This window comes from Pseudomonas sp. GM18, assembly GCF_000282195.1.
GTDB lineage: Bacteria > Pseudomonadota > Gammaproteobacteria > Pseudomonadales > Pseudomonadaceae > Aquipseudomonas.
In genome coordinates, this window is the sequence record NZ_AKJT01000006.1 from 1 (window position 1) to 51,913 (window position 51,913).

The 51,913-nt window shown below is 57.8% G+C and carries 43 protein-coding genes, 1 tRNA gene and 2 pseudogenes; 25 read left to right on the plus strand and 21 right to left on the minus strand.

All coding sequences use genetic code 11. The annotated features are described in order from the left end of the window. The 4 genes from PMI21_RS25915 to PMI21_RS25900 form a co-directional block, all read left to right on the plus strand. A partial coding sequence (locus PMI21_RS25915) for a RidA family protein (RefSeq protein ID WP_007933737.1) occupies positions 1 to 366 on the plus strand: 366 nt, incomplete at its 5' end. Positions 367 to 540: 174 nt separating this feature from the next. Further along, a complete protein-coding gene (locus PMI21_RS25910; protein ID WP_007933739.1) occupies positions 541 to 1,305 on the plus strand; it encodes an IclR family transcriptional regulator in 765 nt (254 codons plus the stop codon). A 37-nt stretch (positions 1,306 to 1,342) separates the two neighbouring features. Then, on the plus strand, positions 1,343 to 2,560 hold the full coding sequence (locus PMI21_RS25905; RefSeq protein ID WP_007933741.1) for an amino acid deaminase: 1,218 nt from the start codon (positions 1,343 to 1,345) through the stop codon (positions 2,558 to 2,560). 13 nt (positions 2,561 to 2,573) lie between these two features. After that, positions 2,574 to 3,506: a sugar kinase gene (locus tag PMI21_RS25900; RefSeq protein ID WP_007933742.1), complete on the plus strand. Its 933-nt coding sequence runs from the start codon at positions 2,574 to 2,576 to the stop codon at positions 3,504 to 3,506. 25 nt (positions 3,507 to 3,531) lie between these two features. Here PMI21_RS25900 and PMI21_RS25895 read toward each other — a convergent pair whose 3' ends face one another. Both PMI21_RS25895 and PMI21_RS25890 read right to left on the minus strand, forming a co-directional pair. Continuing rightward, positions 3,532 to 3,807: a peptidylprolyl isomerase gene (locus tag PMI21_RS25895; protein ID WP_007933743.1), complete on the minus strand. Its 276-nt coding sequence runs from the start codon at positions 3,805 to 3,807 to the stop codon at positions 3,532 to 3,534. Positions 3,808 to 3,873: 66 nt separating this feature from the next. Beyond that, complete coding sequence (locus PMI21_RS25890) at positions 3,874 to 6,411, minus strand: PAS domain-containing hybrid sensor histidine kinase/response regulator (protein ID WP_007933744.1); 2,538 nt, start codon at positions 6,409 to 6,411, stop codon at positions 3,874 to 3,876. A gap of 118 nt (positions 6,412 to 6,529) precedes the next feature. On the opposite strand from PMI21_RS25890, the gene PMI21_RS25885 reads away from it, so the two are divergent. Beyond that, positions 6,530 to 7,639, plus strand: a complete 1,110-nt coding sequence (locus PMI21_RS25885) for a PilT/PilU family type 4a pilus ATPase (protein ID WP_007933745.1) — start codon at positions 6,530 to 6,532, stop codon at positions 7,637 to 7,639. Between the two features lie 8 nt (positions 7,640 to 7,647). Here the strand turns inward: PMI21_RS25885 and PMI21_RS25880 are convergent, their stop codons facing one another. From PMI21_RS25880 to PMI21_RS25830, 11 genes are all read right to left on the minus strand, one after another. Beyond that, positions 7,648 to 9,603: an acetoacetate--CoA ligase gene (locus tag PMI21_RS25880; RefSeq protein WP_007933746.1), complete on the minus strand. Its 1,956-nt coding sequence runs from the start codon at positions 9,601 to 9,603 to the stop codon at positions 7,648 to 7,650. 172 nt (positions 9,604 to 9,775) lie between these two features. Next, positions 9,776 to 10,549 carry a 3-hydroxybutyrate dehydrogenase gene (gene hbdH, locus PMI21_RS25875; RefSeq protein ID WP_007933747.1) on the minus strand — a complete coding sequence of 258 codons (774 nt, stop codon included), beginning with the start codon at positions 10,547 to 10,549 and terminating at the stop codon, positions 9,776 to 9,778. Positions 10,550 to 10,556: 7 nt separating this feature from the next. After that, positions 10,557 to 11,948 carry a GntP family permease gene (locus PMI21_RS25870; RefSeq protein ID WP_007933748.1) on the minus strand — a complete coding sequence of 464 codons (1,392 nt, stop codon included), beginning with the start codon at positions 11,946 to 11,948 and terminating at the stop codon, positions 10,557 to 10,559. A 282-nt stretch (positions 11,949 to 12,230) separates the two neighbouring features. Beyond that, positions 12,231 to 13,646, minus strand: coding sequence for a sigma-54 interaction domain-containing protein (locus tag PMI21_RS25865; protein ID WP_007933749.1), 1,416 nt, complete (start codon positions 13,644 to 13,646; stop codon positions 12,231 to 12,233). 78 nt (positions 13,647 to 13,724) lie between these two features. Continuing rightward, positions 13,725 to 15,299 carry an ABC transporter ATP-binding protein gene (locus PMI21_RS25860; protein WP_007933750.1) on the minus strand — a complete coding sequence of 525 codons (1,575 nt, stop codon included), beginning with the start codon at positions 15,297 to 15,299 and terminating at the stop codon, positions 13,725 to 13,727. Positions 15,300 to 15,313: 14 nt separating this feature from the next. Continuing rightward, positions 15,314 to 16,336: an ABC transporter permease gene (locus PMI21_RS25855; protein ID WP_007933751.1), complete on the minus strand. Its 1,023-nt coding sequence runs from the start codon at positions 16,334 to 16,336 to the stop codon at positions 15,314 to 15,316. Then, the gene (locus PMI21_RS25850) at positions 16,336 to 17,397 is read right to left on the minus strand and encodes a microcin C ABC transporter permease YejB (RefSeq protein ID WP_007933752.1); all 1,062 of its coding nucleotides are present in this window, start codon (positions 17,395 to 17,397) and stop codon (positions 16,336 to 16,338) included. Before PMI21_RS25850 ends, PMI21_RS25855 begins: the two co-directional genes overlap by 1 nt. After that, positions 17,397 to 19,265, minus strand: coding sequence for an extracellular solute-binding protein (locus tag PMI21_RS25845; RefSeq protein ID WP_007933753.1), 1,869 nt, complete (start codon positions 19,263 to 19,265; stop codon positions 17,397 to 17,399). Before PMI21_RS25845 ends, PMI21_RS25850 begins: the two co-directional genes overlap by 1 nt. Positions 19,266 to 19,400: 135 nt before the next feature. Further along, positions 19,401 to 19,682, minus strand: a complete 282-nt coding sequence (locus tag PMI21_RS25840) for a peptidylprolyl isomerase (RefSeq protein WP_007933754.1) — start codon at positions 19,680 to 19,682, stop codon at positions 19,401 to 19,403. A 98-nt stretch (positions 19,683 to 19,780) separates the two neighbouring features. Continuing rightward, positions 19,781 to 20,662 carry an esterase/lipase family protein gene (locus tag PMI21_RS25835; RefSeq protein ID WP_007933755.1) on the minus strand — a complete coding sequence of 294 codons (882 nt, stop codon included), beginning with the start codon at positions 20,660 to 20,662 and terminating at the stop codon, positions 19,781 to 19,783. A 276-nt stretch (positions 20,663 to 20,938) separates the two neighbouring features. Beyond that, entirely contained in the window at positions 20,939 to 22,027 is a 1,089-nt protein-coding gene (locus PMI21_RS25830; protein ID WP_007933757.1) for a 3-deoxy-7-phosphoheptulonate synthase, read from the minus strand. 643 nt (positions 22,028 to 22,670) lie between these two features. Between PMI21_RS25830 and PMI21_RS25825 the strand changes: the two genes are divergently transcribed. The 6 genes from PMI21_RS25825 to PMI21_RS25800 all read left to right on the plus strand — a co-directional run bounded on the left by PMI21_RS25825 (position 22,671) and on the right by PMI21_RS25800 (position 27,201). After that, entirely contained in the window at positions 22,671 to 23,429 is a 759-nt protein-coding gene (locus tag PMI21_RS25825) for a carbon-nitrogen hydrolase family protein (protein ID WP_007933761.1), read from the plus strand. Then, positions 23,430 to 23,873, plus strand: coding sequence for a GNAT family N-acetyltransferase (locus PMI21_RS25820; protein ID WP_007933763.1), 444 nt, complete (start codon positions 23,430 to 23,432; stop codon positions 23,871 to 23,873). Positions 23,874 to 24,000: 127 nt separating this feature from the next. Continuing rightward, complete coding sequence (gene gacA / locus PMI21_RS25815) at positions 24,001 to 24,642, plus strand: response regulator transcription factor GacA (RefSeq protein ID WP_008015884.1); 642 nt, start codon at positions 24,001 to 24,003, stop codon at positions 24,640 to 24,642. A 2-nt stretch (positions 24,643 to 24,644) separates the two neighbouring features. Beyond that, on the plus strand, positions 24,645 to 26,468 hold the full coding sequence (uvrC, locus tag PMI21_RS25810; protein WP_007933764.1) for an excinuclease ABC subunit UvrC: 1,824 nt from the start codon (positions 24,645 to 24,647) through the stop codon (positions 26,466 to 26,468). Between the two features lie 33 nt (positions 26,469 to 26,501). Continuing rightward, entirely contained in the window at positions 26,502 to 27,062 is a 561-nt protein-coding gene (gene pgsA / locus PMI21_RS25805; protein WP_007933765.1) for a CDP-diacylglycerol--glycerol-3-phosphate 3-phosphatidyltransferase, read from the plus strand. A 63-nt stretch (positions 27,063 to 27,125) separates the two neighbouring features. Further along, a tRNA-Gly gene (locus tag PMI21_RS25800) sits at positions 27,126 to 27,201 on the plus strand. A gap of 155 nt (positions 27,202 to 27,356) precedes the next feature. Here PMI21_RS25800 and PMI21_RS25795 read toward each other — a convergent pair. From PMI21_RS25795 to PMI21_RS25770, 6 genes are all read right to left on the minus strand, one after another. Beyond that, positions 27,357 to 28,508 (minus strand): MFS transporter, encoded by a 1,152-nt coding sequence (locus tag PMI21_RS25795; RefSeq protein WP_007933766.1) that lies wholly within the window; start codon positions 28,506 to 28,508, stop codon positions 27,357 to 27,359. Positions 28,509 to 28,604: 96 nt separating this feature from the next. Further along, positions 28,605 to 29,639 (minus strand): GlxA family transcriptional regulator, encoded by a 1,035-nt coding sequence (locus tag PMI21_RS25790; protein ID WP_007933767.1) that lies wholly within the window; start codon positions 29,637 to 29,639, stop codon positions 28,605 to 28,607. Positions 29,640 to 29,687: 48 nt separating this feature from the next. Next, complete coding sequence (locus PMI21_RS25785) at positions 29,688 to 31,037, minus strand: MmgE/PrpD family protein (RefSeq protein WP_007933768.1); 1,350 nt, start codon at positions 31,035 to 31,037, stop codon at positions 29,688 to 29,690. 87 nt (positions 31,038 to 31,124) lie between these two features. Further along, on the minus strand, positions 31,125 to 32,168 hold the full coding sequence (proX, locus tag PMI21_RS25780; RefSeq protein ID WP_081499439.1) for a glycine betaine/L-proline ABC transporter substrate-binding protein ProX: 1,044 nt from the start codon (positions 32,166 to 32,168) through the stop codon (positions 31,125 to 31,127). A gap of 66 nt (positions 32,169 to 32,234) precedes the next feature. After that, positions 32,235 to 33,200 (minus strand): glycine betaine/L-proline ABC transporter permease ProW, encoded by a 966-nt coding sequence (gene proW, locus PMI21_RS25775; RefSeq protein ID WP_007933770.1) that lies wholly within the window; start codon positions 33,198 to 33,200, stop codon positions 32,235 to 32,237. Positions 33,201 to 33,248: 48 nt separating this feature from the next. Beyond that, positions 33,249 to 34,286, minus strand: coding sequence for a quaternary amine ABC transporter ATP-binding protein (locus PMI21_RS25770; RefSeq protein ID WP_007933771.1), 1,038 nt, complete (start codon positions 34,284 to 34,286; stop codon positions 33,249 to 33,251). Between the two features lie 450 nt (positions 34,287 to 34,736). On the opposite strand from PMI21_RS25770, the gene PMI21_RS25765 reads away from it, so the two are divergent. Further along, positions 34,737 to 35,699 (plus strand): LysR family transcriptional regulator, encoded by a 963-nt coding sequence (locus tag PMI21_RS25765; protein ID WP_007933772.1) that lies wholly within the window; start codon positions 34,737 to 34,739, stop codon positions 35,697 to 35,699. Between the two features lie 136 nt (positions 35,700 to 35,835). Here PMI21_RS25765 and PMI21_RS25760 read toward each other — a convergent pair whose 3' ends face one another. Continuing rightward, on the minus strand, positions 35,836 to 37,071 hold the full coding sequence (locus PMI21_RS25760; protein WP_007933773.1) for an aromatic ring-hydroxylating oxygenase subunit alpha: 1,236 nt from the start codon (positions 37,069 to 37,071) through the stop codon (positions 35,836 to 35,838). 451 nt (positions 37,072 to 37,522) lie between these two features. Here PMI21_RS25760 and PMI21_RS30035 point away from each other — a divergent pair. The 13 genes and pseudogenes from PMI21_RS30035 to PMI21_RS25705 all read left to right on the plus strand — a co-directional run. After that, positions 37,523 to 37,663 (plus strand): annotated as a pseudogene (locus tag PMI21_RS30035) (GntR family transcriptional regulator); the annotation flags it as partial. Beyond that, the gene (locus PMI21_RS25755) at positions 37,660 to 38,571 is read left to right on the plus strand and encodes a dihydrodipicolinate synthase family protein (protein WP_007933774.1); all 912 of its coding nucleotides are present in this window, start codon (positions 37,660 to 37,662) and stop codon (positions 38,569 to 38,571) included. The pseudogene PMI21_RS30035 and the gene PMI21_RS25755, both read left to right, overlap by 4 nt. Beyond that, complete coding sequence (locus PMI21_RS25750) at positions 38,564 to 40,081, plus strand: aldehyde dehydrogenase (protein WP_007933775.1); 1,518 nt, start codon at positions 38,564 to 38,566, stop codon at positions 40,079 to 40,081. The genes PMI21_RS25755 and PMI21_RS25750 overlap by 8 nt, the downstream gene beginning before the upstream one ends. After that, on the plus strand, positions 40,078 to 41,424 hold the full coding sequence (locus PMI21_RS25745) for an NAD(P)/FAD-dependent oxidoreductase (protein ID WP_007933776.1): 1,347 nt from the start codon (positions 40,078 to 40,080) through the stop codon (positions 41,422 to 41,424). The genes PMI21_RS25750 and PMI21_RS25745 overlap by 4 nt, the downstream gene beginning before the upstream one ends. Positions 41,425 to 41,492: 68 nt before the next feature. Next, on the plus strand, positions 41,493 to 42,344 hold the full coding sequence (locus PMI21_RS25740) for a glycine betaine ABC transporter substrate-binding protein (protein ID WP_007933777.1): 852 nt from the start codon (positions 41,493 to 41,495) through the stop codon (positions 42,342 to 42,344). Positions 42,345 to 42,419: 75 nt separating this feature from the next. Then, positions 42,420 to 43,538 carry a quaternary amine ABC transporter ATP-binding protein gene (locus PMI21_RS25735; RefSeq protein WP_007933778.1) on the plus strand — a complete coding sequence of 373 codons (1,119 nt, stop codon included), beginning with the start codon at positions 42,420 to 42,422 and terminating at the stop codon, positions 43,536 to 43,538. Then, entirely contained in the window at positions 43,535 to 44,383 is an 849-nt protein-coding gene (locus tag PMI21_RS25730) for an ABC transporter permease (RefSeq protein WP_007933779.1), read from the plus strand. The genes PMI21_RS25735 and PMI21_RS25730 overlap by 4 nt, the downstream gene beginning before the upstream one ends. Then, positions 44,380 to 45,228, plus strand: coding sequence for an ABC transporter permease (locus PMI21_RS25725; RefSeq protein ID WP_007933780.1), 849 nt, complete (start codon positions 44,380 to 44,382; stop codon positions 45,226 to 45,228). The genes PMI21_RS25730 and PMI21_RS25725 overlap by 4 nt, the downstream gene beginning before the upstream one ends. Before the next feature lie 12 nt (positions 45,229 to 45,240). After that, on the plus strand, positions 45,241 to 46,239 hold the full coding sequence (locus tag PMI21_RS25720) for a 4-hydroxyproline epimerase (protein ID WP_033063787.1): 999 nt from the start codon (positions 45,241 to 45,243) through the stop codon (positions 46,237 to 46,239). Positions 46,240 to 46,341: 102 nt separating this feature from the next. Then, positions 46,342 to 47,355 carry a GlxA family transcriptional regulator gene (locus tag PMI21_RS25715; protein ID WP_007933784.1) on the plus strand — a complete coding sequence of 338 codons (1,014 nt, stop codon included), beginning with the start codon at positions 46,342 to 46,344 and terminating at the stop codon, positions 47,353 to 47,355. 264 nt (positions 47,356 to 47,619) lie between these two features. Continuing rightward, positions 47,620 to 48,555 (plus strand): annotated as a pseudogene (locus PMI21_RS30100) (cache domain-containing protein); the annotation flags it as partial. Positions 48,556 to 48,681: 126 nt separating this feature from the next. After that, positions 48,682 to 49,410, plus strand: coding sequence for a methyl-accepting chemotaxis protein (locus PMI21_RS30105; RefSeq protein ID WP_443200753.1), 729 nt, complete (start codon positions 48,682 to 48,684; stop codon positions 49,408 to 49,410). Positions 49,411 to 49,437: 27 nt separating this feature from the next. Then, the gene (locus PMI21_RS25705) at positions 49,438 to 50,367 is read left to right on the plus strand and encodes a DMT family transporter (protein ID WP_007933786.1); all 930 of its coding nucleotides are present in this window, start codon (positions 49,438 to 49,440) and stop codon (positions 50,365 to 50,367) included. A gap of 85 nt (positions 50,368 to 50,452) precedes the next feature. Here PMI21_RS25705 and fdhA read toward each other — a convergent pair whose 3' ends face one another. Next, on the minus strand, positions 50,453 to 51,652 hold the full coding sequence (gene fdhA / locus PMI21_RS25700; protein ID WP_007933788.1) for a formaldehyde dehydrogenase, glutathione-independent: 1,200 nt from the start codon (positions 51,650 to 51,652) through the stop codon (positions 50,453 to 50,455). Positions 51,653 to 51,913: the final 261 nt, after the last annotated feature.

Consider the following 51,913-nt stretch of genomic DNA (forward strand, 5'->3'; position numbering starts at 1 on the left):
GGCAGCACCGCCGGTGGCGGCCAGCCCCGTCCTTTCGCCCGTGCCGTCGAAGCCGATGGCTGGCTGCACGTGTCCGGCCAGGTGCCGGCGGTGGATGGCGAAATCATCGTGGGCGGGATTGTCGAGCAGACTCACCAGACCATGAAAAACCTGATCGCGATTCTGGAAGAGGCCGGTTACGGTCTGGAAGATGTGGTCCGTACGGGCGTATGGCTGGAAGACCCGCGGGATTTCTGGAGTTTCAATAAGGTGTTTTCCGAGTACTTCAAAAGCGAACACGCCCCGGCCCGGGCCTGTGTGCAGGCGAACATGATGGTCGATTGCAAGGTCGAGATTGACTGCATCGCCTACAAGAAAAAGGCCTGAGGCTATAGATCGTTCCTACGCTCTGCGTGGGAATGCCTCAACGGACGCTCCGCGTTCGGCTCTGGATGTGACGCGGAGCGTCACGGGATGCATTCCCACGCGGAGCGTGGGAACGATCAGCGTGGGAACGATCATTAGCGGTAAACTCCCGGCACTTTGAATGGGACCACTGAAATGACCGAAGACACCATCAAGCGCCGGGCTCGCGGTCTGGACCGGGCGTTCGACATCCTCGATTTCCTCAAGGAAATCGGCCAGCCCCTGCGCCCGAACGAAATCGCCAGCGGCATCGGCAGCCCGAAATCCACGGTCTATGAACTGGTCGCATCCTTGTTGGAGCGGCGCATCCTCGAGCCCGTGGGCAAGGACGGTCACGTTTACCTCGGCCGTCAGTTGTACTTCCTCGGGCAGGCGCATTTGCGTCATTTCGACCTGTCCCGCGAGGCCGATCACGCTTTGCAGGAAATCGTCAGCCAGACCCGCGAAACCGCGCAGATGTGCCTGCTCAACGGGCGCAAATACACCGTGGCATTGATGAAAGAGGGTGAGCGGCATTTCCGCATTTCCTCGGACATCGGCGAAAACGCGCCGATTCCCTGGACTGCTTCCGGGCGCCTGCTGCTGGCGCACCTGAGCGATCAGCAAATCGTCGATTTGATCGACCCCGACGACTTCATCCTGCCCGACGGCGAACGCCTGCCGCTGGAGCAGTTTCTCGTGGAGATCCGCCAGGCCGCCATCGACGGATTCTTTTCCTTCGACAGCGTCGCCGACACCTTTACCCATTGCTTCGCCGCCCCGGTCAAAGATCCGAACGGCGTGGCCATCGCGACCCTGTGCATCGTCGCCCCACGGGCCGATGCGAAGAACAATTACAACGACTATCGCCGGGTGCTGATCGACAGCGCCAACAGCCTCGCCCGGCGTATCAACGAATAACAGCGGCTGCCTGCGGCCGTGTGTGAGGAGAACGACCATGTCTACTGCCATCAATACCGCCGCCGTGGAAAAGGGCGCTGCCCAGACCGGCGCCAACCTGGTGCGGGACGTCAGCCTGCCGGCACTGGTGCTGCACCGCGACGCGCTGGAACACAACATTCGCTGGATGCAGGACTTCGTCAGCCACAGCGGCGCAGAACTGGCGCCTCACGGTAAAACCAGCATGACCCCGGCGCTGTTTCGCCGGCAACTGGACGCCGGTGCCTGGGGCATCACCCTGGCCAGCGCCACGCAAACCCGCGCGGCTTACGCCCATGGTGTGCGCCGGGTGCTGATGGCCAATCAACTGGTCGGTACGCCGAACATGGCGCTGATCGCCGACCTGCTGGCAGACCCGACCTTTGATTTCTATTGCATGGTCGATCACCCGGATAACGTCGCCGACCTCGGCGCGTTTTTCGCCTCGCGCGGCGTGCGCCTGAACGTGATGATCGAGTACGGCGTGGTCGGCGGTCGTTGCGGTTGCCGCACCGAAGCCGAAGTGCTGGCGCTGGCCAAGGCTATCAATGCTCAACCGGCGTTGGCGCTGACCGGCATCGAGGGCTACGAAGGGGTGATTCACGGTGATCATGCGGTGAGCGGCATCCGCGAGTTCGCCGCCTCCCTGGTGCGTCTGGCGGTGCAATTGCAGGACAGCGGCGCGTTCGCGATTGCCAAGCCGATCATCACCGCGTCGGGGTCGGCCTGGTACGACCTGATCGCCGAGTCGTTCGAAGCGCAGAATGCCGGCGGGCGCTTCCTCAGCGTGCTGCGTCCTGGCAGTTACGTGGCCCACGACCACGGCATCTACAAAGAAGCGCAATGCTGCGTGCTCGACCGTCGCAGCGACCTGCACGAAGGTTTGCGCCCGGCGCTGGAAGTCTGGGCGCATGTGCAGTCGTTGCCGGAACCGGGTTTTGCGGTGATCGCCCTGGGCAAGCGCGACGTGGCTTATGACGCCGGTTTGCCGGTGCCGTTGCTGCGTTACAAGGCCGGCGTGGTGCCGGCGATCGGCGATGATGTGAGTGCCTGCAAGGTAACGGCGGTGATGGACCAGCACGCCTTCATGACCGTGGCGCCGGGGGTTGAGTTGCGAGTGGGCGATATCATTTCGTTCGGGACTTCGCACCCGTGTTTGACGTTCGACAAGTGGCGTATCGGGTGTCTGGTGGATGAGCAGCTGAATGTCCTCGAAACCATGGAAACCTGTTTTTAAGAGCCCCCACAACATGAACAACATCAGCACCCTCGGGCCCAACACCCCGCGCATTGCCCTGATCGGCGAGTGCATGATCGAATTGCAGCAACGCGCCGACGGCTCTCTGCAACAAAGCTTCGGCGGCGATACCCTGAACACTGCGGTCTATCTGGCCCGTGAACTGGGCGATGACGGCACGGTGGATTACGTCACCGCCCTGGGTGACGACAGTTTCAGCGATGCGATGTGCCAGAGCTGGGCCAGTGAACACATCGGGCTGGGCATGGTCCAGCGTTTATCCGGTCGCTTGCCCGGCCTGTATTGCATTCAGACTGATGCGGCCGGCGAGCGGCGTTTTCTCTACTGGCGCAATGAAGCGGCCGTGCGCGATTGCTTTACCACCCCGGCGGCCGCGCCGATCCTGGCGGCGCTGCCGGATTACGACGTGTTGTATTTCAGCGGCATCACCCTGGCGGTGCTCGGTGAGCAGGGCCGGGAGAAGCTTCTGGATACCCTGATCGAAGCCCGGCAGCGGGATGCGCGGATTGTGTTCGACAACAACTATCGACCACGCCTGTGGGCCTCGGTCGAGGACGCACGAGCGGCTTATCGTAAAGTTTTGCCCTATGTCGACCTGGCGTTGCTGACGGTTGATGACGAGCAGGCACTGTTCCACTTTTCCGATTGCGCAGCGGTGTTTGCCGCTTACGAGCAGATGGGCACGCCCGAAGTGGTACTCAAGCGCGGTGCCGAGGCATGTTTGATTCGTTGTGACGGCGAGTCGTTCGAAGTGCCGGCGCAGGTGGTCGAACGGGTGGTGGACACCACGGCGGCGGGGGATTCGTTCAGTGCGGCGTATCTGGCTTGCCGTTTGAAAGGTGGTAACCCGGTCGAGGCTGCAGAAGCGGGGCATCGGTTGGCGAGTCGGGTGATTCAAGTGCCCGGGGCACTCATCCCGAGATAGGCGATGGGGCCCTGAAGCCAGCCGATCAATCCCGGTAAAACACCTGGACCAGGTGATAACCGAACTTGCTCTTGATCGGCCCATGCACCACCCGCAGCGGTTTTTTGAAGATTACCGCATCGATCGCCCCGACCATCTGCCCGGGCCGCACTTCGCCAAGATCCCCGCCGCGTTTGCCGGACGGGCACGTGGAGTATTTCTTGGCCAGCACATCGAAGGCTTCGCCCTTGGCGATGCGTTGTTTGAGCTGCTCGGCTTCTTCCGAGGTTTTCACCAGAATATGGCGGGCTTGGGCTTTCATGGGCAGTACCTTGCAACGGTGGTGGCTATGTTGGTGCCAGCGGGGCGCGCGCGATTATGCCTTAACTCAGCCGGCTTGGCCGATCATCGTGCGAATCTTGTTGGCCAACAGGTCCATGGAAAAGGGTTTGGCCACCATGTCCATGCCTTCCTCCAGGAAGCCCTGGCGTTCGGCGGCTTTCTCGGCATAACCGGTAATGAACAGCACTTTGAGCTCTGGGCGGTGCTGACGAGCGATTTCTGCCAGTTGCCGACCGTTCATGCCCGGCAGCCCGACATCGGTCACCAGCAGATCGACCCGCAGGTCGGACTCCAGCAAGGGCAGGGCGCTCTGCGCATCTTCGGCTTCGTGGGCGTGATAACCCAACTCTTTGAGCAGGTCGAGCACCAGCATGCGCACCGCCGGATCGTCTTCCACCAACACCACGGTTTCACCGGCAACCGCTGGCGGTGCCTCACCGATGACCGGCAGCTGAGCGTGCTCCGGCAGGGCGACGTGCAACCGTGGCAAATACAGGCGAACGCTGGTGCCCTGGCCCGGCCGGCTGTGCAGGCTGACGTGCCCGCCCGACTGCTGGGCGAAACCATAAATCATCGACAGCCCAAGGCCGGTGCCCTGGCCGATGGGCTTGGTGGTGAAGAACGGATCGAAGGCCTTGGCCAGTACCGACGGGGTCATGCCGGCGCCGTTGTCGCTGACGGCAATCATCAGGTAATCCCCGGCCCTGACCGGCTCCAGCGGGGTGACGTCGCTGCCGTCGAGGTGAACATTGGCGGTTTCGATCAGCAACTCGCCGCCATCGGGCATCGCATCCCGGGCATTGATCACCAGGTTGAGCAAGGCGTTTTCCAGTTGGCTGACATCGGTACTGACCGGCCAGACCTCATCGGCCAGCTTCAGTTTGAGCTCGATGTGATCGCCCTTGGTCCGGCTGAGCAAGTCTTCCAGAGAGTGCACCAGCTGGTTGGCGTCCAGTGGTCTGCGATCCAGTGACTGACGCCGGGAGAATGCCAGCAGACGGTGGGTCAGGGCGGCGGCGCGATGGGCCGAGGACACCGCCGCTTCGGTGAAGCGACCGATCTCGGCTGCGCGCCCATCGGCGATGTAGCGTTGCATCAAATCGAGGCTGCCGATGATCCCGGTGAGCATGTTGTTGAAGTCATGGGCGATGCCGCCGGTGAGCTGGCCGACCGCTTCCATTTTCTGCGCATGCCGTAAGGCGTCTTCGGCGCGCTCACGCTCGAACATCTCGTTCTGCAGTCGCTGGTTGGCTTCGGCCAGTTGTTGGGTGCGGGCGCTCACGCGTTCTTCCAGGGTTTCGTTGAGGTTGCGCAGAGCCTCTTCGGTCTGTTTGCGCTCGGTCTCGTCGATCACGAAGATGTAGAAACCATTCACCGCGCCGTCCGCGCCATGGCGTGGCAGGTAGTTCATCAGGGCCTGGCGGGTGCTGCCGTCGCGGTGGTCGGCGCTGATGCTGAAACAACAGGTCCTGCCTTTCAGCGCCTCGGCGATGTGTTCGGCGCGCAGGGCATAGGCTTCATCGCCAAGCACTTCACGAATGGTCCGGCCGTAAAGCTCCTGGGGCGTCAGGCCATACCATTCCAGGTAGGCGGCATTGTTCAGGCGAAAGCGCTCTTCGCGGTCCACGTAACTGATCAGGATCGGCATGGCGTTGATGATCAGTTGCAGCTCGGTCTGGCTTTGGCGCAAGGCCTGTTCGATGTGTTTGCGTTCGGTCAGGTCCAGCGCGGCGCCGAGGAAACGGATCGGCCGGCCATGGTGGTCCTTGTAGCAACGACCCCGGGCAAACACCCAGCGCAACTGGCCGTCGGCCTGCAGCAAGCGATATTCCTCGGCGTATTCGCTGCCATGGGTGATGCAGTGCTTGATGCTGCGGGCGATCATGGCGCGGTCTTCGGGGTGCACGCCGTGCAGGTATTCGCTGATCGGCAACTGGCTGGCCATGGCCGGATCGACGCCATGCAATTGCGCGAAGTGCGCATCGGCGATGAAACGGTCTTCGCCAATGTCCCAGTCCCAGGTGCCGACGGCATCGGTGGCGGCCAGCGCCAGTTGCAGACGCTGCTCGGTTTCTTGCTGGGCCTTGAGGCTGGCGGCAGAGCGTTGTTCCAGTTCGAGGGCGATGCGGCGGCGTTCGTTGGTTTCGATGGCCGTGACCAGAATCCCGGCAACCTCGGCGCTTTCATTGCGAATGGGGCTGTAGGTCAAATCCAGCCAGAAGTCAGAATCCCGACCGTCGCGTTGCAAGGTAAAGCGCTGTTCGCTGTAGGTTCGCACCTGGCCCTGTAGGACGGCGCTGTAAATCGGGTCAGTAAAGTCTTTGAGTTCCGGCCAGATCAGGTGCGTCGGTTGTCCGAAAGCGTGAGGGTGTTTGCTGCCGGCGAGGAAGGCGAAGCCGTCGTTGTAGATCTGGGTGAGCTGCGGGCCCCACAGCAACAACATCGGCATCGGCGAGTGGATCACGATGTCTACCGCGGTGCGCAGGCTCTGCGGCCAGTTTTCGGCGGCACCCAGCGGGTTGTTTGTCCAGTCCAGTCGGGCAATCAGGGCCTGGGCATCGCTGGCGGTTGGTGGTGCGTTCATCTACATGTCCTGCGCGTGAGTCAGTGTGGCGGCGTCTACTATCCTTGCTGGGCGGTAGACGCTGGATGACCCGCATGGGGTCATTTTTTTATTGAATGCTTCGCGGGTGCTTTTTGCCATGGAAATCGATGCACTGCTGCAGATGCTGGCCAGCCGCAATGGCTCCGATCTTTACCTGTCCACGGGCGCGCCACCCAGCGCGAAATTTGACGGTGTGCTCAAACCCCTGACCGATCAACCGTTCAAGCCAGGAGAAGTGGCGGCTATTGCCGCGTCCATCATGGACGCCGAACAGCGCCTGGAGTTCGATCGGGACCTGGAAATGAATCTGGCACTTTCCCTGCCCGGGGTCGGGCGTTTCCGGCTCAATATCTTCAAGCAGCGCAATGACGTGTCGATCGTGGCGCGCAACATCAAACTCGATATTCCACGCTTCGAAGACCTCAACTTGCCACCGGTGCTGCTCGAAACCGTGATGCTCAAACAAGGGCTGATGCTGTTCGTCGGCTCGACCGGCTCGGGCAAGTCGACCTCGCTGGCGGCGTTGATCGATTACCGCAACCGCCACAGCAGCGGCCATATCATCACCATCGAAGACCCGGTCGAGTTTATCCATCGGCACAAGAAGTCGATCGTCAATCAACGCGAGGTCGGCGTCGATACCCGCAGTTTCCATGCCGCGCTGAAAAACACGTTGCGCCAGGCGCCGGACGTGGTGTTGATCGGCGAAATCCGCGACCGAGAGACTATGGAACATGCGCTGGCGTTTGCCGATACCGGCCATCTGGTGATTTCCACGTTGCATGCGCACAACGCCAATCAGGCGCTGGACCGGGTGATCAATTTCTTTCCGGAAGAACGCCGGGCGCAACTGCTCAACGACCTGGGTAACAACCTCAAGGCGTTTGTGTCCCAGCGTTTGGTGCGTACCCGCGACGGGCAGCGCCGGGCGGCGGTGGAGGTGATGCTGGGCACGCCAACCATCGGCGACCTGATCCGGCGCAATGAGTTTGGCGAGCTCAAGGGGATCATGGAGAAGTCTTCAGAGGCAGGGATGCAGACGTTTGACGGGGCGCTGTTCGCGTTGTTTGCCGAGGGCGCGATCGATGAGGCGGAGGCGTTGAAACATGCGGATTCGGTGAACAACTTGCGCTTGCGCCTGAAAATGCACGCCGAAGCCACGCCCGGCCCCCATACGCCGTCGGGTGAATGGGGTTTGATGGACTAGCGCCGGCGTCAGTCGTTCAGTTCGGGGCGGTCGCGAAACTGCTCCAGTGCCTCGGGGTTGGCCAGTGCATCGGTGTTCTTCACCTTCTGGCCATGCACCACATTGCGCACCGCCAACTCGACCACCTTGCCGCTGATGGTCCGTGGGATGTCCGTCACCGCGACAATTTTCGCCGGCACATGCCGTGGCGTGGTGTTGGCGCGGATGATCTGGCGAATCTGTTGTTGCAGCGCTTCGTCCAGTTCGACGCCATCGCGCAAGCGCACGAACAGCACCACTCGCACGTCATCCTGCCATTGTTGACCGATGGCCACACTGTCCAGCACCTGCGGGACTTTCTCCACCTGACGGTAGATTTCCGCCGTGCCGATGCGTACGCCGCCGGGGTTGAGCACCGCGTCGGAGCGGCCGTGGATCAGCATGCCGCCGTGGGGGAGTTGCTCGGCGTAATCGCCCTGGGCCCAGACGCCGGGGAACAGGCTGAAATACGACGCGCGCAGTTTTTCCTGTTGCGGGTCGTTCCACAGCCCAATAGGCATGGCAGGAAAATGCCGGGTGCACACCAGCTCGCCTTTTTCACCGATCACCGGCTGGCCAGCGTCGTTCCACACTTCGACCGCCATGCCCAGGCCCTTGCACTGCATTTCGCCACGGCGCACCGGCAGCAGCGGATTGCCGATCACAAAGCACGAAACAATGTCGGTGCCGCCGGACATCGAAGACAGGCACAAATCGGACTTGAACGCGCGGTAGACGTAATCGAAGCTTTGCGGCGACAACGCCGAGCCGGTGGACAGTATGGTTTTCAGGCTGCTCAGGTCATGACTGTCGCACGGCTTCAAGCCATTGCTTTCCAGCGCGGTGAGGAATTTCGGGCTGGTGCCAAAGACGTTGAGGCGCTCGTCGTCGATCAGGTCGATCAAGCGCTCCGGGCCTGGATGAAACGGCGAGCCGTCATACAGCACCACCGCGCTGCCGACGGCGAGCGCCGAGATCAGCCAGTTCCACATCATCCAGCCGCAGGTGGTGTAGTAGAACAAACGGTCGCCGGCGCCGAGGTCGGTGTGCAGGCCATGTTCCTTGACGTGTTGCAGCAACACGCCGCCGGTGCCGTGCACAATGCATTTGGGCACGCCGGTGGTGCCGCTGGAATAGAGGATGTACAGCGGATGGGCGAAGGGCACGGGAACGAATTGCGGCTCGCCGCCCGGGTCGTAAAAGTCGTCCCACAGCGTCACGTTGGCCTGGCAGCGGAAATCCTCGATGCGCGCCTGAGGGCGTGCATAAGGCACAACAATCAATTGCTGCAAGGATGGCAGTTGTCCGAGGATTTCATTGACCTTGGTGGTCTGGTCGATCTCTTTGCCGGCGTAGCGGTAACCGGCGCAAGTGATCAGCACTTTCGGTTCGATCTGGCCGAAGCGATCGATCACCCCGTGGGTGCCGAAATCGGGTGAAGAACAGGACCAGATAGCGCCCAGGCTGGTGGTGGCGAGCATGGCCACCAGGGTTTGCCAGGTGTTCGGCATGCACGCCGCCACGCGGTCGCCGAGGCCGACACCGGCGGCTTTCAGGCCGTTTTGAAATCCAGCGACGTGGCTTGCCAGTTCGGCCCAGGTCAGTTGTTCCCGTTGGCCGTTTTCACCGATGGCCACCACTGCCACGGCATCGTCACGACGGCGCAACAGGTGTTCGGCGAAGTTCAGGGTCGCGCCGGGGAACCACTGGGCGCTGGGCATTTGCGCGCCTTCGATCAGCACTGCGTCTGGCTGATCGTGAAAACGGACGTCGAAGAAATCGACGATCGCCTGCCAGAAGGCTTCCCGCTGGTCGATGCTCCATTGGTGCAGGGCAGGGTAGTCGGCGATTTCAAGGGTGTGTCGCTGATTGATGAAGCGCCGGAAGGCCTCCATGCGGGTCTTGCCGATGCGCTCGGTGCCGGGTTGCCAGAGGATGTCGGACATGGCTTGGCCTCTTCTTGTTTATGCATCAGATCGTTCCCACGCTCTGCGTGGGAATGCCTCAATGGACGCTCTGCGTCCGCTTTTGGGACGCGGAGCGTCCCGGGCTGCATTCCCACGCGGAGCGTGGGAACGATCATGCGTGGGAACGATCAGTGTCTGGGCTGGCGGCAGGTTACTGCGCCAACCACCCACCATCAATATTCCACGCCGCACCACGCACCTGGCTACCGGCTTCGCTGCATAAAAACAGCACCAACTCACCCAGCTGCGGCGGCGTCACGAATTCCAGTGACGGCTGTTTCTCGGCCAGCAAGTCGTGTTGCGCCTGCTGCGGGTCGATCCCGGTCGCGGCGCGATCGTCGATTTGCTTCTGCACCAGCGGTGTCAGCACCCAGCCCGGGCAAATGGCATTGCAGGTAACGTTGCTGGTGGCGGTTTCCAGACCGACCACTTTGGTCAGGCCGATCACGCCATGTTTGGCCGCGACGTATGCTGCCTTGCCCACCGAACCGACCTGGCCGTGCACCGAGGCAATGTTGATGATGCGTCCCCAGCCCTTGGTACGCATGCCCGGCAGGCTCAAGCGGGTGCTGTGGAACACCGATGACAGGTTGATCGCCATGATCGAGTCCCAGCGCTCCACCGGAAAATCTTCCACCGACGCCACGTGCTGGATGCCGGCATTGTTGACCAGGATATCCACGCCACCGAACTCACGCTCGGCGTACTCGATCATGTCGGCGATCTGTGCCGGGTCGCTGACGTCGGCCGGGTGATGTCCGACCTTGCTGCCGAATTGTTCTACTTCGGCAATCACTTTTGACGCATCGCCGAAACCGTTGAGGATCAGGTTGGCGCCAGCCTTGGCCAGGCTCAGGGCGATCCCCAGACCGATGCCGCTGGTGGAACCGGTGACCAGTGCGGTCTTGCCCGAAAGAGTCGTCATGAACACCTCACACAATGCCAGTGGCGTAGAAAGTACCGATCACCACAAAAACAGCGAGTGTCTTGATCAGCGTAATACAGAAAATGTCTTTGTAGGCCTCGCGGTGGGTCAAACCGGTGACCGCCAGCAAGGTAATCACCGCGCCGTTGTGCGGCAGGGTGTCCATGCCGCCACTGGCCATCGCGGCGACCCGATGCAGCACTTCCAGCGGAATATTGGCGGCGTGGGCGGCGCTGATGAAACTTTCGGACATCGCCGCCAAAGCGATGCTCATGCCGCCCGACGCCGAGCCGGTGATGCCGGCCAGCAGGGTCACGGTAATCGCTTCGTTGACCAGCGGATTGGGAATGCTCTTGAGCCAGTCGGACAGCACCAGAAAGCCCGGCAACGCCGCGATCACCGCACCGAAACCGTATTCCGACGCCGTGTTCATCGCCGCCAGCAGCGCGCCGCTGACCGCACTTTTACTGCCTTCGGCCAACTTGCCGCGAATCGCCTGAAAGCCGAACACCAGCACCATGATGATGCCCACCAGCAAGGCCGCCTGGACCGCCCAGATCGCCGTCAGCTTGGCAATGTCGGTGGTCACCGGGGCAGCCATGCCCGGCAGCGCGAGGCTGTGAGTCTTGCCGTACCACACGGGAATCCAACGGGTGAACAGCAGGTTCATCAGGCCCACCAGCAACAGCGGCGACAGCGCGATCCACGGGTTGGGCAGCTGGATGTCCGGCGCGGTTTCCGGCTCGTTGCGCAACTCTGAACCATAGCCTTCACCACTGCGCTGGGCCTTGTTGCGCTGGCGCTGCAGAAACAGCATGCCGGCGCAGAACACGAAAATCGCGCCGACCACACCCAGCCACGGCGCCGCCCAGGCGGTGGTGTTGAAGAAAGTGCTGGGGATGATGTTCTGGATCTGCGGCGTGCCGGGCAGGGCGTCCATGGTGAACGAGAACGCGCCGAGGGCGATGGTCGCCGGGATCAGGCGTTTGGGAATATTGCTCTGGCGGAACATCTCGGCGGCAAACGGGTACACCGCAAACACCACCACAAACAGCGACACGCCGCCGTACGTGAGCAGGGCGCAGACCAGCACGATCACCAGCATCGCCTGGCGAGTACCAAGCAAACGAATCGCCGCTGCGACGATGGAGCGGGAGAAACCTGACAACTCGATCAGCTTGCCGAACACGGCACCGAGCAGGAATACCGGGAAATACAGTTTGACGAAGCCGACCATTTTCTCCATGAACACCCCGGTGAAGACGGGGGCAACGGCGGAAGGGTCGGTGAACAGGACGGCGCCGAGGGCGGCGATCGGGGCAAAGAGGATAACGCTGTAGCCACGGTAAGCGGCCACCATCAGCAGCGCGAGGGCTGCCAAGGCAATGATCACACTCATGGTGTGTCTCTCCAGGATTGTTATTTTTGTAGGGTGAAGCTTGGTGGAGAGGGCTATAGCGGATTTCGTGCCAGATATCTAAGCTGTTGAAATATAAAGAATTTATGTTTTTTATGAACATTGCGAAGGATTTTTGTCTCTATTCGGAGACGATTTGGCACTTTAAAAGATCGCAGCCTTCGGCAGCTCCTACAGGGAAACGCGGAAATCACCGTAGGAGCTGCCGAAGGCTGCGATCTTTTGATCTTGAAAATCCATCTACAAATAGAGATGCATGTCTCTTTATTGAGACTCGGCAATCCCTAACGCCACCATCTTTTTGTACAACGTCGACCGCCCCAGCCCCAACCGCGCCGCCGCTTCAATCACCTTTCCACCGCATTGCGCGAGGGCCGATTCAATCAACTGCCGATCAAACCGTTCGCGAGCCTCGCTGAAGGTTTCATGGGCAATCGGCTCAAGGGGCAGAGGCGCCGCACGCTCCACCGGGGTAAAACTGCCAATCGCCGCGCGGATATCCGCCGAGTTCAGTATCAAATCATCACTGAGCAACGCCGCCCGTTCCAGCACGTTGCGCAGTTCACGAATGTTCCCCGGCCAGGCGTGTTGCCCCAACAGATCCAGGGCTTCGCGATTCAATTCGTGCTGACTGCGCAGCTCTTCGAGGATCGCTTCGCTGAGGGCCGGCAGGTCGTCGAGGCGATCACGCAGAGGCGGGACCTGAATCGGCAGCACGTTGAGGCGGTAATACAGATCGGCGCGAAACTCGCCGCGTTTGATCGCCGCCACCAGGTCGGTGGAGGTGGCTGCGATCACTCGCACATCACTCTGAATCACTTCGTTGGAGCCCACCGGCTCGAATTCCTTTTCCTGCAACACCCGCAGCAACTTGCTTTGCAGCGGCAGCGGCATGTCGCCGATCTCGTCGAGAAACAGCGTGCCACCCTGGGCGATTTGCAACTTGCCAGCGCGGCCCTTGCGATCGGCGCCGGTGAACGCGCCGGGCGCGGTGCCGAAGAACTCGGCTTCCAGCAGCGACTCGGGAATCGCTGCGCTGTTGATGCTGACGAAAGCTTTATGCGCCCGGGGCGATGCGCCGTGGATTGCCTGGGCCAGCAGTTCCTTGCCGGTGCCGGTTTCACCGAGCAACAGCACCGGCGACTCGGCGCTGGCGCTGCGTCGGGCGCGGCGTTTGACTTCGAGGCTGGCGGCGCTGGTGCCGATGAAGTGCGCGAAGTTGTACTTGGTCTGCCGCGCCCGCAGCAGCGAGCGGGTGGACGCCAGTTCTTCCTGCATGCTCAGGTAGCGCTTGAGCATCGGCGACAGGCTGCGCAATTCATCGAACAGGGCAAAACCGATGGCGCCGATCACCGCGCCGGCATCGTCGTGAATCGGCAGGCGCATCACCACCAACGGTTCCTTGGGGGTGTCTTGCATGTCCAGCAGGATCGGCCTTCCGGTGCGCACCACCTCGCGCAACAGGCTGCCGGGGATCACGCTTTCACAGGCCCTGCCGATGGCACCGGCGGCCGACTCCAGGCCGAACCGCCGGGCATAGCGCTCGTTCATCCAGACGATGTTCGCGTCGCGGTCGACAATCACCGTGCCTTCGCTCGATTGCTCGATGATCTCGAACAGTGAGCGGATCGCCAGGGTGCGAACGCGCTGGTAGTCCTTGAGGCTTTCGGTGGTGTTCATGGGGGTCATGTCCAGGATGTGTGGTGTCTGTGCCCGCGAAGGCCGCGACGCGGTCCAACGGCATGCCGCCGATTATGCCTACCCCGGATGCGCCGCCGCCAACAGCTCTTTGGTGTAAGGGTGCTGCGGTGAGTCGAACACGTCGTGGCTGGCGCCGCTTTCCACCACTTTGCCGTCCTTGATCACGATCATGTCGTGGGCCAGGGCGCGCACCACCGCCAGGTCGTGGCTGATGAACAGGTAGGTCAGGCCATGTTTCTCCTGAAGCTGGCGGAGCAGGGCGACCACTTGTTTTTGCACTGTGCGATCGAGGGCCGAGGTCGGCTCGTCGAGCAGGATCAGCTCCGGCTTCAGCACCAGCGCGCGGGCAATGGCGATGCGCTGGCGTTGCCCGCCGGAAAACTCGTGCGGGTAGCGATGACGGCTTTGCGGATCGAGGCCGACTTCTTCCAGCACCCGGATCACCTGGGCTTCGCATTCGTCAGGGGTGGACTGGCTATGGACCTCAAGGCCTTCACTGATGATCTGCGCCACCGACATCCGTGGGCTGAGGCTGCCGAAGGGGTCCTGAAACACCACCTGCATTTTCTTGCGCCACGGTCGCAGCTGCTTTTGCGTCAGGCTATCCAGCGGCTCACCCTGAAAGCGAATGCTGCCTTCGGAATCGAGCAAGCGCAGGATCGCCTGGCCGAGGGTGGACTTGCCCGACCCGGATTCACCGACAATACCCAGGGTCTTGCCGCGCTGAACGTTCAGGCTGATGCCATCGACTGCGCGCAGGTAAGTTTTGCGCTGGAACAGGCCGCCACCAATGGCGAACTGTACGTGCAAATTATCCACTTCCAGCACGTTTTCACGCTCGTCCCGGGGCAGCGCTTCACCCTCCGGCTCGGCGTTCAGCAGCACGCAGCTGTAAGGATGTTTCGGCTCGGTGAACAGCGTTTCGCAGGGCGCCTGCTCGACGATTTCCCCGGCGCGCATCACGCACACCCGCTGGGCGATGCTGCGCACCAGATTGAGGTCGTGGCTGATCAGCAGCAGCGACATGCCGAGCCGCTGTTGCAGGGATTTGAGCAGCAACAGGATTTTGCGCTGCACCGTCACATCCAGCGCGGTGGTCGGCTCGTCGGCGATCAGCAATTCCGGCTCGCAGGCCAAGGCCATGGCGATCATTACCCGTTGTCGCTGGCCGCCGGACAGTTGATGAGGGTAGGCCTTGAGCCGCTCTTCGGGCTTCTGGATGCCCACCAGTTGCAGCAATTCGAGAATCCGCGCTTGCGCCGCCTTGCCACCCAGCCCTCTATGCAGCAGCAGGGTTTCGCCGATCTGCTTTTCGATGCTGTGCAGCGGGTTGAGGGAGGTCATCGGCTCCTGGAAGATCATCGCGATCCGGTTGCCGCGCAGCTCACGCAAGGCAGTAGTGTCGGCGCCGATCAATTCCTGGCCGCGATAGCGAATGCTGCCGGTGGTTTCAGTGCCGCTTTCGGGCAGCAGTTGCAGGATCGAGTGGGCGGTCACCGACTTGCCGGATCCGGATTCGCCGACCAGCGCCAGGCATTCGCCGGGGCGGATGTCCAGGCACAGGTTGCGCACCACGGTCTGGCCACTGAAGGCCACGTTGAGGTCACGGATTTCGATCAGGTTGTCAGTCATATCAACAGTCCGCGTCAAGATCGTGGATCAAAGGCATCACGCAACGCCTCGCCAATGAACACCAGCAAAGAAAGAATCAGCGCCAGGGTGAAAAACGCCGTCAGCCCCAGCCAGGGTGCTTGCAGGTTCTGCTTGCCTTGGCCGATCAACTCGCCCAGGGACGCGCTGCCGGCCGGCATGCCGAAACCGAGAAAGTCCAGCGCCGTGAGGGTGGAAATCGCCCCGGTCAGGATGAACGGCAGATAACTCAGGGTGGCGTTCATTGCGTTGGGCAGAATGTGTCGCACGATCACCTTGCGGTCGGTCAGGCCCAGCGCACGAGCGGCTTTGACGTATTCCAGGTTACGCCCGCGCAGGAACTCGGCGCGCACCACGTCCACCAGGGCCAGCCAGGAAAACAGTGCCATGATCCCCAGCAGCCACCAGAAATTCGGCTCGACGAAGCCCGACAGGATGATCAGCAGGTACAGCACCGGCAGCCCCGACCAGACTTCCTGCAAACGCTGACCGATCAGGTCGACCCAGCCGCCGTAATAGCCTTGCAGCGCGCCGGCGGCGATGCCGATCAGCGCGCTGACGAAGGTCAGCATCAGCGCAAACAGAATCGACACCCGCGCACCGAAAATCACTCGGGCCAACACATCGCGCGCCTGATCGTCCGTACCCAGCCAATTGACACTTGTGGGAGGGCTCGGCGCCGGTTTGTTGAGATCATAGTTGGGGGTGTCGTCGCTGAACGGGATCGGCGGAAACAGCAACCAGCCGCCATCCTTCTTGATCAGCTTCTGCACGTAATCGCTGCGGTAGTCGGCTTGAAATGGCAACTGGCCGCCGAACTCCTGTTCGGTGTGGCGTTTGAGTGCCGGGAAGTACAGCGAGCCCTGATAACTGACCACCAGCGGTTTGTCGTTGGCGATCAACTCGCCACCGAGGGTCAGCAGGAACAAGCCGACAAACAACCACAGCGACCACCAACCCCGGCGGTTTTTCTTGAAGCGTTCGAAACGGCGACGGCCCAGCGGCGAGAGCTTGAACATCAGGCGTTCCTCGCGGCGAAGTCGATACGCGGGTCGACCAGGGTGTAGCAGAGGTCACCGACGATTTTTATCAGCAAGCCGAACAAGGTGAAGATAAACAGCGAACCGAATACCACTGGATAGTCCCGAGAAACCGCGGCTTCGTAACTCATGCGACCCAGGCCATCGAGGGAAAAAATCACTTCGATCAGCAGCGATCCGGCAAAAAATACGCTGATAAGGGCCTGCGGAATCCCCGACACCACCAGCAGCATCGCGTTGCGAAACACATGGCCATAAAGCACCCGGCGTTCGCTCAGGCCCTTGGCTCGGGCGGTGACCACGTACTGGCGGGTGATTTCATTGAGGAAAGAGTTTTTGGTGAGGATGGTCAGGGTCGCAAAACCGCCGACCACCAGTGCCGTCACCGGCAGCACCAGGTGCCAGAAGTAATCGGCGATTTTACCCACCATCGACAGCGACTCGAAGTTGTCCGAGACCAGGCCGCGCACCGGAAACCAGTTCAACGAGGTGCCGCCGGCGAAGACCACGATCAGGAACATCGCGAACAGGAACGCCGGCATCGCGTAACCGATGATGATCGCGGTGCTGCTCCAGATGTCGAAATGGCTGCCGTGGTGCACGGCCTTGCGGATGCCCAGCGGAATCGACACCAGATAAGTGATCAACGTCGCCCAGAGCCCGAGGGAAATGGTCACCGGCATTTTTTCCAGGATCAGGTCGGTGACCGTGGCGCCGCGGAAAAAGCTCTTGCCGAAGTCGAGGCGGGCGTAGCTCTTGAGCATCAGCCACAAGCGTTCCGGCGCCGGCTTGTCGAAGCCGTATTGCTTTTCGATCTCCTTGATCAGCTGCGGATCGAGCCCACGGCTGGCCCGTGAGCTGCCGTGCATGGTCTCGCTGGAACCGCCGCCGACACTCGCGCCGCCGATGCCTTGCAGGCGTGCGATGGCCTGTTCTACCGGGCCGCCGGGCGCGGCCTGGACGATGGCGAAATTGACCAGAAGAATGATCACCAGTGTCGGGATGATCAGCAGCAAACGCCGCAGTACGTAAGCCCACATCAGCGAGGCCCTCCGGGTTTACCGCGCTTGATGAGTTCGGCGGTCATCTGTTCGTTGGTCAGGGGTGTGGAGCTGACTTCCCACCAACTCTCGATGGCTTCGTCATTGGCCGCCTGCACGGAAGGAATGCCGAAACGGTTCCACCACACGGTCGAACTGCCGGGCGGGTAATAGTTGGGAATCCAATAGAAGTTCCATTGCAGGACACGGTCCAGGGCATGGGCGTAGCGCAGCATGTCGGCCTGGGTGGTGGCGCGGACCAGGCCGTTGATCAACGTATCGACCGCCGGGTTCTTCAGCACCATGTAGTTGTTGGAGCCCGGATCGCTGGCCGCCGCCGAGCCAAAGTAGTTGTACAGCTCGTTACCCGGCGAGTTGGTGACCGGGTAGCCGGTGACGATCATGTCGTAGTCCCGGGACATCAGTCGGTTGACGTACTGGGAGGCGTCGATGCGACGAATGTCCAGGTCGATGCCGATTTGTTTCAGGGTGCGCTTATACGGCAGCAGCAATCGGTCCATGCCGTTCTGACTGATCAGGAAGGTGAAGCTCAGCGGTTGACCTTCGGCGTTGACCAGTTGATCGCCATCGGGTTTCCAGCCGGCCTGTTCGAGCAGGTCCAGGGCTTGCAGTTGTTTGTCGCGAATCACGCCGCTGCCATCGGTTTTCGGTGCTTCGAAGACCTGAGTGAAGACTTCGTCGGGGATCTGCCCGCGCAGCGGTTCGAGAATCGCCCGCTCACCCGCGTCGGGCAGTTGTCGGGCAGCGAGGTCGGTGTTGGAAAAGAAGCTCTGCTGGCGGATGTACAGGTCGCGCATCATCTGCCGGTTGCTCCACTCGAAATCCCAGAGCATGGCCAGCGCCTGGCGCACGCGGCGGTCCTGGAATATCGGGTTTTGCAGGTTGAACACAAAGCCTTGGGACGGTTGTGGTGCCTGCGTTGCCAGGTGGGCTTTTTGCAGGCGACCGTCGCTCAGGGCCGGACTCTCGTAGCCGATGGAGTAGGCGGTGGCGGAGAATTCGCGGTTGTAGTCATAGGCGCCGCCACGCAGGACCTGACGGGCGACGTCGGTGTCGCCGAAGTACTCGATGCTGAAATGATCGAAGTTGTAGAGGCCGCGGCTGACCGGTAAATCCCTGGCCCACCAGTCGGCGTTACGCTCGAAGGTGATGCTGCGCCCGGAATCGACCTTGCTCACCCGGTACGGCCCGCTACCCAGTGGTGGCTCGTAACCGCCACCGTTGGCGAAGTCGCGAGTCTTCCACCAGTGCTCGGGAAACACCGGCAGGGTGGCGATGTCGAGGGGCAGGGTGCGGTTTTCGTTGCTCTTGAAGTCGAACCGAATGGTTAGCGTTGATTCCACTTCGACGCCTTTGACGTCGGCGAATTGCGTGCGATAGCGCAGGCTGCCCTGAGTCATCAGCAGATCGAAGGTGTAGCGCACGTCTTCGGCGGTGATCGGCATGCCATCGGCGAAACGGGCCTTCGGGTTCAGGTAGAAACGCAGGGACAGTCCATCATCGGAACGCTCCATCTGCTGCGCCAGCAGGCCGTACACGGTGTAGGGTTCGTCCAGCGAACGCACGGCCAGGGGCGAGTAGATCAAACCATCGACTTGTGTGACGCCAATCCCTTTGTCGATGTACGGCAGGACGTGGTCGAAATGACCGATCTCCAGCGCCGAGCGACGCATCGTGCCGCCCTTGGGCGCTTGCGGGTTGGTGTAGGCGAAATGACTGAAACCGGCGGGATATTTCGCCGGTTCACCGTACACGGTCAACGCCTGTTGCGGTGCAGCGTTCACACCGGCGGCGCCCAACAACAGGGCCACGGCAGTGAACAGAAAAGTGGGGAAAGCCAGTCGCATTGTCAGCCTTAGAGCCGGGTGATCGATAAGCACAATTTGTACGCTAGCGGCGCGTCCCTCGCCAGCCGTATCACGTAACGAAAACACAACGGCCCACCAAAAGGCGGGCCGTTGTGCAGAAAACTCAAGGGTTGATCAGTCCTGACGGCTGGTCACTTCCAGCAGGTGGTAACCGAACTGGGTCTTGACCGGGCCTTGCACCACGTTGATCGGCGCGCTGAAAACCACGGTGTCGAATTCCTTGACCATCTGGCCTGGACCGAACGAACCCAGGTCACCGCCCTGGCGGCTCGATGGGCAGCTGGAGTTGGCTTTGGCGACTTCGGCGAAATCGGCGCCGGCTTCGATCTGGGCCTTGAGTTCGTTGCACTTGGCTTCGCTGGAAACCAGGATGTGGCGGGCAGTGGCTTTGGCCATGGGGAAATACTCCATTCAATGTTCAGTAAAGTGCGGAGCCTACCGGATTCAGTGGGCTATTTCTCTCTCAAAGTGTCGTCCGGCTTTTATGGCATGGCTTAAAGGCCGGCATTTCTCAAGCGTTCAGCATGCTGTACATACAGGTCGATCGGGTCGATGCCCTTGCGGACCTGACCGGTGGTCTGGCTGAGGCTGTCCAGATGATCCAGCGGATAGTCGGAGCGGATCACTTTACCCAGATGGGAGCTGAACCGGCCGACCATGCCGTCATTCTGCTCGGCTTCGGTGGTGAAGTAGTGGGAGAACGCCCGCAGGAACCCGTGCAGCGGGTTGAGCGCATAGAGCCCCTCGTCGAGGATGTTTCCCTGCAGGATGCCGCTCCAGGAATAGTAGCGCACGCCGTTCACCTGTTCGCGACCCTTGCCGCCCCAGGTTTTCGGCAACCCTTGAGGGTACTTGTCGTTGAATGCGCCGACGCCTTCGGTGGTCAGCGCGTTGAGCGCGGCGATGGCATTCTGCGGCAGGTGCCGGTTGCCACTGAGCAACGACAGGAAGTCGGCGAACAGCGTGGCCACCGCCCCGGCGACCTGTTCCGGCAGGCGCCCGGGCGTCAATGCCTTGCGCAGGAAGTCGGCCAGTTCCGAGCCGTGGTTCGGCCCGCTGACCGATGTCACCGAAGCGACCACCTCTGGCGCCAGCGCCCCTGCATATCGTGCAGCCAGTGCGCCCTGGCTGTGACCGATCAGGTTGACTTTGCTTGCGCCGGTTCCTTGCAGAACCCGGTCGATCTGCACCAGCAGCTGTTCGCCACGGGTTTCATTGCTGTGGGTAGCCGACAGGTGCGGGATGAAAACCCTCGCGCCGGCGCTTCTGAGGGCCTGTTTGACGTCATGGAACAGTTCCAGTTTGCCGATGCGATCGAAGCCGAAGAGCCCGTGGACCAGCAGGATCGGATAGTCAGTGGTTGCGTTCCGTAGCATGTGCATTTCCTTTTTCGTAGTAGGTCAAGTGTGTGCTCAAGGGCGCACTCTAAAGCACGCCAGCCACTCGGCGATGTATGAAAAAGCCGCTGTAACCTGATGAAAACGGAATAGAAATGGTACGAAAACTCGAATGAGCGTGAGGTCTTGGTCGGAATATCCGGACATCTTTTTAACGATGGCCGAGATCTTTCTCTCAATGACCTACCTCTGGTAGGTCATTTTTCCGTGTAAACCGACGCGATCGCCCTGAGTCGCGGATCTCGGCGCCACAGCTTAATTTGGCTGTTGAGTGCTTCGTTGTGCACGAAGTCGCTCGGCTCCCTGCAACAACAATTGTTCCGTCCCGGCCCAGCCAAGGCAGCCGTCCGTTACCGACACCCCGTAACGCAACGACGGGCTCAACGGTTGGCAGCCTTCGAACAGATGGCTCTCAATCATCATGCCGACCAGCGAGCGATCACCGTGCAGGCGCTGTTCAAGCACGTCGTTGAACACGGCGGGCTGACGCAGCGGATCTTTACCGCTGTTGGCGTGGCTGCAGTCGACCATGATCCGGGCCGGGATCTTGAGTCTGGTCAAGTCGCTGTGCACCTTGGCGATGCTGTCGCGGTCGTAGTTCGGCCCGCGATGGCCACCGCGCAATACCAGGTGAGTGTCGGGGTTGCCCGGTGTCTGGATAATCGCAGGATGGCCCTGGCTGTCGACACCGAAATGACGATGCGGATGAGCGGCCGAGCGCATGGCGTCGCTGGCGACAGCCACACCGCCATCGGTGCCGTTCTTGAACCCTACCGGCATGCTCAGGCCGCTGGCCATTTCCCGATGGATCTGCGATTCGGTGGTACGGGCGCCGATCGCGACCCAGCTAAGCAGGTCGTCGAAGTAACCGGCGGCCATCGGTTGCAGCAGCTCGGTGGCAACGGGCAGGCCCAGTTGGAGCATTTCGCGCATCAATTCGCGGGACAGGGTCAAACCGCCCGCCATGTCATCGCTGCCATCCAGATGCGGGTCGTAGGCCAGGCCTTTCCAGCCGACCGTGGTGCGGGGTTTTTCGACGTAGGCGCGCATCACCAACAGCATCTCATCACTGACTTGTGCAGATAGACGGGCCAGGTTGGCGGCGTATTCGAGGGCTGAACGTGGATCGTGAATCGAGCAGGGGCCGACGATCACCAGCAGACGGGAGTCTTCACCGTTGAGGATCGCGCGGACGGCCTGGCGGTGGGCGGCGACTTGTTGGGTCAGGGCATTGCTGAGTGGCAGTTGCTGTTTGAGTTGCAATGAGCTGGGCAGACGCAAGGTCAGCGCTTCATTGGCAGGGCTCAAGGTGGACAGCGGCAGAGCAGAGACGGACGAGTTCATATTCGGGCTTCCTGGGCTGGCGGCGGGTTCGTCCCGCGCGCTCGGCCCTACTGGGGTGTTCGACAATTGGCCGGATTGGCTACGTGTGTGTGCTTGCCACCTGTGGGTGACCGATCGGAGGCGGCAGGCTGTCCCGAGCGGAAGCTGGTAAATCGCCAGGCGGTAAAAGTGTCGTAACGGTAATAAGTGGCGTAATTCATGTTCAAAACTCCTGGATGTCTGGTGTGACGCTAAAAATGTTCAGGGCTGAAAAAACAAAACCCCCGGTCGGGAGGCCGACCGGGGGTTGAGAATTCTCTGGTGGCGACCCGTTTAAAGTGGGCGCCGTGTGGGTATCAGGCGCGCCAGTGGCTAAACCAATACCCAAAATAAAAGCTGACCGAAGCACAAACGTCATTCACCCGGGCAGTCGCAACCGAGCGCGGGGCGCTGGTGGTACGAAGCTGTGAGAGGGCGTTGAACATGGTCTGTCTCCGATGAGTGAGCCGAGCTTACTAGAGGCCGGTACGCGGATTCAATCAGAAAATGCTATCGAGCATCACGGGGCGTATCTATCGGTTGAGTACGTCGGGGGTTGTGACACACTTTGCGCAACGGGCGGCGTTTAACCGGCGCCCAACCATCAAAGTCACAAGGACGAACCATGACGACACTGACCATCGCCGCTGCTCAATCGATCTCCGTCGCCGGTGATCTTGCCGCCAATATTGCCCGGCATCTGCGCTTCATGCAGGTTGCCGCGGAGCAGGGCGTGCAATTGCTGGTGTTTCCGGAACTGTCGCTGACCGGCTACGAGCGTGGTCTGGCAGCGGCGCTGGCCATCGCGCCAGACGCCAGAGTGCTGCAACCACTGCGCGATTTCGCGCGGGAAGTCGGTGTGACCAGTGTCGTCGGGGTACCGATTCGTCTGTCGGACGATTCGCCGGTGTTGATCGGTGCCCTGGTATTGGGAGCCGATGGGTCGCTCGGGGTTTACAGCAAGCAGCACCTGCACCCAGGGGAGGAGGTGGCGTTTGCCCCGGGAACAGGCGGTTCGACATTGAAGATCGGTACCGACACTGTCGCGCTGGCGGTGTGCGCCGATTTTTCTCACGCCAGTCACGCAGCCGCGGCGGCACGGCAGGGCGCTGATCTTTATGCCGCGGGCGTACTGATCACAGAAAACGGCTACGCTCCAGATACCGCACTGTTGCAAGGTTATGCCCACACCCACTCGATGGCGGTGCTGATGGCCAACCATGGTGGCGCAACGGGGGGCTGGGAGTCGGCAGGGCGCAGTGCAATCTGGGCAGCGGACGGCTCGTTGATTGCGGCGGCACCGGGGACGGGGAACCTTATGGTCGTTGCTCGTCGCAATGCTGACGGCTGGAAGGAGCAAATCGTGGCTGTCGCGGAGGCTTGAATGGGTTTCGAATTGCGCCCGGCAACGTCTCGGGACCTGGACTTCGCTCGTGACCTGACTTGTCGAAATATGCTGCGCTACTACATTCAACATGATCTGTTGTGGCTGGACGAGGCTTTCGATGTTGCCTGGGAGGGACGCGAAAACTGGCTGATTGTGCGTGACGACACGCTGATGGGGTATGTCAGTCTGAGCCGTGACGCCAGAGCCTTGTATATCCGCGAATTGCATTTACTTGAAGCGCACCGGGGGCAGGGCGCCGGTTCCTGGGTGATCGATCAGGTATTCGCCATGGCCTGCAAGGAACGGCGTCCGGCATTGCGTCTGACCGTATTTGAAAATAATCCGGCAAAAATACTTTACGAGAGAAAGGGCCTGAAGGTGGTCGGCAAGGACCAGTGTTTCCTGAGAATGCAGCGTGATATCAATGGACTGCATCGCTGAAACACACTGGCAGCAAGCCTCGCCAGAAGAATTGACACTTTTTATATGCTGCTTTCCGCTAGGTCTGCCAGTCGCTTTTTGCTAAGGTGTCCGGCAACCCAATAAGACCAAATCGCGAGGTGTCTGCTTGATTAGGGTGCTAGTAGTCGATGACCATGATCTCGTTCGTACAGGCATTACACGAATGCTGGCTGACATCGATGGCCTGCAAGTAGTCGGTCAGGCCGAGTCGGGAGAGGAATCCCTGCTCAAAGCGCGTGAGTTGAAACCCGATGTGGTGCTGATGGACGTCAAGATGCCCGGGATCGGCGGTCTTGAAGCCACGCGCAAATTATTGCGCAGTCATCCCGACATCAAAGTCGTCGCGGTCACCGTGTGCGAAGAGGATCCGTTTCCTACCCGCCTGTTACAGGCAGGCGCTGCGGGTTACCTGACCAAGGGCGCCGGATTACCGGAAATGGTCCAGGCCATTCGCCTGGTGTTTGCCGGGCAGCGCTACATCAGCCCGCAGATTGCCCAGCAACTGGCGATCAAGTCGTTCCAGCCAACCAACGATTCGCCGTTCGACGCTTTGTCTGAGCGGGAAATCCAGATTGCGTTGATGATTGTCGGCTGCCAAAAGGTACAGATCATCTCCGACAAACTGTGCCTGTCGCCAAAAACAGTGAATACCTACCGTTACCGTATTTTCGAAAAGCTTTCGATCAGCAGCGATGTCGAGTTGACGCTGTTGGCGGTTCGTCACGGCATGGTTGATGCCAGCCTCTGAAAATGACTGAAACCTTCGATCCAAGTGCTTTTCTGTCGACGGTCAGTGGGCGGCCGGGTGTCTATCGCATGTTCGACAGCGATGCCCGTCTGCTTTATGTCGGCAAAGCCAAGAATCTCAAGAAGCGTTTGGCGAGCTACTTCCGCAAAACCGGTCTTGCCCCCAAGACCGCCGCGCTGGTAGGCCGTATCGCCCAGGTCGAAACCACCATCACGGCCAACGAAACCGAGGCCTTGCTGCTCGAGCAGACGCTGATCAAGGAATGGCGCCCGCCGTACAACATCCTGCTGCGCGACGACAAATCCTACCCTTATGTCTTTCTCTCGGATGGCCAGTTCCCGCGCTTGAGCATCCATCGCGGAGCGAAAAAGGCCAAGGGCAAATATTTCGGCCCTTACCCCAGCGCCGGAGCGATCCGCGAAAGCCTGAGCCTGCTGCAAAAGGCTTTTTTTGTTCGTCAGTGTGAAGACAGCTATTACAAGAACCGCACGCGACCCTGCCTGCAATACCAGATCAAACGCTGCAAGGCGCCGTGTGTCGGCCTGGTGGAGCCTGAGGTATATGCCGAAGATGTTCGCCACTCGGTGATGTTTCTTGAGGGGCGCAGCAATGCGTTGGCGGACGAATTGTCCGCGGCCATGGAAGAGGCTGCGGTCAATCTCGAGTTCGAGCGTGCCGCCGAATTGCGCGACCAGATCTCATTGCTGCGCCGGGTCCAGGACCAGCAGAGCATGGAAGGCGGGACGGGCGATGTCGATGTGATCGCGGCGTTCGTCAATCCGGGTGGCGCCTGCGTGCACTTGATCAGCGTACGCGGTGGCCGGGTGTTGGGGAGCAAGAACTTCTTCCCGCAGGTGGGAATTGAAGAAGACGTTTCCGAAGTCATGGCGGCGTTTCTCGGCCAGTACTTCATCAGCAGTCCCGAACGCGACTTGCCGAGCGAGCTGATCGTCAACGTGGTTCACGAAGACTTTCCGACTCTGATTGCGGCCATTGAAGAGCTGCGCGGTCGTGAACTGACCATCAGCCATCGTGTACGGGGCACGCGAGCGCGCTGGCAGCAATTGGCGGTCACCAATGCCGAGCAAGCGCTGGGCGCACGTCTGGCGAACCGGCAACACGTCGCGGCACGTTTCGATGCCCTGGCCGAAGTGCTGAGCCTGGACGAGCCGCCGCAACGTCTCGAGTGCTACGACATCAGTCATTCCAGTGGCGAGGCCACCGTGGCGTCGTGCGTGGTGTTCGGCCCGGAAGGCCCGATCAAGTCCGACTACCGCCGCTACAACATCGAAGGCGTCACGCCAGGCGACGACTATGCCGCGATGCATCAGGCCCTGACCCGACGCTTCAGTAAGTTGAAGGACGGGGAGGGCAAACTGCCGGACATTCTGCTGGTCGACGGCGGTAAGGGTCAGCTGTCGATGGCCCGTGACGTGCTCAATGAGCTGGCCGTGCCCGACCTGATTCTACTGGGCGTGGCCAAGGGGGCAACGCGCAAGGCCGGTTTCGAAACCTTGTACCTCAACGACGCGGCCCATGAATTCACCTTGCGCGGTGATTCCCCCGCGTTGCATTTGATCCAGCAGATCCGCGACGAAGCTCACCGTTTTGCTATCACCGGGCACCGTGCACGGCGCGGAAAGACTCGCCGCACCTCGACGCTTGAGGGGGTTGCCGGTGTCGGACCGACACGTCGACGCGATTTGTTGAAACATTTTGGTGGATTGCAGGAGCTGTCTCGTGCCAGCATCGAAGAGATCGCCAAAGCACCCGGGATCAGTAAAAAGCTCGCAGAGTTGATTTATGCAAATCTGCACAGCGAGTAGAATGCCCAACTCACCTCGTAGCCAGTTGTGCCGATGAATATCCCTAATCTGATTACCGTTCTACGCGTCCTGCTCATCCCGATCTTCATTTTGCTGTTTTACTTGCCTTACCACTGGAGCTATCTGGCGTCCGCTTCGGTTTTTGCCTTTGCCGCCGCGACCGACTGGCTGGACGGGTATCTGGCCCGACGTCTGGAACAAAGCACACCGTTCGGGGCTTTCCTCGATCCAGTTGCGGACAAGCTGATGGTCGCCGTTGCGCTGGTGCTGCTGGTGCAAGAACACGGCAACCTGTGGCTCACACTGCCGGCCGCCGTCATCATTGGTCGCGAAATCGTCGTCTCGGCACTGCGCGAGTGGATGGCCGAACTCGGCGCCCGTGCCCATGTGGCGGTGTCGAACCTGGGCAAATGGAAAACCGCCGCGCAAATGCTGGCGCTGGTGATCCTGCTGGCCAATCCGTCGGACTTCAGCTTCTGGGTCCTGATGGGGTACGCCTTGCTGATGGTGTCCGCTGGCCTGACTTTGTGGTCCATGGTCCAATACTTGCGGGCCGCCTGGCCGCATCTGAAGACGGATGTGGAAAAGAAATAAAACTTTTTTGAATCAAGGGGTTGACGGGGCATCTGGATTCTATAGAATGCGCCTCACCAAGACGCGGGAATAGCTCAGTTGGTAGAGCACGACCTTGCCAAGGTCGGGGTCGCGAGTTCGAGTCTCGTTTCCCGCTCCAAATACAGAAAAACGCCACTCATTGAGTGGCGTTTTTTTTGCGCGTTATTTTGTTGTCAGCATTGAAAAAAGAGGCTTTTGCCTCTTTTTTCGTTCCAGTAGGTTCCACTCGAAACCACGACCAGCCACGATTGCCGAAATTGCGCCTGAAAAAGGTTAGTTGCAAAGTAATCGAGCTGTCGCACTGACAAAAACCAGCAGAACGACCAGGCAGCCCAGGGCGAATGACAAAGTGCTTAGGTGGGCGACCGCTCCGATAAATACCGGACCGATCAGAATGCCCGCATAGCCCATGGAGATGACAGCGGGGATGGCTACTGCCTGTGGCATACGTTGCTGCCGGCCTACGGCGGTAAAGAGCACAGGGACAATGTTTGAGCAGCCAGCGCCGACCAGGGCGTAGCCAATCAAGGATGCGGGCCAGCCATCGATTCCGAGCGACACGACCATGCCTGCGGCTGCGCAGAGCCCGCCTAGCGCAACGACGCGCACGCCGCCTAATTTGCTGACGATGGCATCTCCTGTCAGGCGGCCCACGGTCATCGCTGCGGCGAAGGATGCGTAGCCCAGACCGGCGATGCTCGGCTCTAACCCTCGGCTCGACACAAGGAATACCGCGCTCCAGTCGAGTATTGCCCCTTCAGTGAGGAATACGATGAAACAGAGCGTCCCTAAAAACAGCACGATACCCCTGGGCACCGCGAATAATGGCCCACCCCGTTCAGTGCCATAAGTCAGAAAAGCAGGCGCTGCCTTGTAAAGCGCCCCCAAAACTGTGGTAACGATGCAGAGTGCAGCAATCAGCGGATCCAGGCCGAAGGTCAGTAACGCGGTCATCGCCCCGGCGCCCAATATGCCTCCGACGCTGTAAAGGCCATGGAAGCCGGACTGAAGTGCCTGCCCGCTGTTTTTCTCGACAATGACGGACTGTATGTTCATGGCGCAATCAAGCATGCCCATGCTGGCACCGAAGATAATGACGGCTATCGCCAGGCCAGGCAGCCACACCACGGTGCTCAAAAGCGGAAAAACGGCACACAGTGCAATAGTCGCCCAGATTACGACTGGTCGGCATCCATAGTGTGCGGTGAGATAGCCAGCGAAGGGCATGGCCACAATAGATCCGCCGCCCAGGCCAAGCAGTAGCAACCCCAAGCCACCATCGTCCAAGCCAGTACGTGCTTTAACCAACGGAACCAGAGGCGCCCAAGCGGACATGAGTAGACCCGCGATGAGGAAGGCTATGCGTGTAGACATCCGCTCGCTGTGGTTAGCCGTGGGTACCAATACCGGCGATGGAGCATTCATGTTTCTCGGTAATCCTTATCGATGATGCTAGTCATCATTTGCTCGGCTTAGACATTGCGGATTTCTTTTTTTTTGCGTGCATGGGTTTCGGAAAACTTAGCGCCGGCGCTCATACGTCGCTCTATAACTACTCGGCGCCACACCAAAGAAATCGCGAAATCGCATATGAAAATTGGCGAAACTACAAAAGCCAGTCGCAATAGCGATATCGGTGATCGGTCGATTGCTCTGCAGAATAAGCTGGCGAGCTCGAGTCAGGCGAAGCTCAAGATAGTAACGTGTGGGGGTGGCGCCCACGAAACGGCAGAAGCGGCGTTCTAATTGTCGCCTGGAAATCTTCACGCATTCAGCCAGTTCGTCGATCGATAGCGGTTCTTCGATATTCTTTTGCATAAGCTCTAAAGCGAGCTTTAGTGTCTGCGGCAAGGTGGGGTCCGAGTCAACTACGACAGTTGATATCCCAGAGACTTCAGACGTTTGATCGCAACTGAGTATTTCCTCTACAGCATGGGTCAGCGACACATCTTTTTTAGCCGTGATGAGTTCCAGCATCATCCGTAACGAGCTACTGGCGCCAGCGCACGTGATACGGTTTCTATCCATTACGTGAGTTCGACTGGAGACCAGGACTTTGGGGAAAACATCCTCCATCATCGCTCGCCCATCTGGATGGAAAGCACACTCATAACCATCCATCAACTGAGCTTCAGCCAGGAAAAATGCACCGTTCCACAAACCGCCCATGGTCGCGCCATGAGAGGCGACGTTGCGTAGCTTGCGCCGTAATTGTGGGTCGCTGATCAGCTTTACTCGTAAACCACCGGCAACGATGAGGACATCTATACGATCTGGTAATTGTGATAGCTCCAGGTCTGCTGAAATTGCAATCCCCAGATCGCTCATTACCAGACGACTCTTAATACCGACGGTCAGCACTTCGAAAGCCGGTGTCTCGCTAATCAGGTTTGCAGTCACCAGCGCGTCTATAGCGCCGGTGAAGGACATCATCGAGAAATTGTTTAAAAGCACGAAAGCTACTCGAGTCACCACCTGCGGCTTCAATGGTTTCTCAGCCGTATAGGCGTACCCCATATTCTTGTCTTTAAGCACGCTCTCGAATATGAATGGCATAAATCCTCTTTGATACCTGAACGAATAGCTAAGAAACCATTGCGGGCTCTAGACAGTGGTTTTTGGAGCGGACAACAACAAATCAAAGAATGATTGGCAGTCATCACTGTCGGGCAATGCTGCAACACTGCTCTTAATCGCATTGCTGAGAGTGGTTCCCAAGCTGTCATCGGCCAGCAGATGGTATTTAGCAGTGAGTTCGTCACTCGACATAGGGTTGTCGGGGTCGCCCTTGGCCGTCGCCGTAGGGCTCGTAAGAAGGGTGCCGTCTTTCAGGGTAACGGTCACGCGGGAGAGAATTTCCTCCGGGAACCTGGCTGACAGGTCAGGCGCTTCATGAAGGGTTATTTTCTCGCTGATGCTCAAAATGTCTGGCGAATGAATGGAGTCCCCGGTGACCTCGTCAGGGCCCAGCTTTCCACGAACGATCAAGGCGGCGAGTGGGAACGCCAGTGCGTACTGGGCCTCGTCTGCATTCTTCGGAAAATGCCCCTGCAAGCACACAGACTCATGGAATGTCTCGACATCTATGGTCTCGATCGACTCAGCTGTGATGACTGGATGCGCTCTCATCAAATCGGTCATGGCCGTGAGAGCCGGTTGCGCCCAGCGACATACCGGCCACGGTTTGAAATATTGCTCGTCGATCTCCCAGCGGGTTCCGATGTCCTGCCAGAAAGTGGAAGTCTGCAAAGGTTCAACGGTGGCAGCTGGAGCGCCAGTGACACCTATCTGTGCCATCAGTAGTGCGTTCAGCCCTGCATACGCACCGGCGCCATGGGCATCACGCAGCATCGTGGGAAAGTTCACCAGGCGCATCATCGGGCATCTCGGGCCAAAGTACTCCGCGATACCCAGCGCATGACGGAACGTCGTTTCATCCAGCTTCATCAGGCGGGCTCCGGCGCAAACGACCCCGATCCCGGAAAAGGCCCCTGACGCATGATATTCCTGGGCAGTGGCCATTAATGCCTGGCCCGCACGCAAGGCTGTCTCGTAACCGATGCACAGTGCGGTGAGGAACTCCTCGCCGCTAATGTCTTTGCCTTGACTGCGGTACGCGTCCACCAATGCAACGATGGCCGGGACAACGGTTGCACCTGCATGCCCCTTGGATGTGAAGTGGCCTTCATGTGCATCCAGGCTATCAACGCAAAAACCGCCTGCATACGCGGCGCCCAATGGGTGTACGGCCCTGCCGTCGAACCAAAGGCGGCTGGACAGCTTGTTGGCAGAGTAGTGGGCGTCAGCGTACGTTTTAAGCATCACGCTGGTTTGATTGTTGCGAGCTCCGGCGGCTACACCAATGATGTCGAGCAGGCATGTTTTAACCAGCTCACGTGTATGCAGGGGCGCGTCCTTGTAGCTGAAATTCTGGACGAATGAATACAGCTGCATTTCATGATTCCTGAATGATGAATGCCGAAACGGATAAAAAAGTTGCCCGGCGACGGGCAACCTTTTAGGCAGCTTTAGATGAAGAGACTATTTCTTTGCTGTGGCGGTATTTGCTGCAGCGCGTGCGTCTGCCAACCAACCGTCGTACTTCGCGCGATGGGCTGCGATCCATTCTGCGGCGTGACGAGTAATGTCAGCCGCACTTTTTTCGCCATTGTGCATTTTAAGATTTTGCACGCTTTCATCGTCGGTAGTGATCTGCATTTCAGACAAGAATTTCACGGCAACTGGATTTTTCTCGGCGAACTCTTTGTTAAGAACAGCTTTGACGGTGTCTACCGGGAAGCCCAGGTTTTTGCCATTAAAGGTAGTGTTGGTATCGTTTTTGCCACTCGGAAGATCGGTGCGCGGTACGGTCAACCAAACAACGTCTTTATCTTCGATCAATACACCGGAGATCCACTGAGGTACCCAGGTGAAATAGAGAATCGGCTTGCCTTGTTTGTAGCGAGCGATGGTGTCGGCCATCAGAGCGAAATAAGAGCCCTGGTTATTTGAAACGGTCTTTAACAGGTCATACGCTTTCATATGGTGCGCAATGATGAGCTCACAGCCCCAGCCAGGGTTGCAACCCGTCAGGTCAGCTTTACCGTCACCATTACTATCAAACAGCTTGGCAATCTCTGGTTTCTGCAAATCTGTGAGAGACGTGATGTGGTGTTCATCAGCCGTTTTTTTATCAATCATGTAGCCCTGCAACACGCCCGGCATAATATCGCCGGTTTTCACCATCGTCTCATCGCCGCCGGCTTTTTTGTAGAACGCCTCGTGCAGTGTCTCCCACATATGCACCGTAAAGTCAGCGTCACCATTAGAAAGCGCAACCATCATGGTGGAGTATTCGGTTTCCTTTGGCGTCTGAACGTTGTAGCCCAGTTCTTTGAGACCCGCCATTGCAATCTCTCCCCGAAATCGTTCTTCGGCGATTGATGGGAAAATTGGCGTGATTGATACCCCTTTTCCGGGCTCTTGCGCAGTGGCGGCCGATGCAAATACAGGTGATACCGCTAATACTAAAAGCGCCACAGAATGAATAAATTTTTGTTTTATTCCGGATGTTGTGAGGTTCATTATCGTTTACCTGGGTGGATTAGGATGTTGGCAGTTCTTTTGGTTCACGACGCGCCGCTAAGCGGGTTAACTTTCTTTGGGACTAACTTCTATTGTTCTAACGGTATTTTTTCTTTTCAGGCGATAAAACACACCCACAGGGCCTGTTTGGTACCAGTGCTCACCTTTGGTTGCTCTGTTACTGCGCTCGCCCATCGCTTGTGTCAGGCGATCAAGGAAAATCGCCAGCAATACCAGGCCCACACCACCGACGGTTGCCAAGCCCATATCAAGGCGGCCAATCCCACGAAGCACCATCATTCCCAACCCGCCAACCGAAATCATGGATGCAATCACCACCATCGAAAGTGACAACATTAATGCCTGATTCAAACCCGCCATGATGGTCGGTGCAGCCAAAGGAAGTTGAACTCGCCTCAGCATTTGGCGCGGAGTACATCCGAAAGCCCTGGCGGCCTCAACCTTATCTTCCGGTACTTGCCGAATTCCCAGGTTAGTGAGCCTGACAAGTGGTGCCACCGAAAAGATGATCGTGACCAGCACGCCCGGTACGTTTCCGATACCGAACAGCATGACGACGGGTACCAGATAGACGAATGCTGGCAGCGTTTGCATCGCGTCCAATACCGGACGAACAAGCATTTCCAATCGGTCGCTACGGGCGCACAGGACACCCAGCGGTATGCCAATAACGGCGCAGAAAAACAGTGAAGTGAGCACCAGTGCGAGGGTGATCATCGCGTCACTCCACACGCCGATCACTCCTAATAAAGTGAGAGTAACGAAGCACAGGATACCTATTTTTCTTCCTCCCACCTGCCAGCCAAAGAGCGTTGCGATGATAATAAATATCGACGGAGGAATAGACAGCAGACCGTACTGAATGCCATTAAGAACTTGATCGATTGGCCATCTTATCGAACGAAATATCTCGCGGAAATTATGAACCAAATAATTCAGGGCAACTTCTACCCATTGGCCCAAAGGGATGTTGATGGATTGAAACGGGTCTAGAAGACTGAATTCGTTCATGCTAATCACCTGAATGTCTGAGCCTGGCAAGCCAGAGAGTTGAGACTATTAGTGACGGCTCATTGTCTGGAGCAGTAGGCTCTTGGAGATCGTGCCTTTGAAAACACCCTGGCGATCCAGCACGGCAACCGGATTAACGGCATTGGCGACGATGTGAAAGACGTCATGAAGTGGGACGTCAGCCTGCAGCGTGGGTGTGGACTGATCCATGGCGTAGGGGTGTTCTGCACAAATCTTGGCAACATCGCCAGCCTTCAGGATCTTCGAGGCATCGAAACCTTTGAAGAACGCTTTGACGTACTCATTCACCGGGTTGCAAAGCAGCTCTTGTGGGGTACCGATCTGTACCACTCGGCCACCCTCCATAATCGCGATGCGATGGCCGATGCGAATAGCCTCTTCAATGTCATGCGAGATGAAGATGATGGTGCGATGTTGTTCTGCCTGCAGGCGGATCAATTCGCCCTGCATTTCGCTGCGAATCAATGGGTCGAGAGCAGAGAAGGCTTCGTCCATCAGCAGGATGGCAGGGTCATTGGCCAGCGCCCGCGCCAAACCTACGCGTTGTTGCATACCGCCAGACAATTGGTGCGGATAGCTGTATGCGTGCCCTTCGAGCCCCACCTGTTTGAGTGCCTCAAGTGCACGTTTATGCCGCTCGCTCTCTCCGACACCAGAGATTTCCAGACCGAAAGCAACGTTGTCGATCACACTCATGTGTGGCATCAGCGCAAATGACTGAAACACCATGCTCATGTCTTTGCGACGAACGCCAAGAAGATCTGCGTCCGAAAGGCCAGTGATTTCTTGTCCGTTAAGATGGATTGTTCCGGAGGTAGGCTCGATCAGTCGGTTGAATAACCGCACCATCGTCGACTTTCCAGAACCGGAAAGCCCCATGATGACGAAAATCTCTCCACGTTTTACGGAGAAACTGGCGTTAAAAACGCCAACGACTTGGCCGGTTTTGCTGAAAATTTCATTCTTGTCAGCACCGCGAGCCAGCATCTCCATCGCGAGCTTCGGCTGAGGGCCAAAGACTTTATAAATATTTTTTACCGAGAGTATCTCGTCACCAAGACTCATAACCCCTCCTGTTGCAATTACGGCGTAAGATCAAGAACTTAGGTGTACATGTCTTGATCAGTTAAGACGGTGCTTGTAGGGGCAGTCAAGCTGAGAGAAAGGTTGGGAATTAGTCATGGTGACCATCCTCTTTATTATGTGATGTTTATTATTTTTGTTTTTGTCGGCGCTGAATTGAGCAGTACCTTGAGAACCAAGTTATTACCTAATAGAGTCAGCGTCTAACAACATTTATTCTGACCAATCAATAACCTCATGTTATCGATTCTGCGTTGATGTCCATTTTCGATGCCGGCAGTGCCTGTTATTAAGCGAAGCGCCGTTCCCCCTGTCTTAGACCTTCTCTTTCAGCTACTCTCAAGCGTACGCTCCAGGTGGAATCCTCCCGCCGATCTCATCCCTTAAGGTCCTTTCCAGGGGCCTCGAACCGGACATTGAATACTCTAGGTTATGGTTAAGCACATCGATCCAGACATGACGTTGCTGAAAATGCCGTCTCTGAAAGCAGTCAAGTCATTCGTAGCCGCCGCCAAATATCAGAGTTTCACGCGAGCGGCAGAGGCGCTGTGCGTTACTCAGGCGGCAATCAGTCGTCAGATACGGGAGCTTGAAACGTACCTTGGGGTTGATCTCTTCAAGAGGGTCGGTCGAGCGGTCGAACTGACTGAGGCCGGCTCCATTTTTTTCGATGCCGCGCAGCTATCCTTCGTAAACATTTCCCAGGCGGCGGAGCGCATCCGCACCAACAATGCAGGCAAGCGCACGCTGACGCTTTGCTGTTCTCCAGCATTTTCGGCTCTTTGGCTAGCAGCCAAGCTGCCGGGTTTTTTCACTCAGAACGCCGACATCGATCTGAACCTGGTGACCACTCAAAACTTTTTGTCGATGGAGCCCGGTGTAACACCGGACATCTTCATCACCAAGATGGCCAAGGTTCAGGATGGTTATCGTAGCTATCCGTTGTTTCATGATGTCATCTACCCGGTGTGCACACCTCGATATAAAGAGGAGCATCCTGAGCTGTCCAGCCTGGAAGGGTTGCGCGATGGGGTTTTGCTAAATCTCAGCCCCTATGGCAGATCCCAGGTGGCGGAGCACGTCGATTGGGGCGTTTGGCTGGCTTATCACGATGTCGATATTGAAAAGCGGCCTCACGATAGCCCTCACGTTTTCAATGCAAACGACTACAACCTGGTGATAAGCATGGTGTTGACCCACCAGGGAGTAGCTCTTGGATGGAATCATCTGGTTGAAAACCTGATCGAAAACGGATCACTGGTTCGTCCGGTCGAAGAGGAAGTGGTTCTTCATGAGAGCCAGCACTATCTTACTTTTCGTGAAGACCGGGTGAATGATGAAGCGTGTTGTCGACTACGAGACTGGATTCTCGCGCAGTTCTCAAAAGCCGTTTGAACGGTACTGACGGCGGCGGGAATTTTTACGCCGACAAGGGGAGGGTGTAAGAAGACACCGCTCGCAATGTTCGAAGAAAAAACAAAGGTAGGCCGGTGGTGATAATTCGTGGTTCTCACCACCGGCAGTGTTGCCCTTACCCGACAGACCTTAACGGGATCGTGTCATTGAGTTGCTCAAGCATCGTTTTGCAGTACCAATCATCAAACTGACACACGCCAATTTCGCTGGCCACCGATAACGGCCCTGGCTCGTAAGCTGGAGAGTTAACCCCGACCTGTGCGCCTTCGACCAATGTGCGGTCTTGATCATTGGTGGCAAGCCAAACCTTGGTGAGTCGATCGAGATCGTAGTCGACACCTTCCTGTGCGTCTTTCTTAACAATCCATTTCGTAGTGACCATCGTCTCGTTCGGGCCGAGAGGCAGGACGCGGAAGCTCAGCGCGTGATCACCCAGAAAGTGGTTCCAGGTCGATGGGTAATTGAAATAAAGCAGGGCACCGATGTTGGCTTCACCCGTGGTGTCCAACCGGCCTGATACCGCAGGCTTGCCATCCATCGTGTAGCTGACGGCCCCTGAAAACAGTGGTATGCGAGTCATTCGGAAACGACCATCCTCGTCCATGACCAGTCGGCTAGGCAGGCCTGCCGCTTCGCAGCGATCCCAATGCTCCTTGAGTTCGAGATCCTCATCACCGCCAGCGCCGCCCACTGATGGGTTGTCCACGAATGAGTGCATCAATTCCGGGTGGGTAAAATCGCAGTGGTAGCACTCGCGGTTGTTCTCGAAAACCAGTTTCCAGTTTCCCTTCTCGATGATGTTCGACTCGAACGCGACTTTGCAATCATCCAGGTTATGAGGCGCAACGAAAGGAGTCAGAGCTTTTCTGAATGATGAAAAATCAGGGGCTACGTCAGCTACGCATACATAGATGTAGCTCTCGACTACCTCACAATGGACGGGTTTCAGCCCATGCTGAGACTTGTCGAAATCGTCCCCCATGTTCCCGGCGAAAAGCAGTTTACCGTCCAGCTCGAATGTCCATTTGTGGTAAGGGCATACCAGCTTGGCGACCTTGCCGCTGGCTTCCGGACAGACCTTGGAGCCGCGGTGGCGACAAGCGTTGTGGAATGCACGAATCTGTTTATCTGCGCCACGGACGACGGCGACGGGATAATCGCCGACTTGCAGCGACAGGTACTGGCCCGACTTTTCCAGCTCAAATGTATGCCCTGCGAAGATCCAGCTTTTGTGCCAAATCTGTTCCAGATCCTGCCGATAGACGTCTGGGTTGCTATAAAGGGCACCCGGCAGCGCATGGTCAGGTTTGCGCTGCGCAATAAGATTTGAAACTGCCGATTTAGTGCTCACGGTCAACACACTCCAAAAACCAGGGGGGGGCGACACGTTCAGTCGGCTCAGGTCAGTGAGGCTAAACGGTCTTTGAGTTCGTTTCTACAGCGTTTAAATCGAGCTTGGGCAAACGGGTCGCCAATATGGACGGTCGTACCCGGAAGTCTTCAAGCGCTAATTCACCGGTAAAATATCGCTGTTCTAAAGACTACGTCGGCAATCACACCCCAACAAGAAACTTTTCCGCTTATCAATGCATAAACAAATGTTATCGATTGATAACTGAGCTATGAGGGAAAAATCGTAATATGTTGAATTTAAAGAGAAAATAATTTTTCTTCCTCGGCTCTATATCGCCTTAAAGATGCATGCGCGAGAAATACACGCTATTGACCACTCTATTGCCCCATGCGAGTCTGAATTCAACAGTTAACGGTGCCTGGCAGCAAAACAACCTCTTTTAGAGGTCGAAAGTGCGGTAATTGATCTCGTGTTTGAATGCTGGCAACAGTCCCGTGAAAACATGGAAATTTTTATTGCGCCTCAAGGCATCAAGGCTGACGCGCTCGTTGATCTTCCACGTAACTCGCATTCGGAGAATTTATCTTGAAATTTGAAGGTATTTATACGCCAGCAGTAACTCCTCATAAACCTGACGGGGAGATCGACTGGAGTGTGTACTCGGAAGTTTTGGAGTCGCTGATTGAGGCGAAGGTACACGGCATTATTATCGGCGGGTCGACCGGCGAATATTATGCGCAGACTTCAGAAGAGCGTACTGAGCTCGCCGCTTATGCGAAAGATGTCATTGGCACGCGGACGCAGCTGATCATCAGCACCGGCGCGATTCGCACTGAAGATTCTGTTCAGTACGCGAAAGATGCCAAGGCTATCAATGCGGACGCCATTCTTGTCACTTCTCCGCCGTATGCGTTGCCGACGTCCGAGGAAAACGCGATCCACGCCCTGACCATTGATCGCGCGGCCAATCTGCCGATCATGCTTTACAACTACCCGGGGCGCATGTGCGTTTCTATGGACGCGGACTATTTCACCCGTGTGAGCCAATCGAAAAACGTCGTGGCCATCAAGGAAAGTTCCGGCGACATGGGGCAAGTGCATCTGCTCGCTCGCGAGTTTCCGAATATCGCACTGTCATGCGGATGGGACGATCAAGCGCTGGAGTTTTTTGCCTGGGGCGCCAGAAGTTGGGTCTGTGCGGGATCGAACTTCCTGCCGAGGGAGCACGTAGCGCTTTATGAGGCGTGCGTGATCGAAAAGAACTTCGACAAGGGCCGCCAGATCATGTCAGCAATGATGCCGCTGATGAATGCGCTGGATGGCGGCAAGTTCGTGCAGTCGATCAAGTACGGTTGCGAGCTTAACGGACTGAAAGTAGGGGATGTGCGGTTGCCGCTCCAGCCGCTTCATGCCGAAGAAAAGCAAAGCCTTGCCTCGGTCATCGCCGAACTTAAACGCAACGTAGCCAACATCACTTCGGGAGCCAGCCATGGGTGATCTTCTGAGCAAGGCCGAATACGCGGCCCTCGCGAAAAACATTTCGTTTCCTTCCAACGCATTCATCAATGGCGCGTTCAGATCAGCCATCTCTGGCAAAACCTTCGCCACGACCAATCCGGCGACAGGTGAGTTTTTGGCAAATATCGCCGCCTGTTCATCTGAGGACGTCGACTTTGCGGTCGCTAATGCTAAAGAGGCCTTCGAGGATGGCCGCTGGAGATCGATATCTCCCAGGGAGCGCAAAGCTGTTCTGCTGAAATTCGCGAACCTGCTTGAAAGCCATCAACACGAACTGGCCGTCCTCGAGAGTCTCGATAGCGGTAAACCCGTCAGTGAATGCCAGTTGGTGGACGTGCCGGACACTATTCACACCCTGCGCTGGCACGCAGAACTGATCGACAAGATTTATGACAACACCGCCCCGGTGGGCAGCGACGCGCTGACCATGGTGGTCCGTGAGCCGATTGGCGTTGTGGGTTGCGTATTGCCCTGGAACTTCCCACTGCTGATGCTGGCCTGGAAAATTGGCCCGGCGCTTGCCGCAGGCTGCTCGGTCATCATCAAACCAGCCGAACAGACCACGCTGACCACGTTGCGTGTCGCGGAGCTGGCGTTTGAAGCGGGTGTTCCCGCTGGCGTGCTCAACATTGTGACCGGCACCGGCAAAGAAGTCGGCGAACCGATTGGCTTGCATAACGACGTCGACATGGTGAGCTTCACCGGCTCCACCGCGACTGGCCGTCGTTTCCTGCATTACGCTGCTGATTCGAACCTGAAACGCATCGTGCTTGAGTGCGGCGGGAAAAATCCGGCCGTGGTGATGGACGATGCTCAAGACCTGGATCTCGTCGCTCAGCATGTCGTCAATGGCGCGTTCTGGAACATGGGCGAAAACTGCTCCGCGACCTCGCGCCTGATCGTCCAGGAGTCCGTCAAGGATGAGTTGCTGCAGCGCATGGGTGCCTACATCCGCGAATGGAAGATGGGCGATCCACTGGATCCGGAAAACCGCGTAGGGTCGTTGGTCAGCCCGGAGCATTTCGCAAAAGTGAAGTCGTACCTTGAGCACGCCACCGCCGGGAAGCTTGAAGTGGTGTACGGCGGCGCAACCAAAGACGGTGCCTTCGTCGAGCCGACCGTGATTGACGGTGTGGATCGAGACAGTCGGTTGTTCCAGGAAGAGATCTTTGGCCCGATTCTTTCGGTCACCACGTTTAACACGATCTCCGAAGCAATCGCCCTGGCCAATGACACGGTATACGGCCTGGCGGCCTCGGTTTATACCGGCAGCCTGCGCCGGGCGATCAAATTGTCGCGAGAAATCCGCGCCGGCATCGTCACCGTGAACTGTTTTGGCGAGGGCGATGCGTCGACGCCATTCGGCGGCTACAAAGAGTCAGGGTTCGGCGGTCGGGACAAATCCATTTTTGCCCATGACCAGTACACCGAAATCAAAACCATCTGGATCGATGTGTCTGATCGGTCGGATGAAGAGACCGAAAAATGAGCACCCATACCATCAAGCGCCTGCCGGTAGACACCGGGGTTTCAGGTTGGGAGGCGATTTCCGCACGCACTGCGCCTGTCCGCATGCTTGATGGAAACGTGTCGGCGGATTGGCTGATTATCGGTGCCGGTTTTGCCGGCCTTTCTGCCGCTCGCAGGCTTTCGCAGTTACACCCGGGTGACAGCATTGTTGTGGTCGATGCTCATGAAGTTGCCAAGGGGCCAGCAGGCAGAAACTCTGGCTTCATGATCGATGTGCCACACAGTTTGTCGTCCGGGGAGTATTCCGTTGCCAGTGAGTCCGCAACCGCTCTGGAAATCACGCAAAATCGTTTCGCGATTGATTTTGCCGCACAAGCCGCACGCGAGTACGGCATGTCCGCAGACACCTTTGACCCTTCAGGGAAGATCAACGCTGCCGCCACTGAGCGTGGATTAAAGCTGAACGTCAATTACGCCAAATCCCTTGAGCGCATTGGCGAAAAGTTCGAGATGTTTGATGCAGTGCAAATGCGTGAAATCACGGGGTCCACTTATTACCAGGGTGGGATCTATACCCCCGGCGCAGTGTTGATTCAACCCGCACAATACATCAGAGACCTGGCAGCAGGGCTGGAAGGGAAAATCACTCTCTTTGAGCGCTCTCCAATTATTGAATTGTCGAAGCGGGGTAGCGGCTGGACAGCTCGGTCTCATCGCGGGGTTGTTAATGCGCCCAAGATCATTCTGGCGGTCAACGGCCACATTGAAGACTTTGGTCATTATCAAGGGCGCCTGCTGCACGTCTTTACGTACGCCTCCATGACGGCAGCGTACAGTGATGACGCATTCAAGAAAGACGTGCCGGGTAAAGCCAAGTGGGCATTGTTGCCGGCTGATCCCATGGGAGCGACCGTTCGCAAGATCTCTTCAGACGGTCTCTCACGTATCGTCATCCGGACAAAGTTCACCTATGACCCGAGTATCCAGGTCACTCCAGAGCGTGTAGCTACGGTTGCCAAAGAGCAGCGACATTCCTTGGATGCACGCTTTCCAGAACTGAAATCCACTCCGTTGGAGTTCAGCTGGGCCGGTCGTCTGTGTTTGAGCCGTAACAGCGCCGCTGCATTTGGCGAGATCGAAGAAAATCTCTATTCGGCTTGCTGCGAAAATGGGTTGGGAACGGTCAAGAGTACCCTCGCAGGTGTGATGGCGGCGGAGTTGGCTTCGGGTACACGTTCTGATTTTCTGGATAGTTTCAGTCACGCGCCAGGACCCAGCAGGCTACCCCCCAAAATAATAACGAAGCTGGGCGTCAGTTCGGTCATTCGTTGGCATGAGTTTTGGGCCGGGCGAGAAGGTTAACAAGTTTAAGTTGTCGGCTTTTCCTGGAAAGGCCGTTTAATAAGTCACTAATAAGAACGGATTAATCCATGAAGAATATTTGGAAGGCATTCTGCGCGCTCGCGCTTGTGGGCATGATGAGTTTGCAGGCACAGGCAGAAGAAAAAACCATCGTAATGGGGACTATGTCCTGGGAGGACTTGGTGCCCATTACCGGCATAACCAAGAAAGTACTTGAGAACGCGGGGTACACCGTAAAAGTCGTGGAGTTTTCCGAGTGGGGTATCGCCTATGCTGCACTCAGCAAAGGGGATGTTCAGGTGTTGGCATCCCAGACTGATTACGCTGCAGCCGATTACTGGAAAAAGAACAAAAACAAAATCGAGAAGCTGTCGCCGGTCTCCTATGGTCTTTATCAGGGTATGGCAGTACCCAGTTACGTAGATATCGATTCCATTGAACAGCTGAACGCAAACTCGGAAAAACTGGGGAATAGAATCATTGGCATCGAGCCGGGTTCGGGTTTGATGAGTGATGCGAACAATGTCGTCAAAGCGTATGACATCAAGCTCAAGCTGGTCGAAGGCAGTACTTCCGCAATGACCGCGGCTTTAAAGTCGGCAGTCGACCGCAAGGAATGGGTGGCGGTAACCGTCTGGGATCCTTCATGGATGACCAAGAAGTTTGATCTCAAGTTCCTGAAAGATCCAAAAGGGATCTTCCCGCCATTGCAGGGTTATTACTGGATCGGTCACAAAGGCTTCGCCGAAGCCAATCCGCGTGCGCGCGAACTGATGGCCAGTGTTTATGTGCCCATCACGGACATCACTGCGATGAATGCCGAAGTCAAGGATGGCAAGACCATGGATGAGGCCATCAAGGGCTGGGTAGATGGCCATACAGAACTTGTAAGTCGTTGGGGAAATATCAAGAACTATTGAGTTTTGTTTGTTTGCCACTGCCGCCCTTTGATTAATTAGAGAAGCCAGCAAACAACTGGTTCGATGGATTGCGAAATGACGATGGCTACAATTAATACTGACGAAGTGCTGGTGGATTGCCAGTCGGTTTGGAAAATCTTCGGTAAAAATGCACCGGCAGCCATGGACGCTGTTGTTCAGCAGGGTCTTTCAAAGACCCAGATCCTGCAAAACTACGGCTGCGTGGTCGGGGTTTCCGATGTCAGTCTCCAGGTTCGCCGGGGGGAAATCTTTTGCATCATGGGTTTGTCCGGCAGTGGCAAATCCACCCTGATAAGGCTGCTCAACAAGCTGATCACCCCGAGTTCGGGGAAAGTGCTGGTCAAAGGCAAGGACGTTTCTTCCTTGTCGCCCGCACAGCTGCGAGAGGTGAGGGCGCGTCACATCGGTATGGTCTTTCAGAGCGTTGCCTTGCTGCCCAACCGTACGGTTCTGGAGAACACGGCATTTGGGTTGGAAGTGCAGGGCGTGGGCAAGGCCGAACGTTACAACGTGGCCGAGCAGGCGCTGGCGAAGGTTGGTTTGAGCGAGTGGACTTCACGCTATCCAAGCGAGCTGTCCGGGGGCATGCAGCAGCGAGTCGGGCTGGCACGTGCACTCACTGCCGACCCGGAAGTCATTCTGATGGATGAGCCGTTCAGTGCGCTTGATCCGCTGATTCGCCGGCAGTTGCAGGATGAGTTCCGCCAGCTCACCAAGGAGCTGGGCAAATCTGCGGTCTTCATTACCCACGACCTGGACGAGGCCATCCGCATCGGTGACCGCATCGCGATCATGAAAGATGGCGCCATCATTCAGGTCGGCACCGCCGAGGAGATCGTGCTCAATCCGGCTGACGACTACGTGGCGGAATTTGTCGCCGGCATTTCCCGATTGCATCTGGTGAAGGCTCACTCGGTCATGACGTCTGTCCAGGCCTACAAGGCAGCACACCCGACTTGCGACATCACCAGGCTCACCAAAACCACGCTTGACGCCGATATCAATGAGCTTATCGGATTGACGATGAAGTCCGAGCGCGACGCGCTTGCCGTCGTCGATAACGGAACAGTTGCAGGGATCATTACGCCCCGTGATCTGCTGCGTGGCGTTCAAGGCATTCCCAACGAATTGGCGCCATTACCAACCGTCAATGCGATGGAGGCGTCGGCATGAGCACGCCGGATTTTTCTAGCCAGTTTGATACCTCCATTGATACAGGACTGGAATGGCTTTCGGATAACGGCGAGTTCGTGTTCGATGCCGTCAATGCGGTGTTGAAGGGTATTTACGAGGGCGTGCTGTGGTGTATCGCCTATCCACCGCATTACGTCGTAGCGATGGTCATGGCGTTGATTGGCTGGCGTGTTGCCGGCGTTCGCTTTGCGATTCTCGCCGGTCTGGCCTTGTTGTTTTGCGACATCATTGGTTTGTGGCCAGAGACGGTCAGCACGCTTGCCCTGGTGCTCACAGCCACCGTGCTGGCACTGGCTGTCGCCATTCCGCTGGGAGTCATCGCTGGTCTGGCGCCTGCCTTTGATCGTGTGGTTGATCCTTGTCTGGATTTGATTCAGACGATGCCGCCTTATATCTACCTGCTACCGGCCATTGCGCTGCTCGGCTACGGCCCGGCCACGGCGCTGTTGGCGACTTTTATCGTCGCGCTTCCCCCGGCTCTACGACTGACCTCCCTGGGGATTCGTATGACGCCAAGGGAGTTCATCGAGTTGGGAGATGCCAGCGGCGTCACCGCAATGCAGATGTTTTTCAAGATCCGCTTACCGTTCGCCATGCCTAGCATTATGGCCGGCGTTAACCAAAGCCTGATGATGGCGTTCGGCATGGTGGTCATCGCCGGCATCGTGGGTTCGGGTGGTTTGGGCGAGGCGATCTACGGTTCCATCCGTACACTGGATATCGCCAAGTCGATCAACGCGGCCATCGCTATCGTCATTCTGACCATGATTCTGGATCGTCTGGCGCAGAGCGCTGCACGGACGCGGGTGGGGGCTTGCCAATGACAACGCACATTCAGTTTTCTCCAGGCGATTACCTGGCTCCCGCCGTTGACTGGCTGAACGCCAATTTGCATGGGTTGTTCAAGGGCATCAGTCAGCTCATCGAGGCGGTACTGGGTGCGGTGGAGGGCGCGTTGCTTGCTCCCCATCCCTATTTGTTCATCGGCATTGTCGTTGTAGCGGCGTTCTTTTTTGCCAATAAGCGAGTCGCTGTTTTTGCTGCGGTGATGTTGGCTTTCTGTTTGTTCGCTGGCCTTTGGGGCGCGTCCATCCAGACAATTGCGCTCGTCAGCGTGTCGGTCCTGATCTCTGTTGCCATCGCTTTTCCGCTGGGGGTTTTGGCGGCCCGGGTGAAGCGTGTCGATGAAGCATTGCTGCCGATTCTGAACATCATGCAAACGGTGCCGCCTTGGGTTTACCTGATCCCTGCAGTGATGCTGTTCAGCCTGGGACGGGTGCCGGCGATCATCGCGACCATCGTGTATGGCATTCCACCGATGCTCAGGCTAACGACCCTTGCCTTTAAGCAGCTGCCCAAGGATCTACTCGAGTTGGGCCAGGCGTCCGGTGCTTCGCCCAAAGACATTTTGTTCAAGATAGAACTGCCGACTGCCGCACCCACACTGTTGGTAGGCCTGAACCAATGCATCCTCATGTCCCTGGCGATGGTGGTGCTGGCAGGTTTGGTGGGGGCGGGCGGTCTGGGGGCTGAAGTGACCCGAGGCCTCTCCAGGATGGAGATGGGATTAGGGCTTCGAGCTGGCCTGGCCATTGTCGCTATTGCTCTGCTGTTGGATCGACTGTCACGCGGTGCGTTGCAGCGTCATTCCCCAAGAAAACTTCTTTGAAAGGGCTTCAGTATGAGACGCAGCTTTTTTTGCATTGATTCGCACGCGTGCGGCAACCCGGTTCGGGTCGTAGCGGGAGGTGCACCGCTGATGCCCTCGGTATCGATGGCGCAGCGGCGCGATATTTTCGTGCGTGACCATGACTGGGTACGCACCGCATTGATGTTCGAGCCCCGGGGACACGACATCATGTCCGGCGTCATCATCTATCCAACGGTACGTGATGACTGCGACTTCGGTGCATTGTTTATCGAAGTCAGCGGCTGCCTGCCAATGTGTGGAGCGGGCACGATCGGGTTATCGACCGTGGTCATTGAAGAGGGCCTGGTTACACCTCGTGAACCGGGAAAGCTCGCCATTGAAACACCCGCAGGACGCGTCGATGTCGAATACACCATGGGCGGCGAATTTGTTGAGTCCATTCGCTTATTCAACGTGGCCAGCTACCTGCACAGCGCTGATGTGGTCGTGGATGTGCCAGGTGTCGGCACGTTTACGGTGGATATCGCCTACGGTGGGAATTTCTACGCGGTGGTCGAACCACAGGAATGCTGGGCTGGTTTTGAAGGGCAGACGACAGCTGACATTGTGGGGTTGAGCCAGAAGCTGCGCTCGGCGCTGGCAGAGATTTGTGATCCTGTGCATCCAGAGAACAGCAGGATCAGCGGGGTTCATCACATTATCTGGTGTGACAAACCACAAAGCAGAACCGTGCATGGCCGCTGTGCGGTGTTTTATGGCGATAAAGCCATTGATCGTTCTCCCGGTGGCACCGGTACCTCGGCCCGCATGGCTCAACTGTATGGAAAGGGACGGTTGAACACAGGCGACATTTATCGACTTGAAAGTCTGATCGGTACGATCTACGAGGGGAAAGTCGAGGCTGCTGTCAGTGTCGGCTCCTTTGACGGCATGAAGCCAAGCATTAGCGGCTGGGCTGAGGTCATAGGCCACAACACCATTTTCGTAGATGACAAAGACCCTCTGGCCCACGGGTTCCAGCTCGCCTAAACAGCTTGGGCATGGCTTCAGCGGTTGATTCTTCGGCGGCGAAGAGTCAACCGTGATTTGCACAAGGTCTGCGTTCGTTAGAGTAAAGAAGCGAGGCGTAAAGTGATCGAGCGACGAGATTTCAGCGGCTGCATGAAGGGTAAAAACCTCCGTTATCTGGGTGAGATTCGAGTAGCGCCGACGTCCCATGCCCGGGCAGGATTTTTACTGCTCGAACACTTCTCGTTGCCTGCATTTACGCAAGCGCTCGATACGATGGTCACCGCCAACCTTTTGCATCCCACGTCGTTCTCTTCACAAACCTTCGGGTTGCAAGACGGTGAGGTCACCAGCGACCTCGGCTTGGTCATTCGGCCTGATGCACGCCTGGAGGTTGCAGCCCTTAAAAACCTCAATTTGTTGGTCATATGCGGCGGCTACCGGACGGAACTCAAAGTCAATCACGAGCTGATCAGCCTCCTGAAAACAGCATCAGAGCTTGGTATCACACTGGCCGGGCTATGGAATGGGGCGTGGTTTTTGGGCGTGTCAGGTTTGCTTGAAGGGTATCGTTGTGCGATTCATCCCGAGCACCGACCCGCGCTCGCAGAAATTTCAAAGGTCACTCATGTCACCAGTGAAGCCTTTGTCGTGGATCGAGACAGGCTCACGGCTTCGAGTCCGGCGGGGGCTTTTCACATGGCCCTGGAGTGGATCAAGGGGCTGCATGGCAAGGCGCTTGTCGAGGGCATCGAAGACATTCTTTCTTTTGACGAGTCGCGGTATCGGCGTATCAAACCGACGCAGAACATCTCGTTGAGCGCCCCCCTTAAAGAGGTGGTCAAGCTGATGGACGCCAACCTTGAAGAGCCGCTGCAAATGGACCAACTGGCGGTCTATGCCGGACGTTCCCGTCGACAGATAGAGCGCTTGTTCAAAGAACAACTGGGTACCACGCCGCAGCGGTATTACCTGGAATTACGCATTACCGAGGCACGGCGATTGCTGCAGCACACGGAGCTGTCCCAGGTCGATGTTCTGGTTGCCTGTGGTTTTGTTTCTCCCAGTCATTTCAGCAAGTGCTACAGCTCCTATTTTGGTTACCGGCCTTCGAAAGAAATTCGGCTGGTGAAATAAACAACGCCTGTTAAATCCTTTGTGACTGGTGGTACTTACCGCGACGGTGGGCTATCGATTTCGTGCCGTTGCTGTTTGTGCGAGACCTTCTTTAGCCTTGGGGCCCCAATGAATATCAAACAAAAACTGACTTGGGCTTTTGCAGTCATTGCTTCGTTGCCGATCATTCTGGTCGCGGCAATGGTCATCGTTAATCTGCGAAGCGACGCTGAAAGTAGCTTCGTTGACAGTAGCGGTCGGGAAATCCGTCAAGTGGCCAACGCTATGCATCTGTTCTTCGACGGCATTAGCCAGAACGTCGAGTATGTGGCTTCTAACCCGGTGGTTACCGCAGCCGGCCACGATGTAAAAAACTTCATGAATGATCCGTCGGCGGCCATGCCCGCGTCTGATACGGACAAACGGATTCTCGCGTTTTTCACCGGTCTTGCCCTGAGCCATCCGTCCTATACCTATGTCTCCTATGGCTTGAGTAACGGCTCTTATGCGACCTGGCCAGGCGATCAGAAGATTGCCAACTATGATCCGCGTCCCCGTCCCTGGTACAAGCTCGCTCTGGCTAATCCCGGCAAAACCTTGCGTACTGAAGCCTACTACTGGGCCGGCGACGATGCCGTTCTGGTGAGCACTGTTCGCACCGTTGACAATGCTTTAGGCACCGCCGCTGGTGTGGTCAACATCGACGTATCCCTGAACCAGCTTACGGCCATGATCAAGCAGATCAAACTTGGGGAGAGCGGCTATTTGTTGCTGATCGAGAACAACGGTACGGTGCTGGTTGATCCGAAAAGCCCGGAGCATAACTTCAAGAAATTGGGCGAGCTGGGTCAAGGTTTCAGCGAGCTGGCCAAGGCGGGCTCCGGCCTGGTCAAAGTGAACATCGATGGCGAGCCGTTCATGGCTAACGTGTTCCCTTCGGATCAGCTGGGTTGGCGTTTCATCGGGCTGATCAAGCAAGACGAGGTCATGGTATCGGCCACCCGTTTGACCTGGCTGATTGGTGCAATCGCCACAGTGTTAGCCGTGATCTTCGCGATGCTTGGTTCCAGCTTCGCAACGCTTATCGTGCGCCCGATTCGAGGTGTTTCCAGCGGTCTCGAAGGCATTGCTCAAGGCGATGGCGACTTGACGAAAAACCTGACAATTCGTGGCACGGATGAGACTGCACAGTTGGCAAGCTGGTTTAACCAGTTTCTGGGGGCGATTCGCGACCTGATACAGCACATTGGTCTGGCGGCGACCAGGATCCTCGACAGTTCCACCAGCTCGACTCAAGTGTCGAACGATATGGCGGAAGCTGCCGGGCGCCAGCGTGAAGCGGTGGACATGGTCTCTACGGCCTTTCACCAGATGGTCGCTACAGCCAATGAAGTGGCTCGCTCTTGCAGTCAGGCTGCGGAGTCTGCTGACAGTGGTCAGCGTCAGGCTCGTGAAGGTCAACAACAGATCGATGATGCGGTGCAGAGCGTTGATCAGTTGAGTGCCGAGATCACCCGATCGGCCAAGGACATGACGCAGCTGGAAAAAGACAGCAACGACATTCAGTCGATCCTCGATACCATTCGCTCGATTGCGGAACAGACGAACCTGCTGGCCCTCAACGCTGCGATTGAGGCCGCGCGAGCCGGGGAGCAAGGACGTGGCTTTGCTGTTGTAGCAGATGAAGTCCGTGCGCTGGCCAAACGCACAGCCGACTCGACCGCCGAGATCGATACTTTGCTGGGGAATCTGGCCAAGCGCACAGCCGCGGTTGCGCACCAGATGCACGCCAGTCTGGACGTGTCGAATCAATCCGTGACCAGGATCGGCCAAGCGCGCAGCAGCTTTGGTCTGATCCGAGAGTCGGTGGATGTCATTCGCGACATGAACACTCAGATTGCCACAGCCGCCGAGGAACAACATCAGGTCGCTGAAGACATCAATCGCCACATCAGCCAGATCCATGGAGACGCACAATTGGTCGCCGAGCTGGCCAACTCAGCGCGTGGGGATTCGAAGAACCTGGCGTCCTTGTCGCTTGAGCTGGATGCGTTAGTGAAACGCTTCAGAACCTGATATTGCCGACACGCTAAGGAGGAGGGCATGACCGAAGTGCGATTGAAGAGCGATCAAACAAAAAACACGGCGTACTTAACTACGCCCACCGTTGCCGCTAGTCCTGGGGTTGCAAGGCCCCAACTCGGGATTTTTTTATGCCTGCTTTCTATGCTTATCTTTGCGAGCCAGGACGGAATAACCAAGGTGCTTGTCAAAGACTTCCCGGTTACCCAACTGGTCATGGTTCGTTACTGGGTGTTTGTCGTTTTTGCCCTCGGATATGCTGCCTGCCAAGGTAGGGGCAAAGAGTCATTTCGCAGTAAGCACCCTTGGCTCCAAATCATTCGAGCGCTGTTAGCCGTGGGTGAAACCATACTGTTTGCAGTGGGGCTACGATATTTGGGCCTGGCCGAAATGCATGCGCTCTATGCCGTATTTCCGCTGATGGCACTGGCATTGGCGGGGGCCGTGCTTGGAGAGTTCATAGGTCTGCGGCGCTGGATTGCCGCCGCCATCGGGTTCACCGGGACACTGATCATCCTTCGACCAGGCGCGGGCGTTTTTGAACTCGCGGCGCTGATTCCGCTGCTGGCGGCTTTGGCGTTCGCCGTGTTCAACGTACTGACGCGCCGGATTAGCCAGCACGACGCCTTTGCGACGAACATGCTCTTTATGGCAGGTGTGGGGGCACTGACGGTCACATTTGCGGGGTTGCCCGCATGGGTTGTTCCGACTCCGGTCCAGGGCCTCTTGATGGGGATTCTGTCATTGATGGGAGTAGTCGCTCAGATTCTCTTCATTCAAGCACTGAAATACGCGACCGCTTCCTCCCTGCAGCCTTTCAACTATGCGCTTCTGGTGTTCGCCACGTTGATTGGAGTGATCGTTTTTGCCGAGCGCCCTGATACCTGGGTGGTTGTTGGAGCCACGTTGGTGATTATCGGTGGGCTTTATGCGATTAAAGCGAAGGCGTGAACCTACCTGAGTGTATGAAGTACTCAATGTGTGGTTGGCTTCTAAAAAAGGGCAGCTCAAAGCTGCCCCTTTCCCAACCTACTCCTTAGGCCGCGCTAAACAGCTTGTGCGGATCCATGACGAATTTCTTCGGCACTCCGGCATCGAACTCGTGGTAACCGCGCGGCGCGTCGTCCAGGCTGATCACCTGCACGCCGACGACCTCGGCAATGTTGATCCGGTCCCACATGATCGCCTGCATCAGCTGACGGTTGTACTTCATCGTCGGGGTCTGGCCGGTGTGGAAGCTGTGTGACTTGGCCCAGCCGAGGCCGAAACGGATGTTCAGGCTGCCATGCTTGGCGGCTTTGTTGACCGCGCCCGGGTCTTCGGTGACATACAGACCGGGGATACCGATATTGCCGGCGACCCGCACCACGCCCATCAGCGCGTTGAGCACATCGGCCGGGGCCTCGTGCTGCGCGCCGTCATGGCCGTGGCCTCGGGCTTCGAAGCCGACCGCATCGACCGCACAATCGACTTCCGGCTCACCGAGCAGGTTGGCGATTTGCTCGTGCAGCGGAGTGTCCAGGGTCAGGTCGGCGATCTCGAAGCCCTGGGCCTTGGCATGTGCCAGACGCAGCGGATTGACGTCACCGATTATCACCACCGCCGCACCCAGCAGACGGGCGGAGGCGGCAGCAGCCAGTCCGACCGGACCGGCACCGGCGATATACACCGTGCTGCCAGGGCCGACGCCGGCGGTCACCGCACCATGGTAGCCGGTCGGCAGGATATCGGAGAGGCAGGTCAGGTCGCGGATTTTCTCCATTGCCTTGTCGCGGTCGGGCAGCTTCAGCAGGTTGAAGTCGGCATACGGCACCAGCACGTATTCGGCCTGGCCGCCAACCCAATCGCCCATGTCCACATAGCCATAGGCACCGCCGGGGCGCGCCGGGTTGACCGTCAGGCAGACGCCAGTGTGTTGTTCCTTGCAACTGCGACAACGGCCGCAGGCGACGTTGAACGGCACCGAAACCAAGTCACCGATCTGCACGTTTTCCACGTCACGGCCCTTCTCGATCACCTCGCCGGTAATCTCATGGCCAAGCACCAGCCCGACCTGGGCCGTGGTCCGGCCACGCACCATATGCTGGTCGGAGCCGCAGATATTGGTCGAAACCACGCGCAGGATCACGCCATGGTCAATGCGCTTGCCGCGTGGGTCTTCCATTTTCGGATAGGGGATGGTCTGCACCTCGACCTTGCCTGCGCCGAGATACACGACACCACGATTACCAGACATGATTTCACCTCGCTTTTGTTGTTGTGAGAACACGGCCCTTGTACTGCGAAGGGTCGCGCGGCCTTACAATGCGGCGGTATATGTCTTGCGTTTGCGCGTGAATGCAGAATGGTTGGAAGTCACCTTCCAACCACGCGTGATTAGCAGTCATCGTATCGATCCTACGCCTGGTATCAGCACTCTGCGAGGGCATTTAGCACCCAATTACCCTCCCGGTTGGCAGGGCTGGTCGTCTGGAAGAAGTGGCTGGTGCCGTTACGT

Coding starts and splice junctions, on each gene's coding strand:
- PMI21_RS25910 (WP_007933739.1), top strand. CDS start 541: ATGACCGAAGACACCATCAAGCGCCGGGCTCGCGGTCTGGACCGGGCG.
- PMI21_RS25905 (WP_007933741.1), top strand. CDS start 1,343: ATGTCTACTGCCATCAATACCGCCGCCGTGGAAAAGGGCGCTGCCCAG.
- PMI21_RS25900 (WP_007933742.1), top strand. CDS start 2,574: ATGAACAACATCAGCACCCTCGGGCCCAACACCCCGCGCATTGCCCTG.
- PMI21_RS25895 (WP_007933743.1), bottom strand. CDS start 3,807: ATGAAAGCCCAAGCCCGCCATATTCTGGTGAAAACCTCGGAAGAAGCC.
- PMI21_RS25890 (WP_007933744.1), bottom strand. CDS start 6,411: ATGAACGCACCACCAACCGCCAGCGATGCCCAGGCCCTGATTGCCCGA.
- PMI21_RS25885 (WP_007933745.1), top strand. CDS start 6,530: ATGGAAATCGATGCACTGCTGCAGATGCTGGCCAGCCGCAATGGCTCC.
- PMI21_RS25880 (WP_007933746.1), bottom strand. CDS start 9,603: ATGTCCGACATCCTCTGGCAACCCGGCACCGAGCGCATCGGCAAGACC.
- hbdH (WP_007933747.1), bottom strand. CDS start 10,549: ATGACGACTCTTTCGGGCAAGACCGCACTGGTCACCGGTTCCACCAGC.
- PMI21_RS25870 (WP_007933748.1), bottom strand. CDS start 11,948: ATGAGTGTGATCATTGCCTTGGCAGCCCTCGCGCTGCTGATGGTGGCC.
- PMI21_RS25865 (WP_007933749.1), bottom strand. CDS start 13,646: ATGAACACCACCGAAAGCCTCAAGGACTACCAGCGCGTTCGCACCCTG.
- PMI21_RS25860 (WP_007933750.1), bottom strand. CDS start 15,299: ATGACTGACAACCTGATCGAAATCCGTGACCTCAACGTGGCCTTCAGT.
- PMI21_RS25855 (WP_007933751.1), bottom strand. CDS start 16,336: ATGTTCAAGCTCTCGCCGCTGGGCCGTCGCCGTTTCGAACGCTTCAAG.
- PMI21_RS25850 (WP_007933752.1), bottom strand. CDS start 17,397: ATGTGGGCTTACGTACTGCGGCGTTTGCTGCTGATCATCCCGACACTG.
- PMI21_RS25845 (WP_007933753.1), bottom strand. CDS start 19,265: ATGCGACTGGCTTTCCCCACTTTTCTGTTCACTGCCGTGGCCCTGTTG.
- PMI21_RS25840 (WP_007933754.1), bottom strand. CDS start 19,682: ATGGCCAAAGCCACTGCCCGCCACATCCTGGTTTCCAGCGAAGCCAAG.
- PMI21_RS25835 (WP_007933755.1), bottom strand. CDS start 20,662: ATGCTACGGAACGCAACCACTGACTATCCGATCCTGCTGGTCCACGGG.
- PMI21_RS25830 (WP_007933757.1), bottom strand. CDS start 22,027: ATGAACTCGTCCGTCTCTGCTCTGCCGCTGTCCACCTTGAGCCCTGCC.
- PMI21_RS25825 (WP_007933761.1), top strand. CDS start 22,671: ATGACGACACTGACCATCGCCGCTGCTCAATCGATCTCCGTCGCCGGT.
- PMI21_RS25820 (WP_007933763.1), top strand. CDS start 23,430: ATGGGTTTCGAATTGCGCCCGGCAACGTCTCGGGACCTGGACTTCGCT.
- uvrC (WP_007933764.1), top strand. CDS start 24,645: ATGACTGAAACCTTCGATCCAAGTGCTTTTCTGTCGACGGTCAGTGGG.
- pgsA (WP_007933765.1), top strand. CDS start 26,502: ATGAATATCCCTAATCTGATTACCGTTCTACGCGTCCTGCTCATCCCG.
- PMI21_RS25795 (WP_007933766.1), bottom strand. CDS start 28,508: ATGAATGCTCCATCGCCGGTATTGGTACCCACGGCTAACCACAGCGAG.
- PMI21_RS25790 (WP_007933767.1), bottom strand. CDS start 29,639: ATGCCATTCATATTCGAGAGCGTGCTTAAAGACAAGAATATGGGGTAC.
- PMI21_RS25785 (WP_007933768.1), bottom strand. CDS start 31,037: ATGCAGCTGTATTCATTCGTCCAGAATTTCAGCTACAAGGACGCGCCC.
- proX (WP_081499439.1), bottom strand. CDS start 32,168: ATGAACCTCACAACATCCGGAATAAAACAAAAATTTATTCATTCTGTG.
- proW (WP_007933770.1), bottom strand. CDS start 33,200: ATGAACGAATTCAGTCTTCTAGACCCGTTTCAATCCATCAACATCCCT.
- PMI21_RS25770 (WP_007933771.1), bottom strand. CDS start 34,286: ATGAGTCTTGGTGACGAGATACTCTCGGTAAAAAATATTTATAAAGTC.
- PMI21_RS25765 (WP_007933772.1), top strand. CDS start 34,737: ATGGTTAAGCACATCGATCCAGACATGACGTTGCTGAAAATGCCGTCT.
- PMI21_RS25750 (WP_007933775.1), top strand. CDS start 38,564: ATGGGTGATCTTCTGAGCAAGGCCGAATACGCGGCCCTCGCGAAAAAC.
- PMI21_RS25745 (WP_007933776.1), top strand. CDS start 40,078: ATGAGCACCCATACCATCAAGCGCCTGCCGGTAGACACCGGGGTTTCA.
- PMI21_RS25740 (WP_007933777.1), top strand. CDS start 41,493: ATGAAGAATATTTGGAAGGCATTCTGCGCGCTCGCGCTTGTGGGCATG.
- PMI21_RS25735 (WP_007933778.1), top strand. CDS start 42,420: ATGACGATGGCTACAATTAATACTGACGAAGTGCTGGTGGATTGCCAG.
- PMI21_RS25730 (WP_007933779.1), top strand. CDS start 43,535: ATGAGCACGCCGGATTTTTCTAGCCAGTTTGATACCTCCATTGATACA.
- PMI21_RS25725 (WP_007933780.1), top strand. CDS start 44,380: ATGACAACGCACATTCAGTTTTCTCCAGGCGATTACCTGGCTCCCGCC.
- PMI21_RS25720 (WP_033063787.1), top strand. CDS start 45,241: ATGAGACGCAGCTTTTTTTGCATTGATTCGCACGCGTGCGGCAACCCG.
- PMI21_RS30105 (WP_443200753.1), top strand. CDS start 48,682: ATGGTCTCTACGGCCTTTCACCAGATGGTCGCTACAGCCAATGAAGTG.
- PMI21_RS25705 (WP_007933786.1), top strand. CDS start 49,438: ATGACCGAAGTGCGATTGAAGAGCGATCAAACAAAAAACACGGCGTAC.
- fdhA (WP_007933788.1), bottom strand. CDS start 51,652: ATGTCTGGTAATCGTGGTGTCGTGTATCTCGGCGCAGGCAAGGTCGAG.